This window comes from Streptococcus parasanguinis, assembly GCF_016648855.1.
Classification (GTDB): domain Bacteria; phylum Bacillota; class Bacilli; order Lactobacillales; family Streptococcaceae; genus Streptococcus; species Streptococcus parasanguinis_L.
This window is the reverse complement of sequence record NZ_JACLQU010000002.1, coordinates 1-57,671: the sequence shown is the minus strand read 5'-3', so window position 1 is coordinate 57,671 and position 57,671 is coordinate 1. Positions and strand designations below refer to the sequence as shown.

Annotated in this window: 50 protein-coding genes and 1 pseudogene (1 of these 51 running past the window's edge); 46 read left to right on the top strand and 5 right to left on the bottom strand. The window is 38.1% G+C overall.

Features of this window, described 5'->3' with window-relative positions:
* Positions 1–2,209 carry the 3' portion of a hypothetical protein gene (locus H7T92_RS01670; protein WP_195311644.1) on the top strand. The gene continues 92 nt to the left of window position 1, outside the view, so 2,209 of the gene's 2,301 nt are visible here — the last part of the coding sequence; its start codon lies off the left edge, out of view; it ends in the stop codon at positions 2,207–2,209.
* Here the strand turns inward: H7T92_RS01670 and H7T92_RS01665 are convergent.
* Positions 2,190–3,140 carry an ATP-grasp domain-containing protein gene (locus H7T92_RS01665; RefSeq protein WP_195311645.1) on the bottom strand — a complete coding sequence of 317 codons (951 nt, stop codon included), beginning with the start codon at positions 3,138–3,140 and terminating at the stop codon, positions 2,190–2,192. The two genes, H7T92_RS01670 and H7T92_RS01665, sit on opposite strands and share 20 nt — an antisense overlap.
* A gap of 227 nt (positions 3,141–3,367) precedes the next feature.
* Between H7T92_RS01665 and pezA the strand changes: the two genes are divergently transcribed.
* The 6 genes from pezA to H7T92_RS01635 all read left to right on the top strand — a co-directional run bounded on the left by pezA (position 3,368) and on the right by H7T92_RS01635 (position 8,839).
* Positions 3,368–3,844 carry a type II toxin-antitoxin system antitoxin PezA gene (gene pezA / locus H7T92_RS01660; protein ID WP_070505417.1) on the top strand — a complete coding sequence of 159 codons (477 nt, stop codon included), beginning with the start codon at positions 3,368–3,370 and terminating at the stop codon, positions 3,842–3,844.
* Complete coding sequence (gene pezT, locus H7T92_RS01655; protein ID WP_195311646.1) at positions 3,844–4,605, top strand: type II toxin-antitoxin system toxin PezT; 762 nt, start codon at positions 3,844–3,846, stop codon at positions 4,603–4,605. The genes pezA and pezT overlap by 1 nt, the downstream gene beginning before the upstream one ends.
* Before the next feature lie 132 nt (positions 4,606–4,737).
* Positions 4,738–5,760 (top strand): cyclic GMP-AMP synthase DncV-like nucleotidyltransferase, encoded by a 1,023-nt coding sequence (locus H7T92_RS01650; RefSeq protein ID WP_049496948.1) that lies wholly within the window; start codon positions 4,738–4,740, stop codon positions 5,758–5,760.
* 8 nt (positions 5,761–5,768) lie between these two features.
* On the top strand, positions 5,769–7,535 hold the full coding sequence (locus tag H7T92_RS01645; protein ID WP_195311647.1) for a ThiF family adenylyltransferase: 1,767 nt from the start codon (positions 5,769–5,771) through the stop codon (positions 7,533–7,535).
* Positions 7,513–8,001, top strand: a complete 489-nt coding sequence (locus H7T92_RS01640; protein ID WP_049496953.1) for a Mov34/MPN/PAD-1 family protein — start codon at positions 7,513–7,515, stop codon at positions 7,999–8,001. The genes H7T92_RS01645 and H7T92_RS01640 overlap by 23 nt, the downstream gene beginning before the upstream one ends.
* Positions 7,985–8,839, top strand: a complete 855-nt coding sequence (locus H7T92_RS01635) for an acyltransferase (protein WP_201036816.1) — start codon at positions 7,985–7,987, stop codon at positions 8,837–8,839. Before H7T92_RS01640 ends, H7T92_RS01635 begins: the two co-directional genes overlap by 17 nt.
* A 195-nt stretch (positions 8,840–9,034) precedes the next feature.
* Here the strand turns inward: H7T92_RS01635 and H7T92_RS01630 are convergent, their stop codons facing one another.
* Positions 9,035–10,552 (bottom strand): ATP-binding cassette domain-containing protein, encoded by a 1,518-nt coding sequence (locus tag H7T92_RS01630; RefSeq protein WP_201036815.1) that lies wholly within the window; start codon positions 10,550–10,552, stop codon positions 9,035–9,037.
* Positions 10,553–10,793: 241 nt separating this feature from the next.
* The gene (locus H7T92_RS01625) at positions 10,794–11,648 is read right to left on the bottom strand and encodes a helix-turn-helix domain-containing protein (RefSeq protein ID WP_195311726.1); all 855 of its coding nucleotides are present in this window, start codon (positions 11,646–11,648) and stop codon (positions 10,794–10,796) included.
* Between the two features lie 196 nt (positions 11,649–11,844).
* Here H7T92_RS01625 and H7T92_RS01620 point away from each other — a divergent pair, with 196 nt between their 5' ends.
* From H7T92_RS01620 to H7T92_RS01440, 37 genes are all read left to right on the top strand, one after another.
* Positions 11,845–13,422: an ATP-binding cassette domain-containing protein gene (locus H7T92_RS01620; RefSeq protein ID WP_195623238.1), complete on the top strand. Its 1,578-nt coding sequence runs from the start codon at positions 11,845–11,847 to the stop codon at positions 13,420–13,422.
* A gap of 135 nt (positions 13,423–13,557) precedes the next feature.
* The gene (locus H7T92_RS01615) at positions 13,558–13,830 is read left to right on the top strand and encodes a hypothetical protein (protein WP_201036814.1); all 273 of its coding nucleotides are present in this window, start codon (positions 13,558–13,560) and stop codon (positions 13,828–13,830) included.
* 607 nt (positions 13,831–14,437) lie between these two features.
* Positions 14,438–15,361 carry a hypothetical protein gene (locus tag H7T92_RS01610; protein WP_049492934.1) on the top strand — a complete coding sequence of 308 codons (924 nt, stop codon included), beginning with the start codon at positions 14,438–14,440 and terminating at the stop codon, positions 15,359–15,361.
* Between the two features lie 290 nt (positions 15,362–15,651).
* Positions 15,652–17,583 (top strand): DnaB-like helicase C-terminal domain-containing protein, encoded by a 1,932-nt coding sequence (locus H7T92_RS01605; RefSeq protein ID WP_195311538.1) that lies wholly within the window; start codon positions 15,652–15,654, stop codon positions 17,581–17,583.
* Positions 17,584–17,679: 96 nt separating this feature from the next.
* Positions 17,680–17,928, top strand: a complete 249-nt coding sequence (locus H7T92_RS01600) for a DUF3173 family protein (protein ID WP_049495670.1) — start codon at positions 17,680–17,682, stop codon at positions 17,926–17,928.
* Positions 17,921–19,132 carry a tyrosine-type recombinase/integrase gene (locus H7T92_RS01595; protein WP_049495673.1) on the top strand — a complete coding sequence of 404 codons (1,212 nt, stop codon included), beginning with the start codon at positions 17,921–17,923 and terminating at the stop codon, positions 19,130–19,132. The genes H7T92_RS01600 and H7T92_RS01595 overlap by 8 nt, the downstream gene beginning before the upstream one ends.
* 293 nt (positions 19,133–19,425) lie before the next feature.
* Positions 19,426–19,869, top strand: a complete 444-nt coding sequence (locus H7T92_RS01590; protein ID WP_023918201.1) for a hypothetical protein — start codon at positions 19,426–19,428, stop codon at positions 19,867–19,869.
* Between the two features lie 147 nt (positions 19,870–20,016).
* Positions 20,017–20,469, top strand: coding sequence for a hypothetical protein (locus tag H7T92_RS01585; protein WP_003007432.1), 453 nt, complete (start codon positions 20,017–20,019; stop codon positions 20,467–20,469).
* 108 nt (positions 20,470–20,577) lie between these two features.
* Positions 20,578–21,027, top strand: a complete 450-nt coding sequence (locus H7T92_RS01580; protein ID WP_023918199.1) for a hypothetical protein — start codon at positions 20,578–20,580, stop codon at positions 21,025–21,027.
* Positions 21,028–21,204: 177 nt separating this feature from the next.
* On the top strand, positions 21,205–22,941 hold the full coding sequence (locus H7T92_RS01575) for an ABC transporter ATP-binding protein (RefSeq protein ID WP_201036813.1): 1,737 nt from the start codon (positions 21,205–21,207) through the stop codon (positions 22,939–22,941).
* A gap of 13 nt (positions 22,942–22,954) precedes the next feature.
* Positions 22,955–24,733, top strand: a complete 1,779-nt coding sequence (locus tag H7T92_RS01570) for an ABC transporter ATP-binding protein (protein ID WP_201036812.1) — start codon at positions 22,955–22,957, stop codon at positions 24,731–24,733.
* A gap of 189 nt (positions 24,734–24,922) precedes the next feature.
* Positions 24,923–26,950 carry a glycosyl hydrolase family 28-related protein gene (locus tag H7T92_RS01565; protein ID WP_155199630.1) on the top strand — a complete coding sequence of 676 codons (2,028 nt, stop codon included), beginning with the start codon at positions 24,923–24,925 and terminating at the stop codon, positions 26,948–26,950.
* A 115-nt stretch (positions 26,951–27,065) separates the two neighbouring features.
* The gene (locus tag H7T92_RS01560; protein WP_155167729.1) at positions 27,066–27,572 is read left to right on the top strand and encodes a GNAT family N-acetyltransferase; all 507 of its coding nucleotides are present in this window, start codon (positions 27,066–27,068) and stop codon (positions 27,570–27,572) included.
* Positions 27,573–27,701: 129 nt separating this feature from the next.
* Entirely contained in the window at positions 27,702–29,276 is a 1,575-nt protein-coding gene (cls, locus tag H7T92_RS01555) for a cardiolipin synthase (RefSeq protein WP_201036811.1), read from the top strand.
* 15 nt (positions 29,277–29,291) lie between these two features.
* Positions 29,292–29,951 carry a DNA alkylation repair protein gene (locus tag H7T92_RS01550; protein WP_201036810.1) on the top strand — a complete coding sequence of 220 codons (660 nt, stop codon included), beginning with the start codon at positions 29,292–29,294 and terminating at the stop codon, positions 29,949–29,951.
* A 284-nt stretch (positions 29,952–30,235) separates the two neighbouring features.
* Positions 30,236–31,237 carry a DUF3137 domain-containing protein gene (locus tag H7T92_RS01545; RefSeq protein WP_049523003.1) on the top strand — a complete coding sequence of 334 codons (1,002 nt, stop codon included), beginning with the start codon at positions 30,236–30,238 and terminating at the stop codon, positions 31,235–31,237.
* Complete coding sequence (locus H7T92_RS01540; RefSeq protein ID WP_195190001.1) at positions 31,234–31,785, top strand: LemA family protein; 552 nt, start codon at positions 31,234–31,236, stop codon at positions 31,783–31,785. The genes H7T92_RS01545 and H7T92_RS01540 overlap by 4 nt, the downstream gene beginning before the upstream one ends.
* A gap of 145 nt (positions 31,786–31,930) precedes the next feature.
* On the top strand, positions 31,931–33,007 hold the full coding sequence (locus H7T92_RS01535; RefSeq protein ID WP_049473189.1) for an aspartate-semialdehyde dehydrogenase: 1,077 nt from the start codon (positions 31,931–31,933) through the stop codon (positions 33,005–33,007).
* A 301-nt stretch (positions 33,008–33,308) separates the two neighbouring features.
* Positions 33,309–34,244, top strand: coding sequence for a 4-hydroxy-tetrahydrodipicolinate synthase (gene dapA, locus H7T92_RS01530; protein ID WP_201036809.1), 936 nt, complete (start codon positions 33,309–33,311; stop codon positions 34,242–34,244).
* A 71-nt stretch (positions 34,245–34,315) separates the two neighbouring features.
* Positions 34,316–34,654 carry an ATP cone domain-containing protein gene (locus tag H7T92_RS01525; protein ID WP_070594830.1) on the top strand — a complete coding sequence of 113 codons (339 nt, stop codon included), beginning with the start codon at positions 34,316–34,318 and terminating at the stop codon, positions 34,652–34,654.
* A gap of 114 nt (positions 34,655–34,768) precedes the next feature.
* Complete coding sequence (gene ylqF, locus H7T92_RS01520) at positions 34,769–35,620, top strand: ribosome biogenesis GTPase YlqF (RefSeq protein ID WP_201036808.1); 852 nt, start codon at positions 34,769–34,771, stop codon at positions 35,618–35,620.
* Positions 35,607–36,374, top strand: a complete 768-nt coding sequence (locus H7T92_RS01515; protein ID WP_201036807.1) for a ribonuclease HII — start codon at positions 35,607–35,609, stop codon at positions 36,372–36,374. The genes ylqF and H7T92_RS01515 overlap by 14 nt, the downstream gene beginning before the upstream one ends.
* A gap of 3 nt (positions 36,375–36,377) precedes the next feature.
* On the top strand, positions 36,378–37,307 hold the full coding sequence (locus tag H7T92_RS01510; protein ID WP_201036806.1) for an ROK family protein: 930 nt from the start codon (positions 36,378–36,380) through the stop codon (positions 37,305–37,307).
* Between the two features lie 60 nt (positions 37,308–37,367).
* Positions 37,368–38,216 carry a DNA-processing protein DprA gene (gene dprA / locus H7T92_RS01505; protein ID WP_049473183.1) on the top strand — a complete coding sequence of 283 codons (849 nt, stop codon included), beginning with the start codon at positions 37,368–37,370 and terminating at the stop codon, positions 38,214–38,216.
* 86 nt (positions 38,217–38,302) lie between these two features.
* On the top strand, positions 38,303–40,384 hold the full coding sequence (gene topA / locus H7T92_RS01500; protein ID WP_045759471.1) for a type I DNA topoisomerase: 2,082 nt from the start codon (positions 38,303–38,305) through the stop codon (positions 40,382–40,384).
* A gap of 106 nt (positions 40,385–40,490) precedes the next feature.
* Positions 40,491–41,168 (top strand): SatD family protein, encoded by a 678-nt coding sequence (locus H7T92_RS01495; RefSeq protein WP_014713335.1) that lies wholly within the window; start codon positions 40,491–40,493, stop codon positions 41,166–41,168.
* Complete coding sequence (locus H7T92_RS01490; protein WP_014713334.1) at positions 41,152–41,856, top strand: DUF3307 domain-containing protein; 705 nt, start codon at positions 41,152–41,154, stop codon at positions 41,854–41,856. Before H7T92_RS01495 ends, H7T92_RS01490 begins: the two co-directional genes overlap by 17 nt.
* A 154-nt stretch (positions 41,857–42,010) precedes the next feature.
* Positions 42,011–43,345: a methylenetetrahydrofolate--tRNA-(uracil(54)-C(5))-methyltransferase (FADH(2)-oxidizing) TrmFO gene (trmFO, locus tag H7T92_RS01485; protein ID WP_003014968.1), complete on the top strand. Its 1,335-nt coding sequence runs from the start codon at positions 42,011–42,013 to the stop codon at positions 43,343–43,345.
* 93 nt (positions 43,346–43,438) lie between these two features.
* On the top strand, positions 43,439–44,266 hold the full coding sequence (locus H7T92_RS01480) for an alpha/beta hydrolase (RefSeq protein WP_003015026.1): 828 nt from the start codon (positions 43,439–43,441) through the stop codon (positions 44,264–44,266).
* A gap of 39 nt (positions 44,267–44,305) precedes the next feature.
* On the top strand, positions 44,306–45,046 hold the full coding sequence (locus H7T92_RS01475) for an esterase family protein (protein ID WP_201036805.1): 741 nt from the start codon (positions 44,306–44,308) through the stop codon (positions 45,044–45,046).
* A 21-nt stretch (positions 45,047–45,067) separates the two neighbouring features.
* Positions 45,068–46,234: an ATP-grasp domain-containing protein gene (locus H7T92_RS01470; protein WP_201036804.1), complete on the top strand. Its 1,167-nt coding sequence runs from the start codon at positions 45,068–45,070 to the stop codon at positions 46,232–46,234.
* A 226-nt stretch (positions 46,235–46,460) separates the two neighbouring features.
* On the top strand, positions 46,461–47,429 hold the full coding sequence (locus H7T92_RS01465) for a thiamine pyrophosphate-dependent dehydrogenase E1 component subunit alpha (RefSeq protein ID WP_201036948.1): 969 nt from the start codon (positions 46,461–46,463) through the stop codon (positions 47,427–47,429).
* Positions 47,430–47,444: 15 nt separating this feature from the next.
* Positions 47,445–48,437: an alpha-ketoacid dehydrogenase subunit beta gene (locus H7T92_RS01460; protein WP_049507789.1), complete on the top strand. Its 993-nt coding sequence runs from the start codon at positions 47,445–47,447 to the stop codon at positions 48,435–48,437.
* A gap of 269 nt (positions 48,438–48,706) precedes the next feature.
* The gene (locus H7T92_RS01455) at positions 48,707–49,750 is read left to right on the top strand and encodes a dihydrolipoamide acetyltransferase (protein WP_201036803.1); all 1,044 of its coding nucleotides are present in this window, start codon (positions 48,707–48,709) and stop codon (positions 49,748–49,750) included.
* A 41-nt stretch (positions 49,751–49,791) separates the two neighbouring features.
* A complete protein-coding gene (lpdA, locus tag H7T92_RS01450; protein ID WP_201036802.1) occupies positions 49,792–51,498 on the top strand; it encodes a dihydrolipoyl dehydrogenase in 1,707 nt (568 codons plus the stop codon).
* Positions 51,499–51,566: 68 nt separating this feature from the next.
* Positions 51,567–52,556, top strand: coding sequence for a lipoate--protein ligase (locus tag H7T92_RS01445; protein WP_201036801.1), 990 nt, complete (start codon positions 51,567–51,569; stop codon positions 52,554–52,556).
* A gap of 109 nt (positions 52,557–52,665) precedes the next feature.
* Positions 52,666–53,307: a hypothetical protein gene (locus H7T92_RS01440; RefSeq protein WP_201036800.1), complete on the top strand. Its 642-nt coding sequence runs from the start codon at positions 52,666–52,668 to the stop codon at positions 53,305–53,307.
* 83 nt (positions 53,308–53,390) lie between these two features.
* Here the strand turns inward: H7T92_RS01440 and xerS are convergent, their stop codons facing one another.
* Together xerS and H7T92_RS01430 are read right to left on the bottom strand one after the other, a co-directional pair.
* Complete coding sequence (gene xerS / locus H7T92_RS01435) at positions 53,391–54,461, bottom strand: tyrosine recombinase XerS (RefSeq protein ID WP_201036799.1); 1,071 nt, start codon at positions 54,459–54,461, stop codon at positions 53,391–53,393.
* Between the two features lie 346 nt (positions 54,462–54,807).
* On the bottom strand, positions 54,808–55,008 hold the full coding sequence (locus H7T92_RS01430; protein WP_301355111.1) for a zinc-ribbon domain-containing protein: 201 nt from the start codon (positions 55,006–55,008) through the stop codon (positions 54,808–54,810).
* A 98-nt stretch (positions 55,009–55,106) separates the two neighbouring features.
* On the opposite strand from H7T92_RS01430, the gene H7T92_RS01425 reads away from it, so the two are divergent.
* Entirely contained in the window at positions 55,107–56,120 is a 1,014-nt protein-coding gene (locus H7T92_RS01425; protein ID WP_049497517.1) for a hypothetical protein, read from the top strand.
* A gap of 473 nt (positions 56,121–56,593) precedes the next feature.
* Positions 56,594–57,225 (top strand): annotated as a pseudogene (locus tag H7T92_RS01420) (IS982 family transposase); the annotation flags it as partial.
* Positions 57,226–57,671: the final 446 nt, after the last annotated feature.

The following is a 57,671-nucleotide window of genomic DNA, read 5'->3' as shown; positions in this document are numbered from 1 at the left end:
TAAAGCTGATTCAGGCGTAGGGAAATCCGAATTTATTAAAGAAATATCTAAGAAACTAAACTTATCTTTTATAGAAGTTTTTCCATTAGATGATAGCAATGATTTTTCAACATTTAAAAGATTTGTTATAGAATTGGATAAAATCAGTAGCGAGTATGGTTATGATGATTTTAAAGAATTTTACACCAAAAAAATGACTAGTGATAAAGCTATTAAAATATTGCTGAAAATTTCAGCAATATTTGGTAAAGCATTTATTGGAACATTTTTTAAAGATAATAATATTGGACTAGAAGTGTCAGAGATTGACTTACCTTCATTGATAGAAGAACCTACTCAATATGAGACATTTGTGCTAAAAGCTCAAGTGGAAAATCTCTTTGAATATGCTAATTATGTTCTAAAACAGAGAAAATTATCTATTTTGTATTCACAAGCCTCTCAGATTGATCGTTCTTCTTTGGATTTATTTAATAAATTAATAGTTACTTCTCAACAATGCCTGTTTATTTTTGAATGTGACGATAACAGAGTGGAGCAGTATTTGAAAAATAGTAGTAAATTTTTTCTTAAAACATATCACTTAAATCGACTTTCTAATGAACATATTCTTCATTACATCCAACAATTAACTGAAGAGTTAGAATTGCATTATGAGCAAATTGATTTTACAATTTTACATGATAGTATTGAAAAAGGAGATTTAGCAGAAATCTCCACAATTTTAAAGGATTTTGATGATAGAGTACGGTTGGATCGGACAGTAAAATTACAGACGATTAAACAAATTGTTGAAGAATTATCAGACAAACAAACAGCCCTTTTAATCTTACTTTCCTTAACAAAGAATAGGTTAGCTCAAGTTGATTTGATGGAAATTTTATCCCAACTATACGGGGAGTTTGATTCGGAAAATATTGATTTTCTAGTAAATAAAGATTTACTAGAACGAAATCACTCTTCCTTATCAATCCCTAATTTTATAGATATGGTTGTTAGCCCTACAACATTTTCCCCTAAGTTAAGACTAGCTCTAAGCTCTCTTTTGGTTAAATATATTAACCAAAAGTTATATGAAACCAATAATGCTGAATATCTTGATATTTTAGTTGACCATTATTTACTTCACCGCCAATTTTTACAACTCAAATCTATTTTCCTTAAAATTCGAGAGAGATTGATAAGAATTGATTCACAAGAAGGGCGTGTAGCCTATTTTGAAAAATTCAATCTGATACAGCATGATGTAAAAACAATTGATGAAGATTTTATACTGACACTTGTAAAAATTGCCTATGATGCTAATTTGTATCAACAATCCCTATCTTTAATTAATTTTATCTCTCACAATATTGATAAGGTTGTTTTTGGCAAAGCATTATTACTAAATCGATGTGAAAAATTTGATGCTTCTATTAACTATATTGAAAAAAATATAGTTAAGCTAGATAAAAACTCATCACAATACTTCCAGCTTTCTTTAGTTTTAATAATGAACTTAGTACAACTTGAAAGACGAGAAGAAGCAAAACGTATTTTCGAGGAATTAAGTACGCAACACACTCATCCACTATATCCCTACTTAATCAGATTATCCAATGTTTTTTATAGCCAATTTTCTGACCGTATAAAAATTGTTCAGTCAATTACGGAGAGAATTTTTAAGGAACAAGATTCTGAATTTTCAGGACTTCATGCTATCTATCTAGCTTACTTATATGCTGTAGAAAGAGATGTTTCTCGTGCCGAACAATCTTTAATAACCGCTCGAGACTATTTCGGTGAATCACTTGTATATAATCATATGATTCTTCATAACGAGGCTACAATAAAATTTTATAGTGGAGATATTGATGAAGCAATACCGGAGTTACTTAATAGCGCAAAAATCACCGCATATGATGAATATGACCGATTTGCCATTTACAATAATTTAGTTGTTTATTATCTCTTAAAGGATAGAGTAGGTAGTCTTGAATGTCAGTCAATTGTTGTTGAATTGGAGGAACTCATCTCAAAGACATCTTTTAAGCGTTTTTTGGATAAGATTTACTACAATCTCTATCATTATTATCAAAAAATGTATAACCTCGAAAAAATGGAAGAATACAAAAATAAAATAGAGGAAGATATTATTAAGAATGATTATGAAATGAAGTTAATGTATGAAACTTCGTGGAAACTACCCCTTAATTTAAATGATGAGTAAAGAGTGTTTGTATCATTTCATCGTACGTATAGCCATTTATGTTGAATGTCTTAGGTACAACAGATTTTGGATACAACCCAGGATTAGCATTGATCTCTATTAGATAAAATTCTGAATTTTTTATTCGGCCATCCACTCGTATCAATTTATTTGGAGACAAGTTCTTATAAAGTTGCTTTAAGTTGATAATATCTTTATCGCTTAAATAGCAACTTTTTTCGATTTCTATACCGATTTTTTGTTTAATCTCTGAAGTATAAGCCTGATACTTGAATTCATTAGATTCTGGAAAAATAAGTTCAACTTCTTCAAAGAATAACTCTCCTTCATTTTCTAAAATAGTAACAGCTACTTCTCTCCCTTCAATGTATTCCTCTACTAGAATACCATCAAAGTCCTTCATTAATTGCTTGAGTGCCATATCTGCCTGTTCCATATTTTCAACAATAGAGTTTTGTGTAATTCCTATTGATTCTGATTCATAGTTCGGTTTAATAATAATTGGATATTCAAAGTTCGATAGAATTTCTTTAGTGTATGAATGATCAAATACTAACAAGCTTTTTGGGACTTTTATACCAAAATTCTCTGCAAATTTCTCTGTCATAAATTTATCTTGACATAAAACTTGTACATATGGGTCTGGGTTGAAATATTTAATTTTATAATTTTCACAAAATGCTGGGACACTCATGTTTCTAATTCGACTGTTATATCCAAAATCAAAATTTAACACAAAGTCGTCTAGGTGATTAAAAACACTTTTTTTGAATCTCTCAAAATTATCGTAAAATATGATTTCATCGATAAATTTAGAAAAACTTTTATGGAGAATATCTCTCAATTCATTGCGAGTGTATTCTCTATTTTCGATAATTTTTGTCTGAATGGATGAATCTGGGTTGACATTTAAAATTACTATTAATCTCATAGTTTCTCCTACCGATAACTATTTATTATCACTAGTATACCATAAATTCCTACCTCCAATATGTTTTCGATTGTAGTTTTCATTCTCAAAGACTTTTTGAACAGCCTCATAATACTCTTTCTTCAATAACTGAATATGTGGCATTCTATCTATCGGCATCAACGCACCAAAAATGGTGCGTTTCTCTATTTTGTGCTATAATAGAAATAAATAAAAGGAGGAGTTACATGATTGGAGAAAATATAAAAACGTTACGTAAAACACATAAATTAACGCAGCCTGAATTTGCAAAGATTGTTGGTATCTCTAGAAATACTCTGAGTCGTTATGAAAATGGGACAAGTCGAGTTTCGACAGAATTAATAGATCGTATCTGTAAGAAATTTAATGTTTCTTATATCGATATCGTAGGAGAGGAAAAAATGCTCACACCAGTAGAAGATTATCAGTTAACTCTGAAAATTGAAGTGATTAAAGAACGAGGGGCGAATATCTTAGCGCAACTTTATCGTTTTCAAGATGAACAAGGAATTGCATTTGATGATACTTCGAATCCTTGGGTTCTAATGAGCGATGATTTGTCTGATTTGATTAATACGAGGATTTATCTTGTTTCAACTTTTGAGGATATAGAGCGATTTAATGGCTATTTGGATGGTATTGAACGTATGCTAGAACAAGCTACTCATCTGGTGGTGGCTTAATGAAACTAGAAGAATTTAGTCAAGATAAGTTTGAACAAGCCTCCAAACGACTCGTTCGTTCTTTAACTCGTGGGAAAACAACCTCATCTCATCCTGAGGCTATTTTGCTCGGTGGACAGAGTGGTGCTGGGAAAACAACGATTCATCGTATTAAACAAAGGGAATTTCAAGGTAATATCATTATCATTGATGGAGATAGTTATCGCTCTCTTCATCCGAACTACCATGGCCTACAGGAAAAATATGGCAAAGATAGTGTGGATTATACCAAAGTATTCGCGGGACAAATGGTTGAATATCTTGTAGATAAGTTGAGTAAAAAAGGTTATCATTTATTAATCGAGGGGACCTTGAGAACAACAGAAGTTCCCCGAAAAACAGCCCAATTATTGGCAACTAGAGGATATCAAGTCTCACTTGCACTGATTGCGACCAAGCCAGAATTGTCCTATCTCAGTACCTTGATACGTTATGAGGAGCTCCATGCTATAGATCCTAGTCAAGCGAGAGCAACTCCCAAAGAGCACCATGATGGAATTGTAGAACATTTAGTTGATAACTTACGAGAGTTAGAAAATGACAAAATTTTTAATCAAATTCAAATTTATCAAAGAGATCAATCGTGTGTTTATGATTCGCAAGTAGATGAAATATCAGCAGCAGAAGTTTTACAAGAATGCCTCTTCGGAAAATGGAGTAAGGTGGAGGAAGAGATGTTGAAGTTGGGACAGGAACGGTTGAGGGAGTTGGGTGAGGAATAGTCATAATAGTTTAATTTAAAATCATACTCAACTATATACTTAATTAGTTTATAAATGGATATTCAACAAATACTACTACATAGAATGATATAATTAAGAGTAGATTTAATAAAATACTTTAAGGAGGAGCTTATGGATACTTTGCAGTCACAGTTTATTAAATTTCACGATACCATTAAGCTAGATGCTGACGATAAAAAGGTATTAATTGATAAACGTAAAGAAGTTGAAGAAGCAATAAATAAAGGTGTTTCAGAATTTGAAAAGAGTTTTTTTAATCAAGGGAGTTACTCAACTTTCACGGGGATTTTACCATTAGAGGATGGGGATTACGATTTAGATAGAGGTTTGAGATTTGAAATTGATAGAAATTCAAATACTCCAAAAGAGATAAAGAAAATTATTTTTAATACATTAGTTTCTAAATTTGGAGAAAATAATGTTAAAGTAAAAAATCCATGTGTCACGGTATCATTTCCTAAAGATAATGTTCATATCGATATTGCGGTGTATTGTATTGAAAATGATAATTATTTTTTGGCTAGAGGTAAGCTTAATAGTAAAGAAGAAAATATTAAGTGGGAGGAAGCAGACCCTGTAGAATTAACGGAAAAAATAAATAATGCTATGGAAAACTCAGAAGACCGAAACCAATTTCGGAGAGTAATTCGCTATTTAAAAAGATGGAAAGATATAAAATTTAAGAATCAGGATAACAAACCAACTGGTATTGGTATTTCAGTATTTGCTGTCAATAATTTTTCTGTAAGCAAAAAAGTAGACTATTTATCTGGGAACGCTACTTATGATGATATTTCAGCTTTAAGAAATTTAGTAAATACTATGATTAATTCGTTTTCGGATACATATGATGTTGATAGAAACTTATTTTATCCGAGATTAGAGGTTTCCTTACCTGTTAAGCCGTATACTGATGTATATGAAAGGGTATCAAATATACAAATGGAAGCCTTTAAGAATAAATTAGAAAAATTAAGAGACTCACTAGATGAGGCAATAGATTCTACTGATTTAAGTGACTCTACAAAAATATTGAGTAAACAGTTTGGTGATGATTTTCCTATTATTGAACAAAAAGAGACAGCAGAAAACTTTGGAACTCGGGCTATAATCAGTGATTATCCAAGTGCTTAGAGGCGCGTATGTTAGAAAAAGAAGAAATATTCCAGATGTACTTTGACGAAATACCTTTAGAGAGCTTGGAGTCCGAAGATAAGGAATGCTATTTTTATCAATACAAAAAATTTACCTTAAAAATTATCGTTTCTAATGACTTTCCCCATTCACTTCCGGAAATATACCTTTCAAATTATATGGATTTTAATAAATGGTATAGTCATGTCGGTTCCGAAGGGAAATTGTGTTATATTTCAGATGATAATTTAATTTGGGACTTTAACAATCCAAGTGGATTATTGAAAGATTGCTGTGAAAAAGTAAAGGAATTACTGGATAGTTGGGATACACCCAAAATGACCGAAGACCTCAGGAAAGAGTTTTTGTCATATTGGCATATCAGTTGTTTGAAGTCAAAAACAAAATATATAGATATTCAAAGTTATTTATCTAGGGTCAGTACATTTGAGAAACATGAATTAGTCCTGTCGAATCAGAAATACCATCTTTTTAATTATGGTTCACAACTTAAAGAGAGTGTCGCGCCACAATCTAAAAAAAGCAGAGATGTTTATATACTTCCACTTAAAGATTCGAATTCTGTGATTCCTCCTAATCCCCTGAATGAACTAACAGAAGCAACATTTAAGAAATTGATTACAGGAAATCTATCTTCGGGGGTTAGACGCCGCTTCCAAAAGTGGTGTAAAACGAAACGAAAGTCATTCATATTAATTTTATCACTTCCTATATCTGATAATGATTATGTTTTGTTTGGTGCGAGTTTTGAGTCTGGGACTTCCAAATATCCATTTAAAATTGATAATAAAGTACCACAAAAAAATAAAGATAGAAAAAGAATTGGTTCTAAGGCTAAGAAATCAAAAAATGGGAGTTTCAAGATTACTCCAGTATATGTTACAAGATTCGACAAGGAGTATAGAGTGAGTAGGACATCCCAAGAATATGATTTTCTGAATAAAAAAGTAGTCATTATTGGACTTGGATCTGTAGGATCATTTGTTGCAAACAATTTATCTAAAATGGGTATAGAGAAACTTCTTTTAATAGATCCTGATTTTTTAACGGTCGATAACATTTCAAGACACTACTTAGGTATGGATAGTATAATAGATAATATTCAAAAAGTAGACGCTTTAGAAGATAGATTGAAAAAAGAAAATCCTGATTTAGAAATTGAATGTGAGGGTATCCGATTTCAAGAAATAGTTCGGAAGAATCCAAATTTATTTTGTGAATATGATTTTGTTTTTTCTTGTGTCGGAGATACTAAAACTAATTTTGAAATTAATCATTTTTTCAGAAAGATTGGAAAAACGGTATTGTATTGCTGGTTAGATCCATATGGAGTTGGGTATCATAACCTACTAGTTTCTCCACAAAATATCGGATGCTATATGTGTATGAATTATGAAGATGGGCATCTTGTTAATAATAGAGCCTCTTTTGCAGAGAAAAATCAAATATTTGAAAAGCGTCTAGCTAGCTGTTATTCTTCATTTATTCCTTATAATGTTATTGCGCCTAGTTCTTTGGCAAATAAAGCTATAGAAGTATATTTACAGTACTTGTCTGGGGAATTTTCTTCTGAAAACAGATTAGTATCAGAAATTGGTTCAGATAAACAGTTTGGAAAAGAAGGGTTTACGTATAGTGTTCGATACTACAATTGTTTAAAAAATAGTGATTTATTAAATGTTGCTTTAAGAACAAATACATCTTGTCCAGAGTGTAACGGAGAGTATAAAGTTGATATATGTAAATCTGAATAATAAATATCAAATTGTAATACCATCTGATATTTTAAATTCATTACTAGAGTTTAGGCAACTGGGTTTTGAACCTGAAGCAGGTGGTATTTTTGTTGGTAAGAGACTTTTAAATAATTCGATAATTATTATAAATTTTTCAAGACCACAGGATAATGATGTAAGAAGTAGATATAAATTCTCAAAGACTTCTCCAAACCACCAGAAATTTGCAGATGATTATTTTGGTAAAAGTTCAGGTTTCATAAGTTTAATTGGAGAATGGCATACCCATCCTGAAGATATACCTACTGCATCTATTGTTGACATTCAATCATGGGAAAAAATTATCTCAGATAATGATGATAGATTATTCTTCTTGATAATTGGGCTTCAGGCTGGGAGATTCTACTTTAGGGAATCAAATGAGTGGCAATCCACTCTAATCTATTTTAAGGATGTATTGAATACGTATGAATTTAAAAAATAAATCATTTAAGAAATGCTTTTTTTGGTCTCAAAAATTTTATTTACCATTGGTATTAATTTTTCTATTTCCAATTCTTATTTGCTATTTGATTGGGAAGAGTTTGACACTAGTTGAAGTTGAAAAAATATCAAATACCAATTTTTTTACAAGAACTATTTTTGAAATAACTCCTGATAATTCTATCGCTACTTATATAGTTCTTTATTCATTAATATCTACTTCATTATTAATGATTTTTAGAAAAAACAATGCAGAGCGAACATTTAATGATGGTCATTCTGTATATCTTCATAACTGTTATAAAAGACTGTGGGTTGCTGCAAATATATTAGGCTATCGAAAGTTACAACTTATAGGTGTATCAATACCAATGCAGTTTGAACTTATTATTAATGGAGTTTTCTCAGAATTTATATCGGAATCATCTGTTATGCAATATGATGAATTTGAAGGAAAAATTACTGTTGAGTATCCAATTGAAAACAAAAAGAATAAAGTTGTCAATTTATTAGTATGTGATACATATGATATTCCTTTAGAAAAATTAGCAGCTAACTATTTGGAAAATACAACAGTAAAAATTTCATCGCAACAAAAGTATAGTGGTAACAGATATAACAATCCTCAATTAGTTAGTAAAGTCCGAGAAGAAACGCAGAAAGTAATTAACGCCTATAAAGAGGTTAATCTTTTTATGACAACAAATCCTTTAAATACACAAAAAATAGTAGGGACTTCATTCTTAACATTAGATAGATCAAGTTTTGATAGAGTATCGGTTATACAGATGGATGAAAGAAAACTCTATAATGATTCGTTTATAATATACGAGAGATAGTTAGGTATTTTGTGCAATTTGTGACTTGTATTAGCATCATATTTTTAATAAGAACTGTTTAAAAAATAAAACGGCAAGCTAGAAATTACTAGCCTGCCGTTTTGTTATAATATGAAAGTATTTAATTATGTAATGATAACAAATTGAAAATACGACTTAGATCAGTGTACATCCTATATTATGGTTAATATAAATTTACTTACTTTTTTCAATGATTAGTTCTCCAGATCTAATTTCCCAGACTTGGTCAAAGTTCTTCAGTGCTTCATTCTGTCGGTGTAAAGTAATGATGACAGCACACGGTAAGTCTAGTACTTTTTTCAATTCTGCCTCGAATTGATGAGTATCCAAGGCTGAAAAAGGTTCATCCATAATAACTAATGGACTCTGGCGGTTTTTTTCTCGATTGAGGTACATGCGTTGTTGTTGACCACCTGACAGGGATTGAGGGGGTGTTGCTTCGAATTCCGCATCCTTAAACTCTGCGGGGAAAGTATTGAATAGCGTAACATTATTTTCATAACTAGAGATGAAGCTATGCTCCTGTTGCAAGATCAGGCCAAATCTCCCCCAAAGCTGATTTAGGGGAAGATCATTCAGCAAGATCTCGCCTTGGAAATCCTCATCCGTACCATTTAAAATATTGAGTAGGCTACTCTTGCCTGATCCGTTCTCTCCTATGAGGGCAATCTTATCTCCTTTGTGAATGGTGGCAAAAGAAATCTTCAATGTTGATTCCCCAAGTTGTTTAGAAAGATTCTTCAATGTGATCGTTTCAAAGGAAGGCTGTGGTGACTGAATTGAAGATGGATGCTTAACAATAGTTTGAAAGCTTTTAATTACAGGTTTTACCGACTCCAACATTTGCAGATCGTAAAGGATTTCTTGAATTGGTTCTGAGAAGGCTGTAATATAACCAAAACTTGCAACCACCTCAGGGATACCAATTTGATGATGATATAGAGAGTAAGCTAGATAGGAAAAGAGAATAAGGCTAATGAATTCAAAAGAAATACCCGTCAAGAGAATACCTGTAATTTTAGTCAAACCATACCCAAGATACTTATCCTGCAAGTTTTTGAGAGAATTTCTTTGTTGCTCTATAAAATGAGGTAGAGTGAGTTTGTTAACTAGGTGATGTCCTCGGAATAGATCCTCCAAGGTCCGATAATAATCACCTTGCTTTTCAAGATAGGTTTGTCTACGCTTCGCAGTCAATTGACCAACGATCTTTGGAATTTGAATACTGATGGCTGTTGAAATCAGTAGGATCAGTGCCACTATAGGATTGATCGTTCTGGTAATAATGATGGTATAAATCAAAATTCGTAGAATCTGCTTAAAAAAACTCATCAGTGGAGGTAGATAATCTTTTTCCAGTGAATCAAGATCATTAGATTGATAAGAAATGTATTCTGCGACTGTTTTCTGCTTGAAATCATGGTGGGCAAGTCCTAAAAGAGATTGAAACCAATCGTTCTTTAGATTTGTCGAAAAGAGAATGGCCTGTTTCCAGTCAAGTCGCATTTGGATGTAGTTGCAAGTCAGGTAACCTATAACTGAGATGCAATAACCTGACAAAGCTATTTGATAGTTGCCACGAATTAACTCTTGTGTAAAGTATGGAAGAAGAGCAGTACAAATATTGGACAGTCCACTAAAGAGAAAATTAAAGAAAAGATACCAGCGCAGAGGCTTAAGGTATTGAAGCATAGACGAAACTCCTTGCTAGTGCTGTTTTTTTACATATTTCAGAGCAATTTCTGCTATTACCTGATTCAGATAAGGCAATTCCAGAACATTGGGTGCAATAATTGGCAATTGTATAAGTACTACAATTTTTGCTATCTTTTAAAGTATATGTTGGTAAAGCAGGTGAATAAATTTATTTCAAAGTCAAATACTTATCACGAAAAAAATCTAAGTGTTTTCTATTTGAAATAAAATTAGTTAGTTATGCTAGTTGAGATGTGTTTTTTCTAAAGTTATCATCCCATTCCTTCACTGCCTCAGGATTAAGAATAATATTAATTGTCTCTAGTATAGTTTGATGTATTTTTAAAGCCTCCTCTTTGTCACACCAAAGATAATCAAATATGGCTTTAAGTTCATGTAGATATAGTTTTTCAAAAGAAAAATAGGTTGGATAATTTTTGTTAAATAATAATGTCAGAAGTTTTCGGCTAGCGTTTCTTTCTTTTCGTTCTAAAAAAACAGATAGGCAGTTTAGGACGGTATCAATTTTAATACGATCTAGGTTATTTTTTAGCGACTGAGGAGTATCTTCGAGAATAGTATTAGTGAAGATTATAAGAGCATCCGATGTAAAATAAGGGACGAGATTACCAAGCAGACCGACATCAAGATTTGTCCAGTACTCTAATGAAATAAAGTAGTCAGTGAGTTGAAAAATGGTATCTTGAGGAACGGTTAATTGCTTTAGTTCGCAGATGATTACCTCTAAAACGCGAGCTATGATTTGGTAAATATATTGACCTTTCTGATCTGATAACTCATAGAGATATGATTTTAATTCGGAAAGTATCTGAGTATCTTTGTTATTCAGTGCCTCTTCTAACTGCTCGGTTAGCTGGTAAAAATCTTTGTCTCGGAAATCTTTCCATTCAAAGAATTCATTAATTTCAACTAACATAAATCCTAGAAGTCGAAATAGAACATCATTAGAAAGGGTTGTATGACCATTTTCAAAATCTGAAATACTGGTGGCAGAACCAGCAATTTCTCCAAGTGCTTTTAAAGATAGTTTTCTTTGCTTACGAATTGCCTTAAATTTTTCTCGATTAGTCATGTTCGGATTTCCGAAATTTTTCCTTTTCACATTTTTTATATTATACAATACTGATATCAAAAATGAAATTGTTGAATATGATTTTGATCAAGATTATGACGTCTTCAAAAATCTTGTCTGCGACAAAATATTTTACAAAATTTTGAACTTGCGATTTTATCCAATAAGGTCAACTATGAATTGAAGGTGGAATGAGATGGGAACTATTTTTAAGCATATTTCAAAAACTAAATTATTTTTTTATCTATTATTTTCGCTACTGTATTCCTTACAAGGCTTACTTACTTCATTTCTCATACAGGTAGCAGGAAAAATTGATGTAAATGACAATCGAATGATTCTAACATTTGGATTAAGTGGAGTGTTATTATTTGCATTTATCTACGCTTGTATGTATGTCAATAATCTCCTAGCACGAGCAATCATTGAAGAATTTAATGTGCTCATTTCTAAAAAAGCTATTGAGAAGTTCTATCAAAGAACATTGCAATACAGTCCATCAGAATTAAATTCCTTTTTAGCACAAGATATTCTAATGTTTTGGCAAGAGTATCTGGTCCCGCTCATTATTTATCCTATCTTTGGTCTATCTATTCTAGCATCTGTGTCCTATCTTTTGATACAACATATCCAACTAGGTCTGATGTTTACAGTTGGGGGATTCTTAATGATCATACCCCAGTTTGTCTTTCATAAGATGTTGAAGAAACGAGGGGAGGAATTAAGTAAAGCTAGAGAAAACAGTATGGCTTCTATCACGGATTTTACAAAAGGAATAGATACTATTCGTAGTAATCAAGCTAGCCAGCAGTTTTCGGCTCATGTGTTGGATGCTATCAAAAACACTGAAAGGAAGCAATACCATTATTTCACAAGTCATAATTTAGTCATGTTTTGGACAGGACCTCTCAAAGGTATAGGGCTAGTTATCCCTCTGATGGTAGGCTTATTTTTGATGAGAACAACCTCTTTAACTCTGACGACATTACTGGCCATGATGACGGCCTCGATGAATCTTATTTCTCCATTACAACAATTGCTAGAAGGCACTTCTAGTCTACAATCATCCACAGCTATTAGAGATAAGGTAGTTTCTATTTTACAGTTAAGTGATGGATTTACTGACGTAGAGGAAAAAAACGTTGAAGGAAGAAAATTATGTATTGATATTGATCATTTAAGTAAATCATTTGGAGAAAAAAAGCTCTTTCAACAGTTATCTCTTAATATTCCTTTTGGAAAAAAGGTTTTACTGACGGGAGCAAGCGGTAGTGGAAAATCTACTCTGTTTAAACTTTTAAGCGACGAAGATACTGAATTTTCAGGAACTATTTCTTTTGAAAATGAGAATGGAATGTCTTTTGAGCCATCGTATGATTGTGTATCAGTCATTCATCAAAAGCCTTATATTTTTAACGGTAGTTTAAGAGATAATGTAACTCTCTTCCAAGATTTTTTAGACAGTAGTATAATAGATGTGTTACAGAAAGTTAATCTTCTTAAGGAAGTTGGCAATAATCTTGAACTACACCTTGATGGACAAAATCTATCAGGTGGTCAAATGATGAAATTGGAACTTGCCAGAGCTTTGCTTAGATTGAAGCCCATTCTACTTGTTGATGAGGTAACAGCTTCATTGGATGATACGAATGCCAAAGAGATTCGACAGCTTATTTACTCTCAAGATTGTACAATTATTGAAATTGCTCATAAATTCAATAAAGATAATTATGATGAGGTTATTAAGTTAGAAGATTATAGATTTCGTGATTAACACAGAGTTCAAATTGAAATACAATCCAATATATTGCATTTGATAATCAGTTGTATTGAAAATAAAATACAGATAGAATTCTGCAAGTGTCTGATACTATGCTATTTTAGACTAATTGAAAGCTACCTAATTTATATGAATTTAATAGCAAGTAACAGTGAATTTAAGATTCCATTTGCTATTGACTCTTTCGTAAAGAATGAAATTGATACAATATCACAAGAGAGAATGTTTAGAGCTATAGGTTCATATTTTTTGACATTAAAGACTCAGACTTTCTTTTCAGTAATCAGAGAAAATTTATATAGAATTGATGGAGATTATTGTAAGATTAGAGTTGAATCACCTCTTTTAAAAGAAGATAGATATGAAGAAATATCAAGAGAAATCATTGAATTTGGCGTTTAAGATGAAAGACTTTCTTAAATTTGTGGTATCTTATTGGTAGCTAAACAGTCAAATCGCACCATTTTGTTCAAAAATAACATAAAAAGAATGTTGATTTATCAGCATTCTTTTTCAGGTAAAATCAAATCTTGGAATTAGAAGAAAAATAGGCTTTGGATTGAAATAAATCATAAATAACTATACAAATTGTCTCTCCGTATAGGAATGATTTAGTGTTCTTCAGTTGAAACTATAATCCTAGGTATGAAATTAAAAAATTTTTTTAATTTGGTCATTAAAAATTTTTTCAAAAAAATTTAAATCCTATATGGAAGATCTTATAATGTGTATTAAAATCCTTAAAATATCACTATTTCCGCTATTTTAAAGGGCACTTTGTAAAGTGTCCTTTTTAAATTTTAGTAGAAAATTGAGCAATTTTTGGTAGAAAAAGCGACTTTTTTTGATTTTTCTTTTTTTTACTTTCATCAAAAAATGGCAGACTATTAGTATGGAAAGAAAAAAATTTATTGAGAGCAAGAGAGTTGTTAGCAAACAAGCCAAGCTAACAGCTCTTTTTTTGTGCCCTCAATAATCTTTTCAAATAAATAAAAAAAGAGGTTATATAATGCCTGTTGATAAAAACAAGAAAATCGAGAAGATTTTAAATACACCGACTTTGAATTTGCTACCTTCTGTTAATTTGAAAACAGATGACAAAGTAAGGGATCGAATCACTAATCGAACATCGATTCATTTAGGGCCTGGTACGATTCATATTGAAAATTTTGATGCTAACAAAGATTATTTCAAACTCCGAGTTTTGAAGATGTTAGATTTATTAATTTTGCTTGTAGGGAAGAAGAACCAATATAGACTAAGTGAAGAAGAGGCTGTTAATTGCTTGGTTGAATTTTCAATTAAACAGTATGCAGAACTGATGGGGAAAAATAATCTAAAAAGTACTTCAACGAAGAAAAATGTACGTCGTATCATTGAAGAGGCATTAAGTTTGCTAAACGATCTTTCTATTAGTACCGCAGAAAAGAGAAAATCGGAAATCAAAGAATTCAAAGATATGAAACTGATTGAGGAATTCAAATGCAAAAAAGGAGTTTATACAGTTCAATTGACTGAAAAATTCGTTAGATATTTAATTACTTCTTATGTGACAAATTTCCCTCTCAGACTTTTTAAAATTGATGAACGTAGTAAAAATGTTTATTCTATCGCAAAGAAACTAGTCTATCATCAAAGTCTCAATAATAATAGAAAGAAAAAAATTCATGAAGTCATATCAGTTGAAGCTCTGTTAAATGTATGTCCTAAAATTCCAGCAATAGAAGAAGTTAGATTGAAAAAAGGTGGTTGGCGTTCAAGAATTGAGGAGAGCTTAACTAATTCACTTGATAAACTAGCCGATGATAAAATCCTAGTTTGTTGGGAATACTGTAATCCAAATTGTGAACCTTTATCAAAAAAACAGATAAAGATGGATTCTTTTTTTGATTTTCAAAAATATAGGGTTCATTTTAAGGTTTCAGGGATTTAAATTCACTGATTTATTGATTTGCTTTGATTAAATCAGGATTTATGTATGGGGTATGTTGAATTAAAAATTGGGGTATTTTGAATTAGAATTTGGGGTATGTTGATTTTGTAAAAAATTTTTTCACCCTTGGTATAACTGATATTTTAGCATCTCTGATTTTCAATACTAATAATATTAATAAGCAGCATACGCCTTCAATTTTCGTATTGAAGGCAATGCTATAATTTTGCCTGTAAAGAAAAAAATCCGGATTTTATTTTTTTACTGGCAATGAAAAAAGGAGTACAAATATGTTTGAAGAAGAAAAATCTTATTTGAAAGTATACATTGACCAAATCTCTGAACCAAGTCGTAAAGGTGGTAAGGGAGCATATATTTGCCCTCTTTGCCACAGTGGTGAAGGAAGAAACAGAACTGGTGCTTTTCACATTTACGATGAAACGCAATGGAAATGTTTCTCTTGCGATAGAGGTGGAGATATCTTTGATCTTATCGGCTATGTAGAAGGACTTGATAAATTTAAGGATCAATTGAAGCGTGTCAGAGAGTTGTTTAATCTATCAACTGAATGTGATGGATTCAATTACCAGAAGAGTGAATATTTGAATTACAATGCTGTTTTTCCTTTAAAGGGAGAAGAGAAAAAAGATAATTATTCAAGTTTTTATAATGAGGCAATAAAGCATCTTTGTGAAACTGACTATTTTCTTAAACGAGGGTTGAGTTTTTCAACAGTCCAACGGTTTAAAGTTGGTTACGTAAAAAAATGGAAGCATCCCCATGTGACTAATCCTAATGTTCCTGAAACACCTCGGTTAATTATTCCTTTAAGTGAAAGTTGTTATTTTGCTCGTGATACAAGAGATATTGTACCCGAACCTCAATTGAACTATATGAAACAGAAAGTGGGAGGGAGCGATCTTTTTAATAAAAGCGAACTCTTCAAAAAATCTACGGATCCAATTTTTATTGTAGAAGGCGAAATAGATGCCATGAGCATCGTTGAAGTTGGTGGAAAGGCAGTAGGACTTGGTAGTATTGGAAATATAAATAAATTAATTAATCTTGTTTCTGATCTAAAAATTGATCGTACATTCATTCTCTCATTGGACAAAGACGAAAAGGGGAGAGAGGCTGAACTAAAATTAGCAGAGCGATTTAGAAGTAAGAAAATAAAATTTATTTCTTTCAAATTAACTATTGATGACGTAAAAGATCCTAACGAAATGTTAGTGAAAAATAAAGGAGTATTTAACAAAATGGTAGAAAATGCAATCAATCAAACCAAAAGTGAAAAAGAGCGGTATCTTGAAAATTCAACAGCTATTCATCTTCCGAAGTTTTTTAATGATATTAAGAATGGTTCTAATAATTCATGTATTAAAACAAATTTTGAAGGTTTAGATGACCTATTAGAAGGTGGTCTTTACGAAGGCTTATATTGTGTTGGTGCAATTTCCTCTCTTGGTAAGACAACATTTGTAACTCAGATTGCTGATCAAATTGCAGCACAGGGAACTGATGTTTTGATTTTTAGTATTGAAATGTCTAGATGGGAAATAATTAGTAAAAGTATTAGTCGTCACACAGTTATCGAATCTATTGCCTCTAATAGTGATGTCAGAAATGCAAAAACAACACGAGGAATTACTGAGGGGAGTAGATATTCAGGTTACAGCAACCCAGAGATTGATTTGATTAAAAAAGCTGGAGAAAATTACTCGCAATACTGCAAAAATATTTACATTGTAGAAGGTACTGGACCTATTGGTGTGAATTGTATTCGAAATACTGTAAAAGACCATATCAAATATACTGGAAAAGTACCCGTTGTTATTATTGATTATTTACAGATTCTATACCCAGTGAATGAACGATTTACTGAAAAACAAAACACAGACAGATCGGTAATAGAATTGAAAAGGATTAGTCGAGACTTTAAAACTCCATTAATCGTGATCTCTTCTTTCAATAGAGAAAACTACAAATCTATTGTCAGTATGCAGTCCTTCAAGGAGAGCGGTGCAATCGAGTATTCTAGCGATGTTTTGATTGGACTTCAACTTAAGGGGACTGGTCGAGATAGCTTTGACGTTAATGAAGCGAAATCAAGAAATCCTAGAGAAATTGAGTTAGTAGTTTTAAAAAATCGTAATGGAAGAACCGGCATTAAAATGGAATTTGACTATTATGCGATGTACAATTATTTTAAAGAAAAGTAGTTTATGGCTATTGGTTAATGATTTAATTTGTTGAACTATTCTAAGCCTTATCAAAAGATGGAAATCTCTGTAATTAAGAATTAGAAGGAAGAGATAATGCTAACAATAAATCATACAGAATTAATGAAATTAGGTTTTCCTGAACATACGGCACGGGATATTATAAGACAAGCAAAGTTAATTGCTGTTCGACAATTTGAAGAATCTAGAGCTTTATCGAATAATGTGGTAGAATTAAGTAAATCACCATTTGATAATTCTCGTCTTAATTTAGCTCCTACGTATATTGTAGAAGAATTACTCGGCTTTAAGTTGCTTTCTGAAAGAAAGGAACAAAATGAGTAAAAAATATAAATGCGTAAGTCGAAATAAGAAAGGAAAAATTTACTATGAGGTTGAATTCAGTGTAGATCCGTCTACGGGTGACCGAAAGAGGTTTAGGGTTAAATCTTATAAAGATCAATTTGGAATTGATTTTAAAACAGAAAAGCAAGCCTTTGACGAAGTCTGTAGGATAAGAACTGAATACAATGCTAAAATAGCTAGTGCCAGTGCAAATAGGCCACAATTAGATATTCCATTTTCAAAATTTATGGAAGATGTTTATTTGCCTTATTATAAGAAAACTGTTCAGCCCGTAACCTATCAAACTGCTTATCCTCAGTATAAGACTTTTATTGAAGTTTTTGCTGACAAAAAATTGTCTGAAATCAATGTTAGGGAATGTGAAGATTTTAGATTATCTTTAGTGGAAGACTACTCTCCAAACTACGCAAAAGGACTTTGGTGTAAACTGAAGAAGTGCTTAAATTATGCAGAACGCTTGGAATACATCGAAAATAATCCTTGTCGAAAGTTAGACAATCCTAAAGGAGAAAAACCGAAAACTGAATTTTGGACTGTAGAGGAACTTGATAAGGTATTAAAAACTTTTGATCAGACAGTTTATGAAGAGAGGCAGTTTTATACGGCTATCTGGCTTTATTTTATGACGGGGATGCGAGTCTCTGAGGGTCTTAGTTTAAAGTGGTCTGATATAGATCTTAAAAATAAGGTTATTCATATTCAGTCTACCCTCGAATATCAAGGGAATGGGAAATACGTTCGAAAAGAGCAGACAAAAACAAGGGCAGGAATGCGTTTCTTAGAAATAGATGACGAAACTGTTAAAGTGTTGCAAAATTGGAGAACTGTACAAGTGTATAATAGAGAAGATAATTTTGTATTAGCACGGTTTAACACTCCCATGAACAAATCTACCTTAAGTAGAATGTTAAAAAGGCATGCACTAGTGGCTAAGGTTCCGGTTATTACTGGGAAAGGTCTACGTCATAGTCATGATTCATTTATGATAAACGTTCTAAAAAAAGATGTTTTGTATGTCTCGGCTCGTTCAGGAAGAACGGACAAAGCTACAACACTAAACACCTATTCTCATTTCTATGATAGACAGATTGTTACTGGCGGTGCTGAAATAACAGAGGTGTTAGGAGAGCTCGGACTAACTGCAAGTCCCGCCACAATCCCGCCAAGTAAAGAAACCAAGTAAAAAATAGCTGTGTGAGAACAACTAAAGCAACGACGCTTCAGTTACTCTTAAATAATAGAGTTTCCAATCAAAATGAAAACCGAGGTTTAGGCCTCGGTTTTTTTGTCGTTGAAAAAAATGATGATAGAATGTGAATAGAGGACTTTTATAAAGCTAACATGTGTAGCTCTCTTTATTTTCTCTAAACCTACTAAATAGTGCAGTTTTAATGATGTTACATTTGCTATATTCCCTTGAGATGTTGCTAATTTGTTGCTATAATGGCTATAAATCATATCATAAAGGAGAAGATGATGAAAAATTTTAAACGTCTTTTGTTAGCTGTTGTAGCTGTCTTTGCAGCCGTCCTTTTGGTAGCTTGTGGCGCTAAAAGCGATAATGGGACTTACGTGTTTGAGCCTACTAAGGATGAGATCAAAGATATTATGCCAAGTGAATTTCAATCTTTGATAGGTGATAATTACTCATTCACTATTTCGATTACAATCAATGATAAGAAAGGTGAGATGAAAGTAGACACCAATGCAGGTGGTCAAAATGTAAATCAAGTGATTGATTTGGAAGTAGACCAAAAAGCTAAAACTCTTGTCTCAGAAAATGAGTATGGGAAAGCGGAAATTACTTATCAAGTTTCAGGAAATGTGTTAACGATTAAGGATGTGAAGAATTCTTTGATGGGTGACACAGACATGTTTAATAACTACATGAAAATTGCTAAGTTCAAAAAAGTTAAATAAGCAATCATGGCGGGATTTAAATTCCGCCTTATTCTATTTCTTTGTTGATACAAGAAATATTACAAGAATATGACATTTATAAACTTTCATTGCCGTGTACCTGAATTGTTGATATAATAGTGTTAATCTAACTAAAAAGGAGAAGTTATGAAAAACTTTAAACGTATTCTTTTGGCTGTAGTAGCTGTTTTTGCAGCAGTCCTCTTGGTGGCATGTGGTGCCAAAAGTGATAACGGGACTTATGTCTACAAACCATCAAAAACTGAAGTGAAGGAAATCCTTGAAGAACAAGGTGCTCCAAGTTCAAGTGTAGATGCATTGATCGACAATGTTAAATTGGAAGTTTCAGTGACCATTAAAGATAAAACAGGTAGCCTTAAAATTAAAGGTGAAATGATGGGACAAAAGACTGACCAATCATTTGATATGAAAGTTGACCAACAAAAGAAAACTCTTCAATCTAAAACAGGTGAAGGTGAGAAGGTTAAATACAAAGTTTCAGGCGATGTGTTCACTTTTGATTTATCTGGTGAGAAGAGTTCAGGTCATGAAGCTGCTTTGGAAATGTTCAAAAACGCTAAATTCAAACGTACAAAATAATACAAGAGAAGGGCAGAGAGTATCTGCTCTTTTTCTTCTTTAAAACATCTTGAATCGGTATTAAAATAGTGGTAAAATCTGATTATAAAATACATTAGGAGATTGATTATGAAAAATATTAAACGTATTCTTTTAGCTTTCGTTGCAGTTTTTGCAGCAGTCCTCTTGGTGGCATGTGGTGCAAAAAGTGATAATGGGACTTATGTCTACAAACCATCAAAAACTGAACTCAAGAAAATTCTTGAGGAGCAAGGCTTATCAGGTAGTCAATTAGAGTCTATTGGAAACGTTATTAATTTTGAAGTTTCTATTAAGATCAAAGATTCTAAAGGAACCCTCAGCATCGCGGGTGAAGTCGCTGGTCAAAAGAATGAGCGATCTTATGATGTCAAAATCAATCAAAAAGAGAAAACAATCTCGTCAAATGATGGTAAAGGAGAAAAGATTACATACAAGGTCGATGGTGATTATTTGACATTTGATCTTTCTAAGTTAAGTAATAGCAACCAAGGGGATCTTATGATTCTTAAAAACGCTAAATTCAAACGCACGAAATAATGCATATGAAGAGTGGGGAAACCTGCTCTTTTGCTTTACTTTTATGACTAGTTTGGTATAATGAATGAGACTACAGATGGGACTGGGGCAGGAATGATTTTCTTTGAAAATGATTTCGTCTCGCTCCCTCTTTTCTGTGTGATCAAGGTTATTATTTATGGAAAAGGAGAATCATCTATGCTTTATATTTGGTCTTACTTGAAAAAGTATCCCAAGTGGCTAGCCCTGAATCTATTTTCAGCGGTCCTGTTTGTTATTGTCAATTTGGGCTTGCCAACGATTCTAGCTCGCATGATTGATGAGGGGATTAACCCGCGTGATGTGGATCGGCTATATTTCTGGGGCTGGGTCATGTTTGCGATCATTTTGCTTGGGATTGTGGGACGGATTATCTTGTCTTACGCGGTTGGTCAACTAACGACCACCATGGTCCGCGATATGCGCAATGACCTCTATGCTAAGTTACAGGAGTACTCGCATCGCGAGTATGAGCAAATTGGGGTATCGTCATTGGTCACTCGCTTGACTTCGGATGCCTTTGTTTTGATGCAGTTTGCGGATTCTATGTTGAAGATGGGGGTCATTACACCCTTGATGATGGTTTCCAGTGTTCTCTTGATTCTCACGACCAGTCCTTCTTTAGCGTGGATTGTAGCGGTTTCTGTACCATTTCTTGCTGTCGTCGTCTGGTATGTAGCAGTTAAGACACGTCCACTTTCTGAGAAGCAACAAAAGACCCTCGACCATCTCAACCAGTTTGCGCGTGAAAATTTGACAGGGCTTCGTGTGATTCGTGCCTTTGCCCGCGAAGAATTCCAAGAGGATAAATTTGCGGCTGAAAATGAAGTCTACGCAGAAAACTCGAATAAATTGTTCAAACTTACTGGTTTGACAGAACCCCTATTTGTACAGATCATCATTGCTATGATTGTGGCGATTGTCTGGTTTGCTTTGGATCCTCTTCATGACGGTAGTTTGAAAATTGGGGATCTAGTTGCCTTTATTGAGTATAGTTTTCACGCGCTCTTATCTTTCCTCTTTTTAGCCAATCTCTTTACCATGTATCCTCGGACAGCGGTTTCTAGCCGTCGTCTCAAGGAAATCATGGATATGCCCATTTCGATCGATCCAAATGAGAATGGTGTAACAGAAACAGCATCTCGTGGCTATTTGGAATTTGACAATGTTACCTTTGCTTATCCAGGTGAGACAGAGAGTCCAGTTCTTCACAACATTTCCTTTCGGGCCAAACCTGGAGAAACGATTGCCTTTATCGGCTCGACCGGTTCTGGGAAATCTTCACTTGTGCAGTTGATTCCTCGATTCTATGATGTAACACTTGGAAAGATTTTGGTGGATGGCGTGGATGTCCGTGACTACAATCTGAAAGCCCTTCGCCAAAAGATTGGTTTTATTCCGCAAAAGGCATTGCTTTTTACAGGAACCATTGCTGAGAACCTTCGTTATGGAAAAGAAGATGCCTCTGTACAAGAGCTAGAACAAGCGGCTGAAATTTCCCAAGCCAAGGAATTTATCGACAGCCGTGAGGAACGCTTTGATACGCATTTGGCAGAAGGTGGTAGCAACCTTTCAGGTGGCCAAAAACAACGCTTGTCCATCGCTCGTGCTGTTGTCAAAGATCCAGATGTCTTTATTTTTGATGATTCCTTCTCTGCCTTAGACTACAAGACGGATGCCACTTTGCGGAAGCGTCTCAAAGAAGTTACAGGAGATGCGACCGTTTTGATCGTAGCGCAACGTGTGGGAACCATTATGGATGCGGATCAAATTATTGTCTTGGATCAAGGGGAGATCGTCGGTCGAGGAACTCACGATGAATTGATGGAAAGTAATGAAATCTATCGTGAAATCGCTAATTCGCAGCTCGATAGTCCATCATTAACAGATGAATAGAAAGGAGAAGCAGATGAAACCAGAACAAAACAGTTTTAGTAGACTATGGACTTACTTGAGATCCTATCGCTTGGAAGTTTGCTTGTCCATTTTCTTAAAAATCCTAAGTGTCATCATGAGTGTTGTCGAACCCTTTGTTTTGGGACTTGCCATTACGGAGTTGACAAAGAATCTCATGGATATGGCAAAAGGCCTTGCAGGAGCTAGTCTGAATACTTCCTACATCGCTATCATTATGACGCTCTATCTATTCCGTGGGGTCCTCTATGAGTTGGGATCTTATTATTCCAACTATTTCATGACCAATGCTGTTCAAAAAACCGTTCAGGACATGCGAAATGATTTGTCTCATAAAATCAATCACATTCCGGTTTCTTATTTTGACCGGCATCAGTTTGGAGATTTGCTCGGACGTTTTACTAGCGATGTCGAAACCGTCTCTAATGCCTTGCAACAGTCCTTTTTACAAATCGTCAACGCTATCTTTACCTTGCTCTTTGTCATCACCATGGTCTTGTACTTAAATATCCAATTGGGGATGGTGGTGATCTTGTCCATTCCAATCACTTATTTCAGTGCTCGATTTATCATGAAAAAATCTCAGCCTTACTTTAAAGAGCAGGCAGATGTTTTGGGGGCAATGAACGGCTTTGTGCAAGAAAATTTAACAGGCTTTAATGTCCTCAAGCTCTACGTCCGAGAAAAATCTTCCCAGCAAGAGTTTCATGATATTACCCATCACCTTCAAAAAGTAGGATTCAAGGCTAATTTCATTTCTGGCTTAATGATGCCGATTTTAAATGGAATATCAGATTTGACTTATCTCATTATCGCTTTGTTTGGTGGCTTACAAGTGTTAGCAGGTCGTTTGACTGTCGGGAATATGCAGGCCTTCGTTCAATATGTTTGGCAGATCAACCAACCGATTCAAAACTTGACCCAATTAGCCGGCCAACTCCAAAGTGCCAAATCGTCTCTAGATCGGATTTTCCAAGTCATGGATGAACCAGATGAAGTAGCAGATGTGACTGAAACCCTCTCTGGAGATTTGACAGGGCAAGTCAGCTTTAAAAACGTCGATTTCCAATATGTAGCGGACAAACCCTTGATTCGTGATTTCAACCTAGAAGTCAAACCAGGTGAAATGGTGGCCATTGTCGGACCGACCGGAGCAGGAAAAACAACCTTGATTAATTTGCTGATGCGCTTTTACGATGTGACTGCAGGCTCCATCACGGTGGATGGTCATGATATTCGCCATCTGTCACGCCAAGATTACCGCAAACAATTCGGAATGGTGCTTCAGGATGCTTGGTTATATGAAGGAACCATCAAAGAAAACCTTCGCTTTGGTAATCTCGAGGCGACGGATGAAGAAATTGTGGAAGCTGCAAAGGCAGCCAATGTCGATCACTTTATCCGGACGCTTCCTGGTGGTTACAATATGGAAATGAATCAGGAGTCTAGCAATATTTCTCTAGGCCAAAAGCAACTCCTAACCATTGCGCGTGCGCTCCTAGCGGATCCTAAAATCTTGATTTTGGATGAAGCGACGTCTTCTGTCGATACGCGTTTAGAGCTCTTGATTCAAAAAGCGATGAAGAATTTGATGAAAGGGCGGACTAGCTTTGTCATTGCTCACCGCTTGTCTACCATTCAAGAAGCAGATAAAATCCTTGTCCTCAAAGATGGTCAAATCATCGAGCAAGGAAATCACCAATCCTTGTTAGCAGACAAAGGGTTCTACTATGAGCTCTACAATAGCCAATTTTCAAATAAAAAAGCGGAATAAGCGCGTGTCATCAAAAGAGGTTTGAGATAGAATTCTCAGCCTCTTTTTCTTGCTCACTTTTATTACTACATAAAAAGGTTAACATATCTGCAACAAATTGATACAGAATATTCACACAATTCACCTTGTTTGTCATGATATTTTTTATTAGGATAGAATCGTTGTAAAAAATAAAAGGAGAAATGTGTGATGAATCATTTAAACAAAGATATCGTTTTTGGCATTCGCAAGTCTAAGCTTGGAGTCTTTTCTGTCGTGATTGCGATCATGGGGGCTTGTTTTTTGACTGGACAATCTGTGGCAGCTGATCAAGCTGGAGAGCAGACACAAATCCAAACACAAGGACAAGAAGCGACAACCTCTGATCCCGCTAGCTCTCAAGTAGATACCAGCCAATATGGCGCATCTATGCCTTACACCCGTTATGAAGCAGACAAAGGGAACCTCCTTGGAAAGGCAGAGGTAGAGCAGTCTCAAGACAGTCACTCAACAGCTATTGAAGCTTCTGATCAGACTTATGTCGCTTTAAAAGAAAAAGGAGATGGTGTCTCCTTTAAGGTAAATGAACCAGCCAATGCCTTAACTGTACGCTATACAGTGCCAGATGGAGCCAGTGGACAACTCGATGTACAGGTGAATGGTCATAGTGTTCAACAATTGGATCTTTCATCCACGTCTAACTGGCAGTACTTGAATGACAAAGGTGTTCATGATAGTGCCCAGGCTGATACACGCGCTCGGTTCCAATTTGATGAAGTACACAGCCTCCTTCCAGGCCTTCAGCTTCAAAAAGGAGATGTGGTTTCACTGGTGAAAAACAGGTCAGACGACGTCCATTACGGCCTTGACTTTGTGGAATTCGAGCAAGCTCCAGACCCGATTGCTCAAGGGGATAATGCTATCAATATTGTTTCTAAAGGAGCTACGCCAAACGACGATACTGATGACAGCCAGGCCCTCTATGATGCGATTTATGAAGCTAAACAAACCGGAAAGAATGTCTATATCCCAGCTGGGCGATTTAATCTCAATCGAAAAGTCGGTATCGATGCTTCTGATATGAAGATTTCAGGGGCTGGTATCTGGCATACCCAACTGCATTTCACTAGCGACCTAGCTGGTGGCGGTGGTTTTGACTTCCTTCATCAAGATAACCATGTTGAATTTAGCGATGTCTATCTATCCTCCAACCTCCGTTCACGCTATGGTGAAAACGCTCAGTACAAGGCCATTTCTGGAACACCAGGGAAGAACTCTCATATTCACGATATTTGGGCCGAACACTTTGAAGTTGGCATGTGGATTGGCGATTATGCTGGCAAAAATGATATGAAGTACACAGATGGTCTAGTAGTAGAAAATGTCCGTTTGCGAAACAATTTAGCTGACGGAGTTAACTTCGCCCAAGGGACTAAGAATTCGATTGTCCGCAATTCTAGTATCCGTGGGAATGGAGATGACGGACTTGCCAGCTGGTCAAGTATTGCAGATGGGACAGAATCGGCAGTAGCAGAAAATAATAAATTCTTGCACAATACGATTGAACTCGGTTGGCGCGCTGGTGGTGTTGGGATCTTTGGTGGAAAAGGCCATGAGATTGCCTACAATCGGATTAAAGACAATATCGGTGATGCTGGAATTCGCTTGACGACTGTCTTTAAGGGCCATAACTTTGATTTGAATGAAGAAGGGATTCGGGTTCACCACAATCTCTTGGAGCGCACAGGAACGAAGAGCGATATCTACAACAAGCATCGTGGATCGATTGATGTTGAAACGCGCTATGGAGATATTAAAAATGTCACCATTGAGGACAATGTATTTGTAGCGCCATTTGATACAGGTGTGACCGATCACCTCAATCCAAATGGAGGTATCCTAAACCATGTCGAAGTCAGAAATAATCAAACCATGAGTCAACTCTCTCATTCAGCTCAAGGAGGACTATCTGCTCCTGCTTCAAAACCAGTTGTACAAGCCTTGAAGGTGAAAGAAAAACCCCTTCAAACAGGCGCAGTGAAAGTTCCCCTTCAACCATCGAAAGTTCAACCGTCTAAAAAACAAACCGGTCTGAATCTTAAACAAGCAAAGACAGTCACTAAAACAGTCAAACCTAACTATGTCTTAAAAGCAACAAATTCCAAGCAAAAGAGCTTTTTGAAAGCTCCGAGTGCTTTATTCCTTTACCGGATGATGGGGTTACGTCAAACGGTTTAAGAAGGATGGAAATCCTGGATACAATTCCAGGATTTTTTGCTTGCTGCTAGTCCTTCATTGACAGTGAGAAGGCATATCGGTATACTAGGTATAATCTAATGAGGAGGCCACCATAATGATTCGACCCGTTCAGCTCAGCGATGCAGCAGCTATCCGAGCGATTTACCAACCTTATGTGACAGAGACAGCCATTACCTTTGAGGTTGATGTGCCGACTGTCCAGGAATTTGAAAGTCGCATCATAAAAACGCTGACCCAATTTCCTTATTTGGTCGCAGAAGTGGATGGGAAAGTTGTGGGGTATGCCTATGCTTCGACCTATTATGCACGCGCTGCCTATGATTGGACCACTGAATTGTCTATTTATGTAGCAAAAGAAGCGCGTGGACAAGGGATCGGATCGGCCCTTTATACTGCCTTAGAAGAGGAGTTGCAAGCACGAGGCTACTTACGCTTTCTGGCTTGTATCGCAGTTCCGAACGAAGCGAGCATTTCCATGCATGAAAAGCGAGGGTATGTCCAAGTGGCTCATTTCCCAAAGATTGGCTATAAGTTTAACAAATGGCATGATATCGTCTGGATGCAAAAGACGATCGAAGGGCCGGTGAGAAAAATACAGTAGAAATCACGACATTTGTAAATCGCAATAGTTAATTATCCCTGACTTTTTCATAGGCTAAAATGATACTAATAAAATTACTGAAAGAGACCGGAAAGTTGTGATGGTCTCCCCTACATGAAAGGAGCCTTTATGACTGAAGAACAAAGTGCTAGGCTGTTACCTCAAAAGCCCTCCAGATGGGCCAAAATTCTACTTAACCGAAAGGTTCCCATTCTTCTGTTCTTCTTTCTGGAATTGGCCTTTCTTGTCTTTTCATATCTCAGTCTACAAGAGCATTTCCCATCCATTATCTTATGGGAACACTTGTTGAGTGTCTTTACCTTCTTTTACTTGCTCAATCGTTCCATGGATTCTCGTTCCAAACTGTCCTGGATGATTATCATTGCCCTCTTTCCAATTTTTGGGACGGCTCTGCTTTACTTTTCACTGGCTGATTTGGGTGTCAGACGCTTGAAGAAACGGCTTGAGGATGCTACAGTGCAGGTATCCGACTATCTAAGCACCGATCCAGAAGTTGCTGATTATTTATCCCAAAGTGATCGCCAATTACAGAAATTAGCTTATTTTTTGGAGCATAGTCCAGCACAGTTTCCTATCTATAGAAACACAGCGGTTACCTATTTTCCACTTGGAGATGACATGCTTCCAGCCTTGTTGGAGGATTTGAAAAAGGCGGAGCGTTATATCTTCATGGAATATTTCATTATTGATGAAGGAATCATGTGGGGCGAGATTTTAGCCATTTTAGAGGAGAAGGCCAAGGCAGGTCTTGATGTCCGTGTCATGTTTGATGGGATGAATGAGATGACTACCTTGTCCTACGATTATATTGAGCGACTACACAAGGTTGGGATTAAAGCTCAGGCCTTCTCACCAGTCAAACCCGTTCTATCAACCTATTACAATTACCGAGATCATCGAAAAATCACAGTGATTGATGGGCAGGTTGGTTATACTGGTGGCGTTAATATCGCTGATGAGTATGTCAATAAACGAGAACGCTTTGGCCATTGGAAGGATACGGCCCTTCGATTAGATGGTTCAGCAGTTCAAACACTAAAAGCTCTTTTTTTGACCATGTGGACAGTGACCGGAATAGAAGACAAAGCGGATATGGAGCGCTATCTACAAGAAAAACCTCAACAAAGAAAGAGCCAGGGCTTGGTTCTTCCTTATGGCAATTCACCATTGACTTATCATAAGGTGGCTGAGGATGTTTATCTTCATTTACTGAATACATCGACCGATTATGTTCACATCATGACGCCGTATCTGATCTTGGATGACGAATTGGTTAGAGCTATGACTTTCGCGGCCAAACGAGGAGTAGATGTTCGGATTATTATGCCAGGGATTCCAGATAAACAGTATGCCTTTGATATTGCGACGACCTATTTTAAAGTGCTCTTGGATGCTGGCGTCCGTATTTTCCGTTATACCCCAGGCTTTGTCCATGCTAAAGTTTATGTTTCTGATAGCCAACAAGCTGTTGTAGGAACCATTAATACAGACTACCGAAGTCTCTATCAAAATTTTGAAGATGGGGTCTATCTCTACAAAACTCTGGAAGTGCTAAAGATTGAAGAAGATTTTGAGAAAACCCAGGCTCTATCAGAGGAAGTCACTCTAGAAAGTTTATCTAAAATGCCTATGGCTCATCGTCTAGCTGGCTATCTCTTTTCTTTGATTGGACCTTTGATGTAAAAAAGGAGGAATCATATGGATACAAAAATTCTTTTGAAATTGTTAGAAGACCAAGCTGATCCAGCGAAACTCCCAGCAATGGAAGCTTATATGAAAAATAAATTCAGCTTTCTTGGGGTTCAAAAACCAATTCTCAAAAAGATTGAAAGAGATTTTTTTAAGCTTTTCATAAAGGATCCAATTGATTGGGCTTTTGTGGAAGAGTGTTGGCAGCAACCCTACCGTGAGTTCCAATATATTGCTATGGATTATCTGGATAAAAAGAAGAAGGAGCTTATACCTGAAGATTTTCCAAAGCTAAAGGAATTGGCTCAAACCAAATCATGGTGGGACAGTATAGATCAATTGGACCTTATCATCGGAGAGATTACTTTTCACTATCCAGAAACCAAGCAGGTTATGCTGGATTGGAGTAGGGATCAGGACTTTTGGTTGAGGCGGATTGCCATTGATCACCAGCTTATGAGGAAAGAAAAAACAGATACGGATTTGTTAGAAAAAGTGATCCTCAATAATCTAGGTCAAAGCGAGTTCTTTATAAATAAGGCAATCGGCTGGAGTTTACGCAATTATTCCAAGGTTAATCCGGATTGGGTAGGGGCCTTTATCGACCGCTATCGAGAGCAGTTATCTCCTTTGAGTATTCGAGAAGGAAGCAAGTACCTACCTTCTTGACAGTTTGTGGATGTTCATGGTAAACTAGATTTATGCGATGAGTCGATTGGCTCTTAGGAGCCTTTTGCGCTGAGGAGGTCTACATTCAATTGTAACGCAGGAGCGGACCTTGAACAGTTGTGTGAACCGGCGGTTCTCACCGAAAGGTGCCTCAAATCCTGGTCTTCGGATCAGGATTTTTTTGTACCTTCAAAGGACCGAAACTATTATAATACAGTTGCTACAAAGTTATGTTGGTGTTATAATATAGTAAAGTGCCTCGTGTCAGAAAGGAGTGGAGTTGATTGGGAGATTTCTATCATTCTAATGATTCAGCATCTACAGACTATTCGCAGAAAATTGAGGATCTTGAAAACTCCAAACAATTTCAGGATGCAATCGGATTGATCCGAGAACAGATGAAGAACAATCTTCAATGGAATGTTTTGCGATCTTTTGGTATTATTTGTGCCATACTGTCTCTCATTTTATTGCGTTTTGCAGCTATTCCTTTGATCCTTTTAGTGGTTGGTTTGTATTATTGGCCACAATATAAAAAAAGAAAAGCCTTGTTTGGGGATCGAATTCGTTCGAACGATGAAATCTATCTTGATGATATCTTGTCGCCTGTATTAAAGGAAGTTTTTCCTAAGGCTTCGATCAAAGAGGACGGTTCCATCCCTTCTGAAGCTCTCTCGCATTTATGTCCTCGGTCGACTGATTTTCTGTGTTTCAAAGAGCTATCATTTCATGATGACAAAGAGCTGACGGTGTCAAATCTCTATGCCCATCATACAGAGACTCGTTACCGGACATCTAATGGTCATACGAGGACGGAACATGTGGAAGTTACAGATTTCCTTGGACAAGTGTTCTCTTTATGTCTACCGATCAATTTCTCGGGTCATCTTCGGGTGGTTCCGACCAAGAAATCATTTCTTTTTAAGAGGGAGGTGAATGGGGTTTATCCTGGAGCCAGAGGAGATGAAGTTCAGATTGAAACCGAGGATATTCGCAATAACGAAAATTACAATATCTACTGCACGGATGAACTGTCTGCCCGTAAATTTCTCACCCCTAAGATGTTGGAATGGTTTGATCGACAAATTTCTCAAAATGCCATGTGTGTATTTTTGAAAGACAAGAAACTATTTATTTCTTTGTATACCGATCGCTATATCTTTCCGACGCCCCAAAAACCAGAAGATATTGATCAACTATCTTTGGTATCTGAATATCATAAATTATGCAGAGAACTAGCTTTAATTAAAGAAATAACAGCAATTTTTGAAGGAGAAGCATCATGAATCTCATTATCGGCTTAATCATATTTGTTGCCCTATTGGCTATTTGGTTTATTAGTGTAGGAAATCGTCTCAATCGCTATCTAGTGACCATTGAAGAATCAAAGAGAACGGTCGATATCGTTCTCGTAAAACGCTATGATACCATTTCGGAAATGCTAAAAGTAGCCAAAGCCTATGCCAAACATGAACAACAGATTTTCACTGATTTAGTTGCTTTACGTCAAGGAGCATCTATCCAAGAATCTAACCAAGTCATTACCAATCAAAATGATGTCTTGGCACAAATTCGTGCAGTCGGTGAAAACTATCCAGAGCTCTTGTCTTCTAACCAATTCTTGGCCTTGCAAAAGGAAATTGCTGACGAAAATGAAGATCTTGCTGCAGCGAAGCGAATTGTCAACAGTAATGTCAGCCACATTAATCAAGAAATTGTTTCATTTCCGGCGTCTATCGTAGCAGGTGTAAAGGGGATCCATCAAGTTCCATTTCTTGCTGAAGAAACACAAGGTAAGAAAGATTTAAGTGACTTGAACTATGACCTGAACTAAAGAGCTATTTATGATAAATAACCATCAACAATCCTGGTCTTAGAATCAGGATTTTTTCCTACTGTTGGTACTTTTCATTTATGCCAAAAAATTGTATAATAGTACAAATACTCAATTTTTAGAAAATTTTGAAAGAGGATTTACTATGGGATACACAGTTGCTGTTGTCGGTGCTACAGGTGCCGTTGGTGCTCAAATGATCAAAATGTTGGAAGAATCAACTCTTCCAATCGATAAAATTCGCTACCTTGCGTCAGCACGTTCTGCAGGAAAAGTCTTGCAATTTAAAGGGCAAGACGTGACCATCGAAGAAACGACTGAAGATGCTTTTGAAGGCGTTGATATTGCTCTTTTCTCAGCTGGTGGTTCAACATCTGCCAAATATGCACCTTATGCGGTGAAAGCAGGCGCAGTAGTGGTTGATAACACTTCTTATTTCCGTCAAAATCCGGATGTCCCATTGGTTGTTCCTGAAGTGAATGCACATGCGCTTGATGCTCACAACGGAATCATCTCTTGTCCAAACTGTTCAACCATTCAAATGATGGTGGCTCTTGAGCCCGTTCGTCAAAAATGGGGCTTGGACCGTATCATCGTGTCTACTTACCAAGCTGTATCAGGTGCCGGTATGGGAGCGATTCTTGAAACCCAACGTGAGTTGAAGGAAGTCTTGAATGATGGCGTGAATCCACGTGATGTCAAAGCTGAAATCTTGCCATGTGGTGGTGATAAAAAACACTACCCAATTGCTTTCAACGCTCTTCCACAAATCGACGTCTTCACAGAAAATGACTATACATACGAAGAAATGAAGATGACAAATGAAACCAAGAAAATCATGGAAGATGATAGCATTGCCGTTTCAGCAACTTGTGTGCGGATTCCAGTCTTGTCAGCACACTCAGAGTCAGTCTACATCGAAACAAAAGAAGTGGCACCAATTGACGAAGTGAAAGCTGCTATTGCAGAATTCCCAGGTGCAGTCCTTGAAGATGACGTTGCTCACCAAATCTACCCACAAGCGGTTAATGCGGTCGGTTCACGCGATACTTTCGTTGGACGGATTCGTAAAGACTTGGATGCTGAAAAAGGGATCCACATGTGGGTTGTTTCAGATAACCTTCTTAAAGGTGCCGCTTGGAACTCAGTCCAAATCGCAGAAACTCTTCACGAACGTGGACTCGTACGTCCAACAGCTGAATTGAAATTTGAGTTGAAGTAGGGAGCGAAACAGAAATCAGCAACTCGAAGAGTTTGATTTCTCCTTCGCTTTTATAATTTAAGGCTCAGGCTATAAAAGTCCACCGGACTTTTATACTCCCCCCGCACAGTTGATTAGGAAGTACGAATGTTGCAAACATGAGTAGTTCCAATCAACCACTGCGTCACGATTCAGAAATCTGCAACTCGAAGAGTTTGATTTCTTCCTCAGCTTTCTAACGAATCAACTTGTTTTATGAACAGATCATGAGGCAAAGGCAAGCAAGCCCCAGCCTCTTTCTTATATAGAGAAAGGTTTTTCTATGTCTTATAATGATTTAAAAGATTGTAAAATCATCACTGCATTTATCACCCCCTTCCATGAAGATGGAACCATTAATTTTGACGCTCTTCCTGACTTGATCGAGCACCTCTTGGCTCATCATACAGACGGGATTCTCTTAGCTGGAACGACTGCGGAAAGTCCAACTCTGACCCACGATGAGGAATTGCAACTCTTTGCGGCTGTTCAAAAGATTGTCAATGGTCGAGTTCCTTTGATCGCTGGTGTCGGAACCAATGAAACCCGTGACTCGATTGAGTTCGTTAAAGAAGTGGATGCTTTTGGTGGCTTTGCGGCAGGATTGGCTATCGTCCCATACTACAACAAACCATCTCAAGAAGGCATGTATCAACACTTTAAAGCGATTGCGGATGCATCTAATCTTCCGATTATTATCTACAATATTCCTGGACGCGTGGTAGTAGAAATGACACCTGAAACCATGCTTCGTTTGGCAGAACACCCAAATATCATTGGGGTCAAAGAGTGTACAACCCTAGCTAATATGGCCTATTTGATTGAACACAAGCCAGAAGAATTTCTCGTCTATACAGGGGAAGATGGAGATGCTTTCCATGCGATGAACCTTGGGGCTGATGGGGTGATCTCAGTGGCCTCTCATACAAATGGAGATGAAATGCATGAGATGTTCCAAGCCATTGAGCACAACGATATTAAAAAGGCTGCGGCTATCCAACGTCAGTTTATCCCTAAAGTCAATGCTCTCTTCTCATATCCGAGTCCAGCTCCTGTCAAAGCTGTCTTAAACTATATGGGCTTTGAAGCAGGACCAACTCGTTTGCCATTGGTGCCAGCACCAGCAGAAGAAGCGAAGCGCATCATCAAGGTTGTAGTAGATGGGGATTACCATGCATCTAAAGAGATCATTACGGGGGTCCTTCGTCCGGATTATTGATGTCTTAGATTCTTGACAAATCCCCTATTTATTAAGATAATAGAAGTATATTGATAATCAAGGAGAATAAGATGGAAGTCATTAAACGTAGTGGTGAAGTTGTAGAATTTGACCCAGATAAAATCTATCAAGCTGTTTTGAAGGCAGCACAAACAGTTTATGTCTTGACGGATGATCTTCGCCAAAACTTGGCGCAAGTGACCAAGAAAGTTGCCATGGATTTGGAAGAAGCTAAAGTGGAACGTGCGACGATCAGCATGATCCAGTCAATGGTTGAGCACCGCTTACTTGGTGCTGGTTATATTACCATTGCTGAACACTATATTTCTTATCGCTTGCAACGTGATTTGGAACGGAGTGGCTATGGAGACCACATCGCTGTGCATTTGCATTTTGAGCAAATTCGCTAGATTATAAACTAAGAAGTTACTTCGGTAGCTTCTTTTTAGTATATTTATTAATAACTGAGAATTGAAGAAAACATGGTATAATAGAAGAGATTGAACTGGAAAGGAATGGAGAACATGGCAACTATACAATGGTTTCCTGGACACATGTCCAAAGCTAGAAGACAAGTACAAGAAAATTTAAAATTAGTGGATTTTGTGACGGTTTTGGTAGATGCTCGTTTGCCCCTATCAAGCCAAAATCCTATGTTAACGAAAATTGTTGGTGATAAGCCTAAATTAATGATTTTGAACAAGGTAGACTTGGCAGATCCTGTGGCAACAAAAGAATGGCAGGACTATTTTGAGTCTCAAGGCATCAAAACCTTGGCTATCAACTCCAAAGAGCAGTCAACAGTCAAAAAAGTAACAGATGCTGCTAAGAGCTTGATGGCCGATAAAATTGCCCGTCAAAAGGAACGGGGGATTCAGATTGAAACCCTTCGCACCATGATCATCGGGATTCCTAATGCTGGGAAATCAACCTTGATGAACCGCTTAGCAGGGAAAAAGATTGCTGTTGTTGGGAATAAACCAGGGGTGACCAAGGGGCAACAGTGGTTGAAAACCAATAAAGACCTTGAAATTTTGGATACCCCAGGGATTCTCTGGCCTAAGTTTGAAGATGAAGAAGTGGCTCTAAAATTAGCTTTAACGGGTGCCATTAAGGACCAGTTATTGCCAATGGATGAGGTGACTATTTTTGGTCTTGAGTATTTTAAATCCCACTACCCAAAAGAGTTGCAAGAACGCTATAAGCAAATGAATTTAGAGCAGGAAGCTCCAGAAATCATCATGGAAATGACTCAACTCTTAGGCTTCCGTGATGATTACGATCGCTTTTACAGCTTGTTCGTCAAGGATGTACGTGATGGTCGTTTGGGTCGCTATACCCTTGATCGTGTAGGTGAAATAGATGCCAACGATTAAAGAAATCAAAGAGCGTTTGGCAACGATTGACGATCTAGATCATCCCTTATTTGAAGAATTGATCCTTGATGGTCGAGCGGGGGTTCAAGCAGCTATCAGCAAACGAAAACGCGAACTCCAAAAACAAGTGGACGAAGATTTGCGTTTGGAAAAAATGCTAGCCTATGAAAAAGAACTTTATACTCAAGGGATTCAGCTCATTGCAGGAGTGGATGAAGTGGGACGTGGTCCATTAGCGGGACCAGTTGTTGCAGCAGCCGTCATTCTGCCGAAAGCTTGTAAGATTCCCGGACTCAACGATAGTAAAAAGATTCCAAAATCCAAACACAAGGAAATCTATGAAGCTGTGCTCCAAAACGCCGTTGCGATCGGAATCGGCATCAAGGATAATCAAGTGATAGACCAGGTTAATATCTATGAAGCTACGAAGCTAGCCATGATGGAGGCCATTGGTCAGCTAGAGCCTCAACCCCAACATCTTTTGATTGATGCCATGAGGTTAGATCTTCCTATTTCCCAAACTAGTATCATCAAAGGGGATGCCAACTCCTTATCCATTGCTGCAGCATCCATCGTAGCCAAGGTGACTCGGGATCAGATGATGGAAGAGTTTGATCGAGAATATCCGGGTTATGATTTTGCTCAGAACGCTGGCTATGGGACGTCGAACCATCTGGCTGGCCTCGACCAACTGGGAGTGACCCCTATCCATCGGCGTTCGTTTGAACCCGTCAAATCAATGTGTGAGGATTAGGTTATGCTATTTACTATCGATATCGGAGGGACCTTTATAAAGTACGGTCTGATGGACGCAGACTATCAATTGGTTCATACAGACAAGATCCCAACACCACCTACGATTGAGGAGTTTTGGCAAGGATTAGAAGAAATCGTTACACCCGTAAGGGAAGAAATCGAGGGAATCGCCATTTCATGCCCTGGTGAGATCCAAAAGAGCCTTGGCTTTGTCTTTCGAGGTGGTCTCATTCCATATTTACGAGGCATTCCTCTAGCAAGTAGACTCGAACAAACATTTCAAGTACCCGTCACTGTTCTCAATGATGGAGAAGCCGCAGGTTTAGCGGAAGCAAGGCTTGGCAATCTAAAAGATTGTCCTTGCGGTGCGACCTTGGTCTTAGGGACAGGAGTCGGCCTCGCTCTTCTTTCGAATGGTGACCTATTGAGAGGATGGCAACTGACAGAATACATTCGGTCTATTGATAAGGCAGAAAGAACACCAGAAAATCGCCGCTTTCATCGCGAACTCTTTTTGCAAGGCATTTCCAATCTTTTGGAAAACACCGGTTCTGCTGTTCAATTTGTTGAGAAAGCTAGTCACATCTTGAACCTAGAAAAGGCAGATGGTATAGCTGTTTTCAAAGCTCTTGATCTAGGGGGCTATGAGGAGCTGATATCCTTGTTTCAGGAATATTGTCATGATATTGCAATTTTGATTTTTAATCTTCAATCATTGCTCCTGATTGAAAAAGTGACGATTGGCGGGGGCATTAGTAGTCAACCACTATTGATCGATGAGATCAGTCGACAATACCATGAGCTGCTCTCTCAAAAAGGGCATAAACAATTTGAGGCCTTGCCGATCCAAGCGGCTCGCTTCCATAATGAAAGCAACTTGATTGGTGCCGCATCTTACTTTTATTCTTCGACATATCAAAAAAAGTTCTAGAAATAGAGCTTTTTTCTTTTCTTTTTCGAATAAATAAGTGAGAGGAAGTAGAAGGTGACCATGGAGAAATTTGAAATCTTTAAATTAAAAGAAGCCGGTTTATCAAATGAGCAAGTCTTGAGAGTCTTGGACTACTGTAGGAAAGAGCAAGTCTTACCAAGCTTAGAAGAGATAGCGAGGATCGCTCGCTGTCGCAGTATCCTTCATTTTGTAGACAAATACCGGCAACTAGATGAAGACCATTTACACAAGGAGTTTGAACGGTTCCCATCTCTATCCATTTTTGATCCAGAATACCCTGAGGAATTGCTACAGATCTACAATCCTCCTGTACTCCTTTTTTACCAAGGGGATTTGCAACTGTTAAGCAAACCGAAGATTGCAGTTGTTGGAGCTCGAGAGACCACGCGAGAAGGGGTTCGTTCTGTAGAGAAGATAATTAAGGAACTTGGAAATGAACTGGTCATTGTTAGTGGACTTGCTAAGGGAATTGATGCGACAGCTCATTATGCCAGTATACGAAATGGTGGTAAGACCATCGGAGTGATTGGAACGGGACTGGATGTCTTTTATCCTAAAAGCAATCAGAGATTACAGTCCCATATGGGGGAACACCATCTGATCTTGAGCGAGTATGGTCCAGGGCAGGCACCACTTAAGTTTCATTTTCCTGAGAGAAATCGCATCATTGCTGGTCTCTGTCAGGCAGTGATTGTGGCAGAGGCGCGACTCCGTTCAGGCAGTTTGATTACTTGTGAGCGTGCTATGGAAGAAGGCCGAGACGTTTTCGCTATTCCAGGAAATATTTTAGATGGAAAATCTGCAGGCTGCCATCACCTAATTCAAGAAGGAGCAAAGCTTATCACATCAGGCCAGGACATTCTTGATGAATTGAAATACGAATTGTGATTTTCCTATAGGAGAAGTTCCTAGTTGACATCTTTCTTAAAATGTATTAAACTCAATGAGATTTATACAATACAGAGGGATAAAACGTGGTAACAAAAAAGAAAAGCAGTACAACCAAGAAAAATTTGGTGATTGTGGAGTCTCCTGCTAAGGCCAAAACAATCGAGAAATACCTTGGTCGTAACTACAAAGTCATGGCCAGTGTTGGCCATATTCGGGACCTGAAAAAATCTACGATGTCGATCGACTTCGACAATAACTATGAACCGGAGTATATCAATATTCGCGGAAAAGGTCCCTTGATCAATGATTTGAAAAAAGAAGCTAAAAAAGCCAAACAAGTCTTTCTCGCAAGTGACCCGGACCGAGAAGGAGAAGCTATTTCTTGGCATTTAGCGCATATTTTGAACTTGGATGCCAAAGAAAAAAACCGTGTGGTCTTTAACGAAATCACCAAGGATGCAGTTAAAAACGCCTTTAAAGAACCGCGCCAAATCGATATGGACTTGGTCGATGCCCAACAAGCACGTCGGGTCTTGGACCGGATTGTAGGGTATTCAATTTCGCCTATTCTTTGGAAAAAGGTTAAAAAAGGACTTTCTGCAGGGCGCGTGCAATCTGTTGCTCTCAAATTAATCATTGATCGCGAAAACGAAATTAATGATTTCAAACCGGAAGAATATTGGACCATTGATGGCGTCTTTAAAAAAGGGACCAAGCAATTCCAAGCCAGCTTCTATGGGATTGATGGCAAGAAGATGAAGCTCAACACCAATGAAGAGGTGAAAGCTGTTCTTGAACGCTTAGATGGCAAAGATTTTACCGTTGAAAAGGTGGAAAAGAAAGAACGTCGACGGAATGCGCCACTTCCATACACCACCTCTTCCATGCAGATGGATGCTGCAAATAAGATCAACTTCCGTACACGTAAGACCATGATGGTCGCCCAGCAGTTGTATGAAGGAATCAATATTGGCTCTGGTGTTCAAGGTTTGATTACCTATATGCGTACCGATTCTACACGGATCAGTCCAGTTGCGCAAAATGAGGCAGCTAACTTTATCGTAGATCGCTTTGGTGAGAAATATTCCAAGCATGGAAGCCGCGTGAAGAATGCTTCTGGTGCCCAAGATGCCCACGAAGCGATTCGTCCATCCAGTGTCTTCAATACACCTGAAAGCATTGCTAAATACTTGGATAAAGACCAACTCAAGCTCTACACCTTGATTTGGAACCGCTTTGTAGCTAGTCAAATGACTGCAGCTGTCTTTGATACCATGAATGTCCGTTTAGGTCAAAATGGGGTTCAGTATACGGCAAACGGAAGCCAAGTGAAGTTTGATGGTTATTTGGCGATTTATAACGACTCAGATAAGAACAAGATGTTGCCGGATATGGTAGAAGGCGATAGCGTTAAGCAAGTCAATAGCAAGCCTGAGCAACACTTTACCCAACCACCTGCTCGATATTCTGAAGCGACCTTGATTAAGACCTTAGAAGAAAATGGGGTTGGTCGTCCTTCAACCTATGCTCCGACGATTGAGACCATTCAAAAACGCTATTATGTGAAGCTGGTAGCCAAACGCTTTGAACCAACAGAGTTAGGGGAAATCGTTAATAAACTGATCGTTGAATTCTTCCCAGATATTGTCAACGTGACCTTCACAGCAGAGATGGAAGGTAAACTCGATGATGTCGAACTTGGAAAAGAAGAGTGGCAAAAAGTCATCGATGCTTTCTACAAACCATTTTCTAAAGAGGTCGCAAAGGCTGAAGAAGAGATGGAAAAAATCCAAATTAAAGACGAACCAGCTGGTTTTGATTGTGAAGTTTGTGGAAGCCCGATGGTGATTAAATTAGGACGTTTTGGAAAGTTCTATGCTTGTAGCAATTTCCCAGATTGTCGTCATACCCAGGCCATTGTCAAAGAAATCGGCGTGGAATGTCCTGACTGTCATCAGGGACAAATCATCGAGCGTAAAACCAAGCGCAACCGTATCTTCTATGGATGCAATCGCTATCCAGAGTGTGAATTTACCTCTTGGGATAAACCAATCGGTCGGGATTGTCCAAAATGTGGCCACTACTTAGTTGAGAAAAAAGTTCGTGGTGGCGGCAAACAAGTCGTATGTAGCAATGGCGACTACGAAGAAGAAAAAGTGAAATAAACTTTCAAATGATTCAATGTCTGTTATAACGGCAATTTTTATAAATGTCTGTTATAATAGACATTTTTTGTTATTTTCGTTATAATAGACATAAGGAGGTGGGCTTATGTATCTTGCTTTGATTGCAGATGTGATTGATTCCAAAATCGTACAAGAACGTTTTGACCTGCAAAAACAGTTAGAAAAAACACTTCAAAAGATCAATGAGCTTTTTAAAGGCTGCCTAGCATCGGCTTTTACCCTAACTTTGGGCGATGAGTTTCAGGCGCTTTTAAAAGTGGATGCTCCGATTTTTCAAATCATTGATACCCTGCGTTCAGAACTAAAGCCGACTCAACTTCGATTTGGTATCGGGCTTGGAGAAATTGTAACGGATATCGATCCCCTGCAAAGTATCGGTGCAGATGGGCCAGTCTATTGGAATGCTCGTGCAGCTATTAATCTGGTCCATCAGAAAAATGATTATGGCAACACCCAGATCTATTTTTTGAGCGGTAATGACAGCCAGGACTCATTGGTGAATGCGCTCATCGCTTCCGGAGAAGCCATACGTTCGGGTTGGCGAGAGAGTCAGGAAGAGATCCTACTTAATCTGCTAAAGAGATCTGTCTATAGTGAAAACTTTAGCCAGCAGGATTTGGCCCAATCGCTAGGGCTTAACCCGAGTGCCCTGTCCAAGCGCTTAAAGAGTAGCAGTATTCGCGTTTATTTACGGGGACGAGCAGCAGCACTAGCTTGTATTCAGAGCTTAGAGAAAGGAGAGGCCCATGAGCGGATTGACTAGTATCGTAACGAATCCATACTTGATCCTCTTGTTGATTTGTCATTTGTTATCGGATTATTATTTTCAAAGTCAGAAGATGGCGGATCGTAAGGATCAGGATAAGAAGGTTCTCGGGCTTCACATTCTATATGTAGCTCTGCCTCTGATCGTGGTTTCTCTCTGTCATCTGGACTTGTGGTGGATTTGCTTGGTCATTTTACTGACTCATGCTGGAATAGATTTCTTAAAACCGATCGTGCAGAAGCAACTGAAATTACCAACCGCATGGACCTTTGCCTTGGATCAAGTCTTGCATATTGGCATCTTGACGTGTCTAGTCCTTATGGGAGCGAAGAATGGGACGACCTATCTACCCTTGGACACTTTAAATCTGATCTTTTATGTCCTCCTAGTTGGGAAACCAAGCAATATTGCCTTTAAAATTCTGTTTGCCAAGTATCAACCCACCAGCAAGAAGAAAATGGATACGATCACTGGGGCTGGTTCCATGATTGGCTTTTTAGAGCGTTTGGTGATTGGCGCCTGTCTCGTCTATGGACAATTTGCTTCTATCGGCCTAGTATTTACGGCCAAATCCATCGCCCGCTACAATAAAATTTCGGAAAATCCAGCCTTTGCGGAGTATTACTTGATCGGGTCCTTATTCAGTATCCTATCAGCCCTCTTAGGAGCTTGGTTGTGTTTATAAGAAAATAAATAGTTAAAGTCTAGACAGGAAGGAAAAACCTCCCTGTCTTTTTACTTGGCTTTTTGGTATAATGGACCAAGTAGAAAATTAGAAAGATTTGTGGGTGTCTAACAGTCCAGTGGGGTGTTTTGATACCCAAAGAGGTATTAGTGTCATGTCTCAATCTTATATCAATGTGATCGGTGCGGGCCTTGCTGGCTCTGAAGCAGCTTACCAGATTGCCCAACAGGGAATTCCGGTCAAGCTTTATGAAATGCGGGGAGTGAAATCCACTCCGCAACACAAAACAGACAACTTTGCTGAGTTAGTGTGTTCCAACTCTCTTCGCGGGGATTCTCTCACCAATGCTGTTGGGCTACTCAAAGAAGAAATGCGCCGTCTGGGTTCTGTCATCCTTGAAGCAGCTGAAGCGACTCGTGTACCAGCCGGTGGAGCACTTGCTGTGGACCGAGAAGGTTTTGCTAGTCGAGTGACGGAGAAGGTGTCCCAACACCCGCTCATCGAAGTCATTCGTGATGAAATTACGGAATTGCCGACAGATGCCATTACAGTGGTCGCAACGGGGCCTCTAACTAGCGATGCCTTGGCAGAAAAGATCCATGCCCTCAATGGTGGCGACGGTTTCTATTTCTATGATGCAGCAGCTCCAATCATCGATGTCAATACTGTCGATATGGACAAGGTCTATCTCAAGTCACGCTATGACAAGGGAGAAGCAGCTTATCTCAACTGCCCAATGACCAAACAAGAATTTATGGATTTCCACGAGGCCTTGGTTAATGCAGAAGAAGCCCCACTCAACTCTTTTGAAAAAGAAAAGTATTTCGAAGGTTGTATGCCAATTGAAGTCATGGCCAAACGAGGCATCAAAACCATGCTCTATGGCCCTATGAAACCAGTTGGACTCGAGTATCCAGATGATTACAAAGGTCCACGTGATGGGGAGTTTAAGACACCCTATGCAGTTGTTCAGTTGCGCCAAGACAATGCGGCTGCCAGCCTCTACAATATCGTTGGTTTCCAAACTCACCTTAAATGGGGCGAACAAAAACGGGTCTTCCAAATGATTCCAGGTTTGGAAAATGCGGAGTTTGTGAGATACGGAGTCATGCACCGCAATTCTTACATGGATTCTCCAAATCTGCTGGAACAAACCTACCGTTCTAAGAAACAACCGAACCTCTTCTTTGCAGGTCAAATGACAGGTGTAGAAGGCTATGTTGAGTCAGCGGCCTCAGGTTTGGTAGCTGGAATCAATGCAGCTCGCCTTTTCAAAGGAGAAGAAGCAGCGATTTTCCCTGAAACGACAGCTATCGGAAGCCTGGCTCACTATATCACCCATGCTGACAGCAAGCATTTCCAACCCATGAATGTCAACTTCGGGATTATCAAAGAGCTAGAAGGACCACGCATTCGGGATAAAAAGGAACGTTATGAGAAAATTGCCGAACGTTCTTTACAAGATTTGGCTCAATTTATGGAAAAATAACCCAAGAAAGGAAAAAGTTTGGAGAAAATCCATACTTTTTCTTCTAAAAATGGTATAATGAATAAAATTTAGAATATAGAGAGTTTTCTGACAATGAACAAATCCTATTTTTATTTAGATATGAAGACACACGAGTTGAAAGTGCCTTATACCGGAAAACTCCGTCGTGTGCGAGTCTTATTACCTAAGAATTATGAAACGGATACAGATAGACGTTACCCTGTGGTTTATTTCCACGATGGGCAAAACGTTTTATATAGCAAGGAAGCTTATGCGGGTCATTCCTGGAAGGTGATTCCAGCCATTAAGCGGAATCCCGATATTAGTCGCATGATTGTCGTTGCGATCGATAATGATGGTTTCCAACGCATGAATGAATACTCTGCCTGGAAATACAAGGAATCTAATATTCCTGGAATGCAATTTGGTGGCAAGGGAGTTGAGTACGGCGAATTTGTCATGGAGGTGGTGAAACCTTTTATCGACCAAGAATACCGGACTCTTGCTGATCGAGAACATACGGCCATGATTGGATCTTCCTTGGGGGGAAATATTACCCAATTCTTGGGATTAGAGTACCAAGATCAAATCGGTTGTTTAGGGGTCTTTTCATCCGCTAACTGGCTACACCAAGATGCCTTCAATCATTATATTGAACGCAAAAAATTATATGCAGACCAACGGATCTACATCTATGTGGGGACTGAAGAGGCGGATGATACAGATAAAACTTTGATGGCAGGAAACATCAAGCAAGCCTATATCGATTCATCCCTTCGTTATTATCACGACGTCATCCAGCAAGGAGTGGAACTCAATCATATTGCCATTCGGATTCAATCTGGTGCTATTCACCACGAAGAAGCGTGGGCAGAGCACCTACCAGAATGCCTTCGCTTTTTGGCTGAAAATTGGGATTAATGGACTCAAAACAAATCAATAGAGAGAAAGAGGAAACTTATGAATATTGAACATTTAAGCCACTGGAGTGGCCAACTTAACCGTGAAATGTATGTTAATCGCTATGGACACGCAGGAATTCCTGTTGTGGTCTTTGCTTCATCAGGTGGAAGCCATAACGAGTACTATGACTTTGGTATGATTGATGCTTGTGCCCATTTTATCGAAGAAGGACGGGTTCAATTCTTCACTCTTTCGAGTGTGGATAGTGATAGCTGGCTTTGTGATTGGAAGAATCCTCACGATCGTGCTGAAATGCATCGTGCTTACGAGCGCTATGTGATTGAAGAAGCCATTCCTTTTATCAAACACAAAACAGGCTGGTTTGATCCGATGATGACAACTGGTTGCTCTATGGGGGCCTACCACGCGCTCAATTTCTTCTTGCAACATCCAGATGTCTTTAACAAAGTGATTGCTTTGAGTGGTGTCTATGACGCTCGTTTCTTTGTTGGTGACTTTGGAGGCGATGAAGCCATTTACCAAAACTCTCCATCTGATTATATTTGGAACCAAAATGATGGCTGGTTTATCGATCGTTATCGTCAGGCGGAAATCGTTGTTTGTACTGGTTTAGGAGCTTGGGAACAAGATGGACTTCCATCTTTCTACAAACTGAAAGAAGCCTTTGATCACAAAAATATTCCTGCATGGTTCGCTGAATGGGGACATGATGTCGCCCACGATTGGGAATGGTGGCGCAAACAAATGCCATATTTCCTAGGCCAAATGTATCTATAAGTAAAAAGGGAGGAGACCTCAATGAATTATATCGTTATTTCACCATATTACCCACAAAACTTCCAACAATTTACAATCGAACTAGCTAATAAAGGGATCACTGTCTTGGGAATTGGTCAAGAGCCATATGAACAGTTAGATGAGCCTTTGCGCAACAGTTTAACAGAATATTTCCGTGTTGAAAATTTGGAAAATCTGGATGAAGTGAAGCGTGCGGTTGCCTTTCTCTTTTACAAGCATGGACCAATCGATCGCATTGAATCTCATAATGAATACTGGTTGGAATTGGATGCGGCGCTTCGTGAGCAATTCAATGTCTTCGGCGCTAAGCCAAAAGATTTGAAGAAAACCAAGTTCAAATCAGAAATGAAGAAACTCTTCAAGAAAGCAGGTGTTCCTGTCGTTCCAGGCGCTGTTATTAAAAAAGAAAAAGACATTGATAAGGCTGTGAAGAAGATTGGGTTGCCATTGATTGCTAAGCCTGACAATGGGGTAGGAGCAGCAGCGACCTTCAAGATCGAAACGCCAGAAGATGTGGACCATTTCAAGGCTGAGTGGGATGGCCATACAGAGTACTTCTTTGAGAAATTTGTCACTTCTAGCGAGATTTGTACCTTTGATGGTCTAGTGGATCGTGACGGCAACATTGTCTTTTCAACTACCTTTGACTATGCACATACGCCACTCGATTTGATGCTCTACAAGATGGACAACTCTTATTATGTCCTTAAAGAAATGGATCCAAAATTGCGTCAATACGGGGAAGCCGTTGTCAAATCCTTTGGAATGAAAGAACGTTTCTTCCACATTGAGTTTTTCCGCGATGGGGATGACTATATTGCAATCGAGTACAATAATCGTCCAGCAGGTGGCTTTACGATCGATGTCTACAATTATGCTCATTCCATCGACTTGTACCGAGGTTATGCTGCCATCGTAGCAGGAGAACCTTTCCCAGCTTCTGAGTTTGAGCCCCTTTATTGCTTGGCAACTTCTCGTCGTGCCAATGCAGCTTATGCTCTTTCAGAGGAAGAAGTTCTGGCCAAATACCGTGATCAATTCCGTGTGAAGAAAGACATGCCAGCGGCCTTTGCGGAACTTCAGGGAGATTACCTCTATATGCTTACAACACCTAGTCGTGAAGAATTGGAACAAATGATTCATGACTTTGGCCAACGCCAATCATAAGATGACGACCGGTAGGATAGGATCCTATCGGTTTTTTATGTGACTATTGAATGAGATGGAAAAATCTAGAAGTTTGTGAAAAAACTAAATATTTCCTTTTGAAAGCTTATAGTTTCCATGATTATAGTGTTTAGGATTGTGAATTTTTCTGAGCATTATTTTTGACTGAGCTTTCATTTTTGGCTAGAATGAAAGTGAATGAATAAAAGCTAAGAAAGGCGAAATGATGGCAACATTAGACAAAAGTCTCTTATTGGAAATGTTCCGTAAAATGGAAGAAATCCGTCGCATGGACTTAAAAATTGCACAGTTAGTAAAAAAAGGGAAAGTGCCAGGAATGACGCACTTTTCTGTTGGGGAAGAAGCGGCTAACGTCGGAGCGATGTTGGCTTTGAACGATGATGATTTGCTGACATCTAACCACCGTGGACATGGACAAGCCATCGCTAAAGGAATCGATTTGAATGGCATGATGGCAGAAATCCTTGGTAAGTATACCGGTACTTGTAAAGGGAAGGGTGGCTCCATGCACATCGCCGACCTGGATGCAGGTAACCTTGGTGCCAACGGTATTGTTGGTGGTGGTATGGGGATTGCAGTAGGAGCTGCTCTTACTCAACAAATGCATAAGACTGGTAAGATTGTTGTCTGCTTCTTTGGGGACGGCGCAACCAACGAAGGTGTCTTCCACGAAGCAGTGAATATGGCTTCTATTTGGAATCTTCCGGTAATTTTCTACTGTATCAATAACGGTTATGGAATCTCTGCTGACATCAAAAAAATGACCAATGTCAAGCATATCCACGAGCGTAGTGCTGCTTACGGCATTCCTGGAATGTTTATTCCTGATGGAAACAACGTTATCGATGTCTATGAAGGATTCCAAAAAGCTGTTGAACACGTCCGCTCTGGTAAAGGTCCTGTCTTGATTGAAAGTGTCACTTATCGTTGGCTTGGTCACTCATCTTCAGACCCTGGTAAATACCGGACACGTGAAGAAGTAGAAGAATGGAAGAAGAAAGATCCAATCGAAAACCTTCGCAAGTATCTCCTTGAAAATGAGATTGCAAGCACAGAAGAATTGGATCGAATCCAAGAAGAAGTAAAAGAAGCAGTGGAAGCTTCGGTAAAATTTGCGGAAGAAAGCCCATTCCCTCCACTTGAATCAGCTTTCGAAGATATTTACGCAGACTAAGGGGAGTAGAGAATTATGGAAACTAAATTAATGTCTTTCCGCGATACCATTATCCTTGCTATGTCTGAGGAAATGCGTCGCGATGAAAATGTATTGTTGATGGGGGAAGATGTCGGAGTTTTCGGTGGAGACTTCGGAACTTCAGTAGGAATGCTTGAGGAATTCGGTCCAGAACGTGTCCGTGACTGTCCGATTTCTGAGGCTGCGATTTCAGGTGCAGCAGCAGGTGCAGCCATGACCGGACTTCGCCCAATCGTTGATATGACTTTCATGGATTTCTCTGTTATTGCCATGGATGCTATTGTCAACCAAGCTGCTAAGACTCGCTACATGTTTGGTGGGAAAGGTCAAGTACCAATGACCATTCGCTGTGCTGCTGGTAACGGAGTTGGATCTGCAGCTCAACACTCCCAATCCTTGGAATCATGGTTTACTCATATTCCTGGTTTGAAAGTTGTTGCTCCTGGAACTCCAGCAGATATGAAGGGACTGCTCAAGTCATCGATCCGTGATAACAACCCAGTAATCATTCTTGAGTATAAATCAGAATTCAACCAAAAAGGGGAAGTGCCAGTGGATCCAGACTATACGATTCCACTTGGTGTCGGAGAAATCAAACGCGAAGGAACTGACGTCACTGTCGTAACCTATGGAAAAATGCTTCGTCGTGTGATGCAGGCAGCTGAAGAATTGGCAGAAGAAGGCATCTCAGTAGAAGTAGTAGACCCACGTACTTTGGTCCCACTCGATAAAGAGATTATCATTAATTCTGTCAAGAAGACAGGAAAAGTAGTCCTTGTCAATGATGCCCACAAAACAAGTGGCTATATCGGTGAAATTTCAGCTATCATTTCTGAATCAGAAGCATTTGATTACTTGGATGCACCAATCCGACGTTGTGCGGGGGAAGATGTGCCAATGCCTTACGCACAAAATCTTGAGAATGCAATGATTCCAACAGTTGAAAGCATCAAAGAAGCCATTCGTAAAACGTACAATAAAGAATAATACATAACATAAATTATGTAATGTCATTTAAATTAGAGCACGGGCTAAAAGCTCGGAAAAAAGATAAATCTCCTTGACTTCATCGAAGTCTGCGTCGATTTCCTATTTTTCGGTCGCTTTTAAACGCCCTTAGTATCTTATAACTGAATCCGGACGGAGGACTGTGAAAAAAAGATAGATTTCCTTGTGTTCATCGAACACAGCGTCAATCTCCTATTTTTTCTTTCTCCTCTACGTCCTTGATATCTTATAATAGAATAGGAGAGGTCATGGCTGATGATAAGCTAAGAGCGACTCCTGCGGCTAGAAAGTTAGCGGATGATCTTGGGATCAACCTCTATGATGTTTCTGGTTCAGGCGCAAACGGTCGTGTCCACAAAGAAGACGTGGAAACCTATAAAGACACAAATGTGGTTCGCATTTCACCACTTGCAAAACGAATTGCTTTAGAACACAATATTGCTTGGCAAGAAATCCAAGGAACTGGTCATCGTGGCAAGATCATGAAGAAGGACGTCCTTGCTTTCCTTCCTGAAAATATCGAGAATGAGACCATTAAGTCACCGGCTCAAATCGAGAAGGTGGAGGAAGCTCCAGATAATGTGACACCTTATGGTGAGATCGAGCGGATTCCGATGACACCAATGCGGAAGGTGATCGCTCAACGGATGGTGGAATCTTACTTGACAGCACCAACCTTTACTTTGAACTATGACGTTGATATGTCTCAAATGTTGGCCCTTCGTAAGAAGGTATTGGATCCAATCATGGAAGCCACTGGCAAGAAAGTCACTGTAACAGATTTGCTTTCTCTAGCAGTGGTTAAGACCTTGATGAAACACCCATACATCAATGCGTCATTGACAGAAGATGGCAAAACCATCATTACTCATAACTATGTCAACTTAGCGATGGCAGTTGGGATGGACAATGGACTGATGACACCGGTTGTCTATAACGCAGAAAAAATGACTTTGTCAGAGTTGGTCGTAGCCTTCAAGGATGTTATCGGACGTACCTTGGATGGTAAGCTTGCTCCAAGTGAATTGCAAAACTCAACCTTTACCATCAGTAACTTGGGAATGTTTGGCGTTCAATCATTTGGACCAATCATCAACCAACCAAACTCTGCCATCCTTGGCGTTAGTGCAACGGTTGAAAAACCAGTGGTTGTGAATGGTGAAATTGTTATTCGTCCAATCATGAGCTTGGGCTTGACCATTGACCACCGTGTTGTCGATGGGATGGCTGGTGCCAAATTCATGAAAGACTTGAAAGCCTTGATTGAAGACCCGATTTCAATGTTGGTCTAATCAACGAGAGAGAATAGAAACAAGAAAAAGAGGAAAATAAAATGGCCTTAGAAGTAATTATGCCAAAAGCCGGCGTAGATATGACCGAAGGACAAATCGTTCAGTGGAATAAAAAAGTCGGCGAATTTGTAAAAGAAGGAGAAGTGCTCCTTGAAATCATGACAGACAAAGTCAGCATGGAATTGGAAGCAGAAGAAGACGGTTACTTGATCGCTATCCTGAAAGGAGACGGAGAAACTGTTCCTGTAACAGAAGTAATCGGTTACCTTGGTGAAGAAGGGGAAAATATCCCAACAGCCGGAGCTGCTGCACCAGAAGCAAGCCCAGCACCAGCTACAGCAAGTGCTTCAAACGATGACAATAAGAGCGATAACGCTTATGATATCATAGTGATCGGTGGGGGTCCTGCTGGTTACGTATCTGCTATTAAGGCAGCTCAATTAGGTGGTAAGGTTGCTCTCGTTGAGAAATCTGAACTTGGTGGAACGTGCTTGAACCGCGGATGTATCCCAACTAAGACTTACCTTCACAATGCTGAAATCATCGAAAATATCGGTCACGCTGCAAATCGTGGTATTGTGATTGAAAATCCTAACTTCACAGTGGATATGGACAAGGTTCTTGAAACCAAGAACAAGGTCGTAAATACCCTTGTTGGTGGGGTTGCGGGACTTCTTCGTAGCTACGGAGTGGATGTTCATAAAGGAATCGGTACCATCACCAAAGATAAGAATGTCTTGGTCAATGGTTCTGAATTGCTTGAAACGAAGAAAATCATCCTTGCCGGTGGTTCAAAAGTTAGCAAGATTAACGTTCCTGGTATGGAATCATCCCTTGTCATGACCAGTGACGATATTCTTGAAATGAATGAAGTCCCAGAAAGCCTCGTGATCATCGGTGGTGGGGTTGTTGGTATCGAACTTGGTCAAGCCTTCATGACCTTTGGTTCAAAAGTTACGGTTATCGAAATGATGGACCGCATCGTTCCAGCTATGGATGCGGAAGTATCTAAGAACCTTCGTTTGATCCTTGAACGCAAGGGTATGACCATCTTGACGGATACTAAATTGCAAGAAATCATTGAGGAAGATGGCAAACTCCGTATCAAGGTTGAAGGTAAAGATGATATCACCGCGAATAAAGCCCTTCTTTCAATCGGTCGTGTTCCAGACCTTGAAGGTATCGGAGATGTTGAATTTGAATTGGATCGTGGACGGATCAAGGTCAATGAATACATGGAAACGTCTGTTCCAGGTATCTATGCACCAGGTGATATCAATGGTACCAAGATGTTGGCCCACGCTGCCTTCCGTATGGGTGAAGTAGCGGCTGAAAATGCCCTTAAAGGGAACCACGCTGTTGCCAAATTGAACTTAACTCCTGCAGCTATCTACACACTTCCAGAAGTTGCGGCTGTTGGTTTGACAGAAGAACAAGCTCGTGAGAAATATGATGTCCAAATCGGTAAATTCAACTTTGCGGCTAACGGACGTGCCATTGCATCAGATGCGGCTCAAGGTTTTGTTAAGGTCATTGCAGACAAGAAATATGGTGAAGTTCTTGGGGTTCACATTATTGGTCCAGCAGCTGCTGAATTGATCAACGAAGCTTCTACTATCATTGAGATGGAAATCACTGTGGAAGAAATGCTCAAGACTATTCATGGTCACCCAACCTTCTCAGAAGTGATGTACGAAGCCTTTGCGGATGTACTCGGCTTGGCTGTTCACTCACCTAAGAAGAAATAATATTTGAAATGATAGAATGGCTGGACAGCAAATGCTGGACCAGTCTCTATCGTATATAAAGGAATCTTATGAAATACATTATTAATTATTCAAATGATACTGCTTTTAATATTGCTTTAGAAGAGTATGCTTTTAAGCACCTCTTGGATGAAGATCAAATCTTCCTTCTTTGGATTAACAAACCTTCTATCATTGTTGGTCGCCACCAAAATACTATCGAAGAAATCAACCGTGACTATGTTCGGGAGCATGGGATTGAAGTGGTTCGCCGGATCAGTGGTGGTGGGGCTGTTTATCACGATTTGAACAACCTCAACTACACCATCATTTCAAAAGAAGATGAAAACAAGGCCTTTGACTTCAAGAGCTTCTCAACTCCCGTGATCAACACCTTGGCTCAGCTTGGAGTGAAGGCTGAATTTACAGGTCGTAATGACTTAGAGATTGATGGCAAGAAATTCTGTGGAAATGCCCAAGCTTACATCAATGGTCGGATCATGCACCATGGTTGCCTTCTTTTTGACGTTGATTTGTCAGTCCTTGCCAATGCTCTCAAGGTGTCTAAAGACAAGTTTGAGTCCAAAGGGGTTAAATCAGTCCGTGCTCGTGTGACCAATATCATCGATGAGTTGCCAGAAAAAATCACGGTTGAAGAGTTCCGTGACTTGCTTTTGGACTACATGAAGAAAGAATACCCTGAGATGACAGAATATGTCTTCTCAGATGAAGAATTGGCTGAAATCAATCGTATCAAGGAAACCAAGTTCGGTACCTGGGACTGGAACTATGGAAAGTCTCCTGAATACAATGTCCGTCGTGGCACTAAATTCCCTAGCGGTAAGGTGGAAATCTTCGCAAACGTCATTGAATCCAAAATCCAAGACATCAAGATCTACGGTGACTTCTTCGGTATTGAAGACGTTGCAGCAGTAGAAGAGGTTCTTCGTGGCGTTAAATACGAACGTGAAGACGTCCTCAAAGCCCTTCGAACCATTAACCTAGGTCGTTACTTTGCAGGTATCACTGCAGAGGAAATCGCTGAAGCAGTGGTGGAATAAAGTAAAAGATATCCATTTAACATGGATATCTTTTATCTTAAACTTGATATTCGAAAACTATGAGTGTACAATATAGAGGAAATCTGAACAAAAAAGGGGATTAAATTCGATGATGAAAATTCCAGTGGAAAATCTTGGTCTATTTGAACAGTTAGATCGTATAGTAGTGGCTTTTTTTAGCAAACAACAACCTTCCAGTCCTTACGATTTAAATGTCAGTATTACACAAGAACACCTTGACCAGAAAAAGCAAGAGCTCGAACCATTAGGTTATCAAGCTGTCCAACTACCATTAGGAATGGCTTTAGATAATATCATCCAGCAACCTCATTATAAAAATTTAATCCTTGGCGGACTTGCTCCCGACGAAATTATAGTCAGTAAAGAAGAATTAATGCCTTTAAAAGATATTGTGGACAGTTTTTGTATTATGTACGCTGCAGCGAATAACAGACTGGAAAATAGTAAGGCTTATGAATTAATGAAAGATAAGACGGTTTATTTTATTGGTAAACTATTTACAGATTTTCCGAAGGCCGGAGATGAAATTGCTTATATGGGTATTGATAGAACAGCTAACGATGGTACGCCATATGAAGCTGTTAAATGCTTTTTAACAGAAGAGAGTGCAGAGAAGTACAATTGTGAAAAAAGACCCGTCACCCCTGCAAACTTGGCCTATCTAAAATCATTTTGGGGAAAACCAGTCATTATTGAGCCACACCGTAATTATTGGATCGAATTTTTATAGAAAGTATAAAAGAGCGGTAGACATTCAAAAAATCTATCGCTCTTTTTAAAACTAATATATTACATAATTTACGTTATGTAATTTTATAAACTATCCAAGGCATTTTTCTGCTCATCATTAACGATATGCGTGTACAAGTCAGTAACTTGTGTGCTGGCATGTCCCAGCTGGTGGCTGACCAAAACCTGTGATTTGGTTGCATCATAGAGACGCGTTGCTAATGTATGGCGTAGTTTATGGGGCGTCACTCGGACTTTGAAGTCTTCAGAATACTTGGCGACCATCTTTTCAACACTAGAAGCATCAATCCGGTTTGGAACACCTCGATACAAGGTTAAGAATAGGGCTGTATCAGTCTTTTCTGTCTTGTAACGTTTGTCTCGAATAGCGAGATATTGCTCTAGATAAGGCTTCGCAAAGGCAGCAACATTAACAGAATCTCGTTTTCCACCTTTTCGAGTGACGTCAATCACCATCATCTTAAGATTGAGGTCACGAAGGTCTAGGTTAACGGCTTCAGAGAGACGGACACCAGAGGCAAGAAGGAGTGCGATAATCGCTAAATCTCGTTCTTTATTCTTATTAAAGGAAGATAAGGCGCGATTTGAGAGTGTTTGAGGGTATTCCTGGTCGATATAGTTCAGGAAACCTTCTGTCTCATCACCTAAAAAGAGTTTTTGCTTGATATTTTCAGCTCGAGCCGCCAAGGTTTCTTTCTTTTTCTTGGTCGCAACCTTCTTCATGACATTACGGTAGAAATAAGGTTCCCCTTGCTCGTTTTCAACTTCCTCAGTCAAATACTTATAAAGGCTAGAAAGTGCCGAAAGGGTACGGTTAATGGTCGTTTGGGAAACCCCATTTTTCGTCGTATTGGCATTGAGCAGAGGACGTTCACGTAAGTAAAGAATAAAGGATTCCATGTCTTTCTTGGTCATGTGCTCCAGAACGTCTAAGGGAATATTAGCCATGGTGTCAGCATCTGATATGCCAGATTCCAAGACCCAGGTGAAAAATCGATCGTATTCCTTAAAGTATTCGTATAAGGTCGTAAAACTATATGGAACGGCCAGTTTTGATTGGTAATATTCTAAGACGTACCAAGGCATGACTTGTTTGAGTTTATCGATACGTTCTAATAAGATCTCGCGTTTCATGTTTTTCTCCAAATCTTTCTATACTAGTAGTATAGCATAGCCAGATATATTTTTCAAGAAAATTATAGTTTTTCGGAAAGATGTTATAGGGGTTATATAGGACTGTTTTGTATCCCTATCTATTACCAAAAATAACCAAAAAAATTTTTTAAGCTAATTACACTCAATTATGTACTTTATTTAAGTGAACACTGGAAATTTTTAAAGCCGTTCATCTTCTGTAAAATGTACTTTATTTAAGTGAAAACTAAAAATTTTTCAAATGTACATTTTGACAACAAAAAACACTCTATAATCAATTTAATGAACTTTAGAGTGTTTTTACTTTGTTTGATTTTAGTATTCTCTAGTATATCTTTAATCTAACAAAATGCTCCTGTTTTCTTCTTAAACCTTTGCAAATTGGGCAACTTATTAATGAGCGCTTTTTATACTTAATTTTTTCATTAATTTTAAGTTTGTATCGATGATTTGAGTTTTCCTTACATATCCACCATACATTAGTATTACTTAATTCAGTTATTTCAGTTGGATTTGCTAATAAAATATTATTAAGATAATCCTATTCTTTTAATATTTCTTGTAATGTGGTAGACTAGATATGAATTTTGATGGACGATAATTAGGTCAGACAAAAGGTTACATATGGAAAAATTAGTTTTTATCGGAATGCTAGTTTTCTTGGCAGTTGTGTTTATTGGAATATTGTTTTGGCTGCGTTATAGAATGGAGAACACCTTTGAGAACGGTGTTCCAGTGTACGATGCCCCAGCAAATAATCAGACTAGAACGAGTAAGCTAAGCGTAGGAGAGTATGCAGTGCACATAGTTTTAATACTAATTAGCGCTGTAATTGCCTTTAAGGTCATGGGCATGTTCCGTCATGGGGCGGCGCCAATTGGTGCTGCTATAATCACGCCTTCTATAATGGCGCTTTTCAATGCACGAAGGAGAACCGGGAAATCTTGGATAGGTATCGTTGCAGTGCTTATGATATTCGTGTTTTTGATGTTTGTATATATAATTATAGGTCTACCTGATAACGCACCTCCACTTAAAATTGACAGAACTGAAATTCATCTTACAGAGACTAAGATTTCGGATTTGATAGACCAGGGGTTTGAAATCTATGTGTCAAATGGTAGACATGATTATCCTAATTATAATGAGCTTTTGACAACGGGAAGCTATTCTAAATACCAAGGATCGGGGGTTAGCGTACCAAACGGCTTTAAGCCATATGACTCAGCAGTTACGCGATCGACTTATCTTCTTGTAAAGAAGAATGTAGTTCTCGGATGTATAGGTGTTTACGGAGATAAGAGGAAGAGTACGGAGCTGAAGGACTGTGTAGTTACGCAGGTTTGCTTCGATTCTGAATGCACAGCAGCTGCTAAAAAATATGGAATTCCATATAATATAGATGGTATAGATTTGCTAAAGAAGCTTGACGAAAACGAGTTCACGAAAGTATTTGGGAAAAAAATATGGCTGACTCCAAGCGAGCCAAGAGATGAATATTTGGGTCATTATGGCGTGCAGTGGGGAGCAGGTAACAATGAATTCTTTTGGAATCATTATTTTATGAATTTAGACCTTGATTCGAATAATGATATAGTTAATTTTAATTTTAGTTCTAATATTGCAGCAGAGCGATAGAAGAATTTGCAGGGATAATTAGGCAAAATGAAAAAGAAAAAAGTACTAAGTAAGACAAAGTATGCTATTTATCTTCTAGTGGTCCACCTTATATGCATACTTTTCACTATAAGCAAAATAGTGATACCTTCATGGGGTCACTGGTTAGAGACGACACGCTTTCTTTGGACAAGCATTCCTACCTATGTATGCGTGTTAATAGCCATTTTCCCAATAGTATGCTTTTGGCCATATTTGATTAGTGCAGATTTTAAGCCAGGTACATCAAAGACCTTGCTTGCTACTTTTGGTCTAATAGTAGGTAACGTGACTCTGATTTTGATATATACGACTATTTTGCACAAGGTATTATAGGTATAAAAGAATCCCTTTATAGGGATTTTTTGATTGCTTCAAGTAGCTCGTCATATTCTTCAAATGCTGGAACCTCAGGATGCTCCTTCTTGATTGATTCGGTGCTTCTAAACAAGAATCCTTGTGGGTGTCTCCTTGAAAGAAGTCGGTTTAACCGACGGTCAAGGCAGTTGATTTGGTTAGTCCAAATTATTCGGCAAGCCATAAATACTCAAATTTCTCCCAATAACATTGTCATCATAGATAGTTTCCCCTTATCACTTTGTCAACTAGTCCGTAACCATAGAGCACATGTTTTTAATGAACTAGCCGACATTGGTTACAATTCCTCTAAGCACCTTTGGGTCTATGGATTCAAAGTACATATGCTGGTCACCCTATCAGGCTATATTCTGAATTATGTTGTAACGCCTGCCTCAGTACATGATATTAGGGCAGTTGATGACTTACTAGAAAATTGTTCTCAATCCTATGTTTTAGCTGATTTAGCATATCTTAACTATGTACTCAGAGAACAGTTGAAACAGAAAAGTTACCATCTTTGGACGCCTTTACGTCAAAATATGGTAAGAGCTAAACAACATAATCATTGGAAACTAATGGCTATGAGACGGACTATTGAAACTCGATTTTCAGAACTTTGTGCTTTTTTGATGTCGAACAAACACTAGCTAGAGGCTTAACAGGATTGCAGTTGAGAATGGAGCAAATTGCACTGACTTATAATCTGAAATACTTTGAGATTAACTAGCACCACGAGTAAAAATCTATATCTTACTATCAATAAGACCAAGACCTTAAATGAGTAGCAAAAAATGTACAATTGAACCACTACTTCTTCTGCACCTATTAGAGTAAAAATGTACAAATCAATTCCTTAAATCAGATGATGTTATGAACTAGAAATATACAAAATAACACTTCAAAATAATGTACAAAATAAAAATAAAGTACACTCCTTAAAGAATGTACTTTATGCTTCTAATTCAGTTGTATCAATTGTTTAGCTCATGTTAAGTCAATTGTACATAAACTTTTAGTTTTACTAAAAACTAAAAATTTTTCAAATGTACATTCATACAAAAACACGGCTCATGAATCATGGCCGTGTTATGTTTTACTTAAGCTAGTTAGCTAGTTCTCTTAGTTAATATTTACTTACCTTTTATTTGCTTTAATTCCTTTATCTCTTTTAGA

Bases quoted from the DNA above. Each gene is read 5' to 3' on its own strand.
- H7T92_RS01665 (WP_195311645.1), bottom strand. From the start codon at position 3,140: ATGAGATTAATAGTAATTTTAAATGTCAACCCAGATTCATCCATTCAG.
- pezA (WP_070505417.1), top strand. From the start codon at position 3,368: ATGATTGGAGAAAATATAAAAACGTTACGTAAAACACATAAATTAACG.
- pezT (WP_195311646.1), top strand. From the start codon at position 3,844: ATGAAACTAGAAGAATTTAGTCAAGATAAGTTTGAACAAGCCTCCAAA.
- H7T92_RS01650 (WP_049496948.1), top strand. From the start codon at position 4,738: ATGGATACTTTGCAGTCACAGTTTATTAAATTTCACGATACCATTAAG.
- H7T92_RS01645 (WP_195311647.1), top strand. From the start codon at position 5,769: ATGTTAGAAAAAGAAGAAATATTCCAGATGTACTTTGACGAAATACCT.
- H7T92_RS01635 (WP_201036816.1), top strand. From the start codon at position 7,985: ATGAATTTAAAAAATAAATCATTTAAGAAATGCTTTTTTTGGTCTCAA.
- H7T92_RS01630 (WP_201036815.1), bottom strand. From the start codon at position 10,552: ATGCTTCAATACCTTAAGCCTCTGCGCTGGTATCTTTTCTTTAATTTT.
- H7T92_RS01625 (WP_195311726.1), bottom strand. From the start codon at position 11,648: ATGACTAATCGAGAAAAATTTAAGGCAATTCGTAAGCAAAGAAAACTA.
- H7T92_RS01620 (WP_195623238.1), top strand. From the start codon at position 11,845: ATGGGAACTATTTTTAAGCATATTTCAAAAACTAAATTATTTTTTTAT.
- H7T92_RS01615 (WP_201036814.1), top strand. From the start codon at position 13,558: ATGAATTTAATAGCAAGTAACAGTGAATTTAAGATTCCATTTGCTATT.
- H7T92_RS01610 (WP_049492934.1), top strand. From the start codon at position 14,438: ATGCCTGTTGATAAAAACAAGAAAATCGAGAAGATTTTAAATACACCG.
- H7T92_RS01605 (WP_195311538.1), top strand. From the start codon at position 15,652: ATGTTTGAAGAAGAAAAATCTTATTTGAAAGTATACATTGACCAAATC.
- H7T92_RS01600 (WP_049495670.1), top strand. From the start codon at position 17,680: ATGCTAACAATAAATCATACAGAATTAATGAAATTAGGTTTTCCTGAA.
- H7T92_RS01595 (WP_049495673.1), top strand. From the start codon at position 17,921: ATGAGTAAAAAATATAAATGCGTAAGTCGAAATAAGAAAGGAAAAATT.
- H7T92_RS01590 (WP_023918201.1), top strand. From the start codon at position 19,426: ATGAAAAATTTTAAACGTCTTTTGTTAGCTGTTGTAGCTGTCTTTGCA.
- H7T92_RS01585 (WP_003007432.1), top strand. From the start codon at position 20,017: ATGAAAAACTTTAAACGTATTCTTTTGGCTGTAGTAGCTGTTTTTGCA.
- H7T92_RS01580 (WP_023918199.1), top strand. From the start codon at position 20,578: ATGAAAAATATTAAACGTATTCTTTTAGCTTTCGTTGCAGTTTTTGCA.
- H7T92_RS01575 (WP_201036813.1), top strand. From the start codon at position 21,205: ATGCTTTATATTTGGTCTTACTTGAAAAAGTATCCCAAGTGGCTAGCC.
- H7T92_RS01570 (WP_201036812.1), top strand. From the start codon at position 22,955: ATGAAACCAGAACAAAACAGTTTTAGTAGACTATGGACTTACTTGAGA.
- H7T92_RS01565 (WP_155199630.1), top strand. From the start codon at position 24,923: ATGAATCATTTAAACAAAGATATCGTTTTTGGCATTCGCAAGTCTAAG.
- H7T92_RS01560 (WP_155167729.1), top strand. From the start codon at position 27,066: ATGATTCGACCCGTTCAGCTCAGCGATGCAGCAGCTATCCGAGCGATT.
- cls (WP_201036811.1), top strand. From the start codon at position 27,702: ATGACTGAAGAACAAAGTGCTAGGCTGTTACCTCAAAAGCCCTCCAGA.
- H7T92_RS01550 (WP_201036810.1), top strand. From the start codon at position 29,292: ATGGATACAAAAATTCTTTTGAAATTGTTAGAAGACCAAGCTGATCCA.
- H7T92_RS01540 (WP_195190001.1), top strand. From the start codon at position 31,234: ATGAATCTCATTATCGGCTTAATCATATTTGTTGCCCTATTGGCTATT.
- H7T92_RS01535 (WP_049473189.1), top strand. From the start codon at position 31,931: ATGGGATACACAGTTGCTGTTGTCGGTGCTACAGGTGCCGTTGGTGCT.
- dapA (WP_201036809.1), top strand. From the start codon at position 33,309: ATGTCTTATAATGATTTAAAAGATTGTAAAATCATCACTGCATTTATC.
- H7T92_RS01525 (WP_070594830.1), top strand. From the start codon at position 34,316: ATGGAAGTCATTAAACGTAGTGGTGAAGTTGTAGAATTTGACCCAGAT.
- ylqF (WP_201036808.1), top strand. From the start codon at position 34,769: ATGGCAACTATACAATGGTTTCCTGGACACATGTCCAAAGCTAGAAGA.
- H7T92_RS01515 (WP_201036807.1), top strand. From the start codon at position 35,607: ATGCCAACGATTAAAGAAATCAAAGAGCGTTTGGCAACGATTGACGAT.
- H7T92_RS01510 (WP_201036806.1), top strand. From the start codon at position 36,378: ATGCTATTTACTATCGATATCGGAGGGACCTTTATAAAGTACGGTCTG.
- dprA (WP_049473183.1), top strand. From the start codon at position 37,368: ATGGAGAAATTTGAAATCTTTAAATTAAAAGAAGCCGGTTTATCAAAT.
- H7T92_RS01495 (WP_014713335.1), top strand. From the start codon at position 40,491: ATGTATCTTGCTTTGATTGCAGATGTGATTGATTCCAAAATCGTACAA.
- H7T92_RS01490 (WP_014713334.1), top strand. From the start codon at position 41,152: ATGAGCGGATTGACTAGTATCGTAACGAATCCATACTTGATCCTCTTG.
- trmFO (WP_003014968.1), top strand. From the start codon at position 42,011: ATGTCTCAATCTTATATCAATGTGATCGGTGCGGGCCTTGCTGGCTCT.
- H7T92_RS01480 (WP_003015026.1), top strand. From the start codon at position 43,439: ATGAACAAATCCTATTTTTATTTAGATATGAAGACACACGAGTTGAAA.
- H7T92_RS01475 (WP_201036805.1), top strand. From the start codon at position 44,306: ATGAATATTGAACATTTAAGCCACTGGAGTGGCCAACTTAACCGTGAA.
- H7T92_RS01470 (WP_201036804.1), top strand. From the start codon at position 45,068: ATGAATTATATCGTTATTTCACCATATTACCCACAAAACTTCCAACAA.
- H7T92_RS01465 (WP_201036948.1), top strand. From the start codon at position 46,461: ATGGCAACATTAGACAAAAGTCTCTTATTGGAAATGTTCCGTAAAATG.
- H7T92_RS01460 (WP_049507789.1), top strand. From the start codon at position 47,445: ATGGAAACTAAATTAATGTCTTTCCGCGATACCATTATCCTTGCTATG.
- H7T92_RS01455 (WP_201036803.1), top strand. From the start codon at position 48,707: ATGGCTGATGATAAGCTAAGAGCGACTCCTGCGGCTAGAAAGTTAGCG.
- lpdA (WP_201036802.1), top strand. From the start codon at position 49,792: ATGGCCTTAGAAGTAATTATGCCAAAAGCCGGCGTAGATATGACCGAA.
- H7T92_RS01445 (WP_201036801.1), top strand. From the start codon at position 51,567: ATGAAATACATTATTAATTATTCAAATGATACTGCTTTTAATATTGCT.
- H7T92_RS01440 (WP_201036800.1), top strand. From the start codon at position 52,666: ATGATGAAAATTCCAGTGGAAAATCTTGGTCTATTTGAACAGTTAGAT.
- xerS (WP_201036799.1), bottom strand. From the start codon at position 54,461: ATGAAACGCGAGATCTTATTAGAACGTATCGATAAACTCAAACAAGTC.
- H7T92_RS01425 (WP_049497517.1), top strand. From the start codon at position 55,107: ATGGAAAAATTAGTTTTTATCGGAATGCTAGTTTTCTTGGCAGTTGTG.